The organism is Microbacterium sp. LS_15 (assembly GCF_041954735.1).
Classification (GTDB): domain Bacteria; phylum Actinomycetota; class Actinomycetes; order Actinomycetales; family Microbacteriaceae; genus Microbacterium.
Genome location: NZ_JAVAYD010000001.1, coordinates 452789 through 508998 on the forward strand (window position 1 = coordinate 452789; position 56210 = coordinate 508998).

At 69.2% G+C, this 56210-nt stretch carries 56 protein-coding genes and 1 other RNA gene (2 of these 57 running past the window's edge); 16 read left to right on the plus strand and 41 right to left on the minus strand.

What is annotated here, in order from left to right; genetic code table 11:
• The 4 genes in view from RAC69_RS02170 to RAC69_RS02185 are tightly spaced (each overlapping or abutting the next) and all read right to left on the minus strand, a layout consistent with a single transcriptional unit that may run on beyond the window.
• On the minus strand, window positions 1–304 hold the 5' portion of the coding sequence (locus tag RAC69_RS02170; protein WP_375084801.1) for a 3-oxoacyl-ACP synthase III family protein. Its footprint begins 629 nt before the window's first position; 304 of the gene's 933 nt are visible here — the first part of the coding sequence; its start codon is at window positions 302–304; its stop codon lies off the left edge, out of view.
• A complete protein-coding gene (locus RAC69_RS02175; RefSeq protein WP_375084802.1) occupies window positions 301–1593 on the minus strand; it encodes a F390 synthetase-related protein in 1293 nt (430 codons plus the stop codon). The genes RAC69_RS02170 and RAC69_RS02175 overlap by 4 nt, the downstream gene beginning before the upstream one ends.
• On the minus strand, window positions 1593–2390 hold the full coding sequence (locus RAC69_RS02180; protein WP_375084804.1) for an MBL fold metallo-hydrolase: 798 nt from the start codon (window positions 2388–2390) through the stop codon (window positions 1593–1595). Before RAC69_RS02180 ends, RAC69_RS02175 begins: the two co-directional genes overlap by 1 nt.
• Window positions 2387–3376 carry an NAD-dependent epimerase/dehydratase family protein gene (locus RAC69_RS02185; protein ID WP_375084806.1) on the minus strand — a complete coding sequence of 330 codons (990 nt, stop codon included), beginning with the start codon at window positions 3374–3376 and terminating at the stop codon, window positions 2387–2389. The genes RAC69_RS02180 and RAC69_RS02185 overlap by 4 nt, the downstream gene beginning before the upstream one ends.
• Window positions 3377–3408: 32 nt before the next feature.
• Here RAC69_RS02185 and RAC69_RS02190 point away from each other — a divergent pair, with 32 nt between their 5' ends.
• Window positions 3409–4656 carry a glycosyltransferase gene (locus RAC69_RS02190; RefSeq protein WP_375084808.1) on the plus strand — a complete coding sequence of 416 codons (1248 nt, stop codon included), beginning with the start codon at window positions 3409–3411 and terminating at the stop codon, window positions 4654–4656.
• On the opposite strand, the gene RAC69_RS02195 is transcribed toward RAC69_RS02190, so the two are convergent.
• Window positions 4610–6727 (minus strand): type IIA DNA topoisomerase subunit B, encoded by a 2118-nt coding sequence (locus tag RAC69_RS02195; RefSeq protein WP_375084810.1) that lies wholly within the window; start codon window positions 6725–6727, stop codon window positions 4610–4612. The two genes, RAC69_RS02190 and RAC69_RS02195, sit on opposite strands and share 47 nt — an antisense overlap.
• Window positions 6728–6919: 192 nt before the next feature.
• Here RAC69_RS02195 and RAC69_RS02200 point away from each other — a divergent pair, with 192 nt between their 5' ends.
• Window positions 6920–7138 (plus strand): hypothetical protein, encoded by a 219-nt coding sequence (locus RAC69_RS02200; protein ID WP_096715398.1) that lies wholly within the window; start codon window positions 6920–6922, stop codon window positions 7136–7138.
• Window positions 7139–7210: 72 nt separating this feature from the next.
• Here the strand turns inward: RAC69_RS02200 and RAC69_RS02205 are convergent, their stop codons facing one another.
• Together RAC69_RS02205 and RAC69_RS02210 are read right to left on the minus strand one after the other, a co-directional pair.
• Entirely contained in the window at window positions 7211–8251 is a 1041-nt protein-coding gene (locus RAC69_RS02205; RefSeq protein WP_375084811.1) for an alanine racemase, read from the minus strand.
• Window positions 8248–8955 carry an alanine racemase gene (locus RAC69_RS02210; RefSeq protein ID WP_375084812.1) on the minus strand — a complete coding sequence of 236 codons (708 nt, stop codon included), beginning with the start codon at window positions 8953–8955 and terminating at the stop codon, window positions 8248–8250. Before RAC69_RS02210 ends, RAC69_RS02205 begins: the two co-directional genes overlap by 4 nt.
• A gap of 80 nt (window positions 8956–9035) precedes the next feature.
• Between RAC69_RS02210 and RAC69_RS02215 the strand changes: the two genes are divergently transcribed.
• Entirely contained in the window at window positions 9036–10052 is a 1017-nt protein-coding gene (locus RAC69_RS02215; protein ID WP_375084813.1) for a sugar-transfer associated ATP-grasp domain-containing protein, read from the plus strand.
• 100 nt (window positions 10053–10152) lie between these two features.
• Here the strand turns inward: RAC69_RS02215 and RAC69_RS02220 are convergent, their stop codons facing one another.
• From RAC69_RS02220 to RAC69_RS02230, 3 genes are all read right to left on the minus strand, one after another.
• Window positions 10153–10845, minus strand: coding sequence for a coenzyme F420-0:L-glutamate ligase (locus RAC69_RS02220; RefSeq protein ID WP_341934335.1), 693 nt, complete (start codon window positions 10843–10845; stop codon window positions 10153–10155).
• Window positions 10845–12089, minus strand: a complete 1245-nt coding sequence (locus tag RAC69_RS02225; RefSeq protein ID WP_341934334.1) for an RNA polymerase sigma factor — start codon at window positions 12087–12089, stop codon at window positions 10845–10847. The genes RAC69_RS02220 and RAC69_RS02225 overlap by 1 nt, the downstream gene beginning before the upstream one ends.
• Window positions 12090–12256: 167 nt before the next feature.
• Complete coding sequence (locus RAC69_RS02230; protein ID WP_341934333.1) at window positions 12257–13198, minus strand: PAC2 family protein; 942 nt, start codon at window positions 13196–13198, stop codon at window positions 12257–12259.
• Window positions 13199–13303: 105 nt separating this feature from the next.
• Here RAC69_RS02230 and RAC69_RS02235 point away from each other — a divergent pair, with 105 nt between their 5' ends.
• The 3 genes from RAC69_RS02235 (at window position 13304) to sucB (ending at window position 18021) form a co-directional block, all read left to right on the plus strand.
• Window positions 13304–14776, plus strand: coding sequence for a leucyl aminopeptidase (locus RAC69_RS02235; protein ID WP_375084814.1), 1473 nt, complete (start codon window positions 13304–13306; stop codon window positions 14774–14776).
• A 4-nt stretch (window positions 14777–14780) separates the two neighbouring features.
• Complete coding sequence (gene lpdA / locus RAC69_RS02240; protein WP_375084816.1) at window positions 14781–16154, plus strand: dihydrolipoyl dehydrogenase; 1374 nt, start codon at window positions 14781–14783, stop codon at window positions 16152–16154.
• An 88-nt stretch (window positions 16155–16242) separates the two neighbouring features.
• The gene (gene sucB, locus RAC69_RS02245; protein WP_375084818.1) at window positions 16243–18021 is read left to right on the plus strand and encodes a 2-oxoglutarate dehydrogenase, E2 component, dihydrolipoamide succinyltransferase; all 1779 of its coding nucleotides are present in this window, start codon (window positions 16243–16245) and stop codon (window positions 18019–18021) included.
• A 10-nt stretch (window positions 18022–18031) separates the two neighbouring features.
• Here the strand turns inward: sucB and RAC69_RS02250 are convergent, their stop codons facing one another.
• A complete protein-coding gene (locus RAC69_RS02250; RefSeq protein ID WP_375084819.1) occupies window positions 18032–19543 on the minus strand; it encodes a hypothetical protein in 1512 nt (503 codons plus the stop codon).
• 159 nt (window positions 19544–19702) lie between these two features.
• On the opposite strand from RAC69_RS02250, the gene RAC69_RS02255 reads away from it, so the two are divergent.
• A complete protein-coding gene (locus RAC69_RS02255; RefSeq protein WP_341934328.1) occupies window positions 19703–20413 on the plus strand; it encodes a DUF4191 family protein in 711 nt (236 codons plus the stop codon).
• A 64-nt stretch (window positions 20414–20477) separates the two neighbouring features.
• On the opposite strand, the gene RAC69_RS02260 is transcribed toward RAC69_RS02255, so the two are convergent.
• On the minus strand, window positions 20478–21665 hold the full coding sequence (locus RAC69_RS02260; protein WP_341934327.1) for a RimK family alpha-L-glutamate ligase: 1188 nt from the start codon (window positions 21663–21665) through the stop codon (window positions 20478–20480).
• 26 nt (window positions 21666–21691) lie between these two features.
• On the opposite strand from RAC69_RS02260, the gene RAC69_RS02265 reads away from it, so the two are divergent.
• Window positions 21692–22171: an ATP-dependent zinc protease gene (locus RAC69_RS02265; RefSeq protein WP_375084821.1), complete on the plus strand. Its 480-nt coding sequence runs from the start codon at window positions 21692–21694 to the stop codon at window positions 22169–22171.
• A gap of 6 nt (window positions 22172–22177) precedes the next feature.
• On the opposite strand, the gene RAC69_RS02270 is transcribed toward RAC69_RS02265, so the two are convergent.
• Window positions 22178–22606, minus strand: a complete 429-nt coding sequence (locus tag RAC69_RS02270) for an RDD family protein (protein ID WP_341934325.1) — start codon at window positions 22604–22606, stop codon at window positions 22178–22180.
• 117 nt (window positions 22607–22723) lie between these two features.
• Here RAC69_RS02270 and glnA (RAC69_RS02275) point away from each other — a divergent pair, with 117 nt between their 5' ends.
• The 3 genes from glnA (RAC69_RS02275) to RAC69_RS02285 all read left to right on the plus strand — a co-directional run bounded on the left by glnA (RAC69_RS02275) (window position 22724) and on the right by RAC69_RS02285 (window position 25839).
• Window positions 22724–24148, plus strand: coding sequence for a type I glutamate--ammonia ligase (glnA, locus tag RAC69_RS02275; protein ID WP_251587946.1), 1425 nt, complete (start codon window positions 22724–22726; stop codon window positions 24146–24148).
• 318 nt (window positions 24149–24466) lie between these two features.
• Window positions 24467–24820 (plus strand): hypothetical protein, encoded by a 354-nt coding sequence (locus RAC69_RS02280; RefSeq protein ID WP_375084823.1) that lies wholly within the window; start codon window positions 24467–24469, stop codon window positions 24818–24820.
• Window positions 24820–25839, plus strand: a complete 1020-nt coding sequence (locus RAC69_RS02285) for a M23 family metallopeptidase (protein WP_375084825.1) — start codon at window positions 24820–24822, stop codon at window positions 25837–25839. The genes RAC69_RS02280 and RAC69_RS02285 overlap by 1 nt, the downstream gene beginning before the upstream one ends.
• 110 nt (window positions 25840–25949) lie before the next feature.
• Here the strand turns inward: RAC69_RS02285 and glsA are convergent, their stop codons facing one another.
• Together glsA and RAC69_RS02295 are read right to left on the minus strand one after the other, a co-directional pair.
• Window positions 25950–26888, minus strand: a complete 939-nt coding sequence (gene glsA / locus RAC69_RS02290; protein WP_375084827.1) for a glutaminase A — start codon at window positions 26886–26888, stop codon at window positions 25950–25952.
• The gene (locus tag RAC69_RS02295; RefSeq protein WP_375084828.1) at window positions 26885–27403 is read right to left on the minus strand and encodes a GNAT family N-acetyltransferase; all 519 of its coding nucleotides are present in this window, start codon (window positions 27401–27403) and stop codon (window positions 26885–26887) included. The genes glsA and RAC69_RS02295 overlap by 4 nt, the downstream gene beginning before the upstream one ends.
• A gap of 134 nt (window positions 27404–27537) precedes the next feature.
• Here RAC69_RS02295 and RAC69_RS02300 point away from each other — a divergent pair, with 134 nt between their 5' ends.
• The gene (locus tag RAC69_RS02300; RefSeq protein WP_375084830.1) at window positions 27538–28683 is read left to right on the plus strand and encodes an AI-2E family transporter; all 1146 of its coding nucleotides are present in this window, start codon (window positions 27538–27540) and stop codon (window positions 28681–28683) included.
• Here the strand turns inward: RAC69_RS02300 and RAC69_RS02305 are convergent.
• The 4 genes from RAC69_RS02305 to RAC69_RS02320 are packed head-to-tail and all read right to left on the minus strand — an operon-like array spanning window position 28670 to window position 34188.
• Window positions 28670–29599, minus strand: a complete 930-nt coding sequence (locus RAC69_RS02305) for a diacylglycerol/lipid kinase family protein (RefSeq protein ID WP_375084832.1) — start codon at window positions 29597–29599, stop codon at window positions 28670–28672. The two genes, RAC69_RS02300 and RAC69_RS02305, sit on opposite strands and share 14 nt — an antisense overlap.
• 47 nt (window positions 29600–29646) lie before the next feature.
• A complete protein-coding gene (locus RAC69_RS02310) occupies window positions 29647–32622 on the minus strand; it encodes a bifunctional [glutamine synthetase] adenylyltransferase/[glutamine synthetase]-adenylyl-L-tyrosine phosphorylase (RefSeq protein ID WP_375084834.1) in 2976 nt (991 codons plus the stop codon).
• A 7-nt stretch (window positions 32623–32629) separates the two neighbouring features.
• A complete protein-coding gene (gene glnA, locus RAC69_RS02315) occupies window positions 32630–33967 on the minus strand; it encodes a type I glutamate--ammonia ligase (protein ID WP_096715417.1) in 1338 nt (445 codons plus the stop codon).
• Between the two features lie 2 nt (window positions 33968–33969).
• The gene (locus tag RAC69_RS02320; RefSeq protein WP_375084836.1) at window positions 33970–34188 is read right to left on the minus strand and encodes an SPOR domain-containing protein; all 219 of its coding nucleotides are present in this window, start codon (window positions 34186–34188) and stop codon (window positions 33970–33972) included.
• A gap of 70 nt (window positions 34189–34258) precedes the next feature.
• Between RAC69_RS02320 and ppgK the strand changes: the two genes are divergently transcribed.
• A complete protein-coding gene (gene ppgK, locus RAC69_RS02325) occupies window positions 34259–35005 on the plus strand; it encodes a polyphosphate--glucose phosphotransferase (protein WP_341934318.1) in 747 nt (248 codons plus the stop codon).
• Between the two features lie 71 nt (window positions 35006–35076).
• Here the strand turns inward: ppgK and rnpB are convergent.
• From rnpB to RAC69_RS02345, 4 genes are all read right to left on the minus strand, one after another.
• Window positions 35077–35444: RNase P RNA component class A (gene rnpB, locus RAC69_RS02330), an RNA gene on the minus strand.
• 26 nt (window positions 35445–35470) lie between these two features.
• On the minus strand, window positions 35471–37171 hold the full coding sequence (locus RAC69_RS02335; protein WP_375084838.1) for a bifunctional 3'-5' exonuclease/DNA polymerase: 1701 nt from the start codon (window positions 37169–37171) through the stop codon (window positions 35471–35473).
• A 25-nt stretch (window positions 37172–37196) separates the two neighbouring features.
• Window positions 37197–37928, minus strand: coding sequence for a zinc ribbon domain-containing protein (locus RAC69_RS02340; RefSeq protein WP_375084840.1), 732 nt, complete (start codon window positions 37926–37928; stop codon window positions 37197–37199).
• A gap of 51 nt (window positions 37929–37979) precedes the next feature.
• Complete coding sequence (locus tag RAC69_RS02345) at window positions 37980–38384, minus strand: YchJ family protein (protein ID WP_375085298.1); 405 nt, start codon at window positions 38382–38384, stop codon at window positions 37980–37982.
• A 40-nt stretch (window positions 38385–38424) separates the two neighbouring features.
• Between RAC69_RS02345 and RAC69_RS02350 the strand changes: the two genes are divergently transcribed.
• Entirely contained in the window at window positions 38425–39264 is an 840-nt protein-coding gene (locus RAC69_RS02350) for an aldo/keto reductase (RefSeq protein ID WP_375084841.1), read from the plus strand.
• 15 nt (window positions 39265–39279) lie between these two features.
• Here RAC69_RS02350 and RAC69_RS02355 read toward each other — a convergent pair whose 3' ends face one another.
• Window positions 39280–40116 carry a helix-turn-helix transcriptional regulator gene (locus RAC69_RS02355; protein ID WP_375084843.1) on the minus strand — a complete coding sequence of 279 codons (837 nt, stop codon included), beginning with the start codon at window positions 40114–40116 and terminating at the stop codon, window positions 39280–39282.
• 100 nt (window positions 40117–40216) lie between these two features.
• On the opposite strand from RAC69_RS02355, the gene RAC69_RS02360 reads away from it, so the two are divergent.
• Entirely contained in the window at window positions 40217–40981 is a 765-nt protein-coding gene (locus RAC69_RS02360; RefSeq protein WP_375084844.1) for an SDR family oxidoreductase, read from the plus strand.
• A gap of 24 nt (window positions 40982–41005) precedes the next feature.
• On the opposite strand, the gene RAC69_RS02365 is transcribed toward RAC69_RS02360, so the two are convergent.
• On the minus strand, window positions 41006–41911 hold the full coding sequence (locus RAC69_RS02365) for a TIGR01777 family oxidoreductase (RefSeq protein ID WP_375084845.1): 906 nt from the start codon (window positions 41909–41911) through the stop codon (window positions 41006–41008).
• A gap of 149 nt (window positions 41912–42060) precedes the next feature.
• Between RAC69_RS02365 and RAC69_RS02370 the strand changes: the two genes are divergently transcribed.
• Complete coding sequence (locus tag RAC69_RS02370; RefSeq protein WP_375084847.1) at window positions 42061–43149, plus strand: AAA family ATPase; 1089 nt, start codon at window positions 42061–42063, stop codon at window positions 43147–43149.
• Between the two features lie 32 nt (window positions 43150–43181).
• Here RAC69_RS02370 and RAC69_RS02375 read toward each other — a convergent pair whose 3' ends face one another.
• The 16 genes from RAC69_RS02375 to RAC69_RS02450 form a co-directional block, all read right to left on the minus strand.
• Window positions 43182–43985 carry a sigma-70 family RNA polymerase sigma factor gene (locus RAC69_RS02375; protein ID WP_375084849.1) on the minus strand — a complete coding sequence of 268 codons (804 nt, stop codon included), beginning with the start codon at window positions 43983–43985 and terminating at the stop codon, window positions 43182–43184.
• A 170-nt stretch (window positions 43986–44155) separates the two neighbouring features.
• Window positions 44156–44470: an HU family DNA-binding protein gene (locus tag RAC69_RS02380; protein WP_251587983.1), complete on the minus strand. Its 315-nt coding sequence runs from the start codon at window positions 44468–44470 to the stop codon at window positions 44156–44158.
• Window positions 44471–44700: 230 nt separating this feature from the next.
• On the minus strand, window positions 44701–45096 hold the full coding sequence (locus tag RAC69_RS02385) for a flagellar assembly protein FliW (protein WP_375084851.1): 396 nt from the start codon (window positions 45094–45096) through the stop codon (window positions 44701–44703).
• Window positions 45093–45980 (minus strand): flagellar hook-associated protein FlgL, encoded by an 888-nt coding sequence (flgL, locus tag RAC69_RS02390; RefSeq protein ID WP_375084853.1) that lies wholly within the window; start codon window positions 45978–45980, stop codon window positions 45093–45095. The genes RAC69_RS02385 and flgL overlap by 4 nt, the downstream gene beginning before the upstream one ends.
• 13 nt (window positions 45981–45993) lie before the next feature.
• Entirely contained in the window at window positions 45994–47400 is a 1407-nt protein-coding gene (gene flgK, locus RAC69_RS02395; RefSeq protein ID WP_375084854.1) for a flagellar hook-associated protein FlgK, read from the minus strand.
• Window positions 47401–47405: 5 nt separating this feature from the next.
• Window positions 47406–47888 (minus strand): flagellar export chaperone FlgN, encoded by a 483-nt coding sequence (gene flgN, locus RAC69_RS02400; protein ID WP_375084855.1) that lies wholly within the window; start codon window positions 47886–47888, stop codon window positions 47406–47408.
• A 119-nt stretch (window positions 47889–48007) separates the two neighbouring features.
• Window positions 48008–48256 (minus strand): carbon storage regulator CsrA, encoded by a 249-nt coding sequence (gene csrA / locus RAC69_RS02405; protein ID WP_341934304.1) that lies wholly within the window; start codon window positions 48254–48256, stop codon window positions 48008–48010.
• Window positions 48257–48345: 89 nt separating this feature from the next.
• Window positions 48346–50412 (minus strand): flagellar biosynthesis protein FlhA, encoded by a 2067-nt coding sequence (locus RAC69_RS02410; RefSeq protein WP_375084857.1) that lies wholly within the window; start codon window positions 50410–50412, stop codon window positions 48346–48348.
• A 45-nt stretch (window positions 50413–50457) separates the two neighbouring features.
• Complete coding sequence (locus RAC69_RS02415) at window positions 50458–51561, minus strand: flagellar biosynthesis protein FlhB (protein WP_375084858.1); 1104 nt, start codon at window positions 51559–51561, stop codon at window positions 50458–50460.
• Window positions 51558–52319 (minus strand): flagellar biosynthetic protein FliR, encoded by a 762-nt coding sequence (locus RAC69_RS02420; protein WP_341936228.1) that lies wholly within the window; start codon window positions 52317–52319, stop codon window positions 51558–51560. Before RAC69_RS02420 ends, RAC69_RS02415 begins: the two co-directional genes overlap by 4 nt.
• Window positions 52319–52594: a flagellar biosynthesis protein FliQ gene (gene fliQ / locus RAC69_RS02425; protein WP_096715435.1), complete on the minus strand. Its 276-nt coding sequence runs from the start codon at window positions 52592–52594 to the stop codon at window positions 52319–52321. The genes RAC69_RS02420 and fliQ overlap by 1 nt, the downstream gene beginning before the upstream one ends.
• Window positions 52594–53358 carry a flagellar type III secretion system pore protein FliP gene (gene fliP / locus RAC69_RS02430; protein ID WP_375084859.1) on the minus strand — a complete coding sequence of 255 codons (765 nt, stop codon included), beginning with the start codon at window positions 53356–53358 and terminating at the stop codon, window positions 52594–52596. Before fliP ends, fliQ begins: the two co-directional genes overlap by 1 nt.
• Window positions 53359–53547: 189 nt before the next feature.
• Window positions 53548–53973, minus strand: coding sequence for a flagellar biosynthetic protein FliO (locus RAC69_RS02435; protein ID WP_375084861.1), 426 nt, complete (start codon window positions 53971–53973; stop codon window positions 53548–53550).
• Between the two features lie 2 nt (window positions 53974–53975).
• Window positions 53976–54632, minus strand: coding sequence for a FliM/FliN family flagellar motor switch protein (locus RAC69_RS02440; protein ID WP_375084863.1), 657 nt, complete (start codon window positions 54630–54632; stop codon window positions 53976–53978).
• Window positions 54629–55549 (minus strand): flagellar motor switch protein FliM, encoded by a 921-nt coding sequence (locus RAC69_RS02445; RefSeq protein WP_375084865.1) that lies wholly within the window; start codon window positions 55547–55549, stop codon window positions 54629–54631. Before RAC69_RS02445 ends, RAC69_RS02440 begins: the two co-directional genes overlap by 4 nt.
• 4 nt (window positions 55550–55553) lie before the next feature.
• On the minus strand, window positions 55554–56210 hold the 3' portion of the coding sequence (locus RAC69_RS02450) for a flagellar motor protein MotB (RefSeq protein WP_341934298.1). 159 nt of this gene lie beyond the right edge of the window; only the last 657 of its 816 coding nucleotides appear in the window; the start codon falls outside the window, past its right edge; its stop codon occupies window positions 55554–55556.

Sequence of the window (56210 nt, forward strand, 5' to 3'; positions counted from 1 at the left end):
CCGTGATGAAACTCGTGCAGGTCGAGTTCACGTCGAACGCGGCAGCATGGCCGGTGAGGGTGAGTCGTTCCAGCACGAGTGCGGCCGTACAGGGAATGGGCTGGACCCCGGCAGCGGACGCCCCGAGAACCAGGTCGATCTCGTGCGGGGCGACGGACGCGCTCGCCAGTGCGCGCTCGGCGGCGTCGACGAGCATGTCCAGGTGCGACACGTCGTCGGCGATGCGATATCGCACCTCGTCTCCGAATCGCACGGTCCGATCGGGCAGCGACGTGCCCCAGCCGACGATCTCGCAGTTCCTCATGGTCTTCCTTCCCCCCAGTCGCGCACCACTCGGCGCAGCTTCACCGACGCGTCGTGCGTATACGGCACGAAGACGATTTCCGGTCGTTCACAGCCCAGCCGGTCCGCCAGTCCGGCGACCTCCGCGCCGACGCTGCGGCGCGATCGATCATCCACTACGTCGAGCGCGATCTCGAGGCGCGACGCGGCGGTCTGCACGACCCGGTACTCGTCGAATCCGTCCGCGAAGAGCAGCGCCCTGGCCATGACGTCGGCGAACACGGGCACCGGGCGTCCGTCCGAGCCTCGGAAGAGAAGGGTGTCGCCCTCGCGGCCCTCAATGCGGTCGATGGCCGCGAGAGCGCTGCCGCACGCGCACGGTTCGCTCTTCGCGCGCAGCACATCGCCGAGGCGGTAGCGCACGATCGGCTGCGCGCGACGACGCAGATCGGTCACGATCGGGACGAAGCGCTCCGCATCCAGTGCCTCCCGCTCGAACAGCACGGAGTCCTCGTTCAGATGGATGACACCGCGTTCGCAGGTGTGGGCGAGGAACCCCTCGGTGCACTGGTAGAGCTGATGCAGGAGCGGCTGCCGGAGAGCCGCTCGGATCCGGTCGGCGTCGGCGAGCTCGAGCACCTCCGCGACCGCGTAGACCTTCTTCGGTACGACGTCGAAGTCCCCTGTTTCCGCTGCCTTCGCGATCACGCGCAGCACGGAGGGCGGCGCGACGAGGATGGTCGGTCCGTACTCCTGCAGCCGCGCGACGTTCTCGGACATGTCCGCGTAGACGTCGAAGTAGCGGAAGGAGACAGCGCGCGATCCCACGGATTCGTACAGGGAGTTGTCCGCGCGGAGGAAGAGCGCGATGCGATGCCCGAGCAGGTCGCCCCGGGGCAGCGTGCGAGCGAGCACGGTGCCCACCCAGGCGTCACGTTCTGCGGGGCTCACCACGAAGAGTCCGCGATGACCGCTCGTGCCGCTGGAGAGTCCGACCGAGTTGGCCCCCAGATCGGCGTCGAAGTCTCGCGAGCGCTCGTTCGCGATCGCGAGTTCCAGCGCCTCCCCCTTGTTCGCTCCGACGGTGTTCATGCGATCGAACTGCGCCATCATGATGCGCTTGTCCATCAGCGGGAGCCGGTCGAACTCGGCGTCGGCGAGCAGTTCTCGGAAGTACGGCGACCGCCGCCGGAGAAACCGGACGTGTCGCCGCAACAGACGACGCTGACGGCGCGCGACCGCCCGACGCGAGCGCAGCGGCCTGAACCAGCGCACAGCAGCGAACTCTCTCAGGATGCGAAGGGTCGACATCAGCTCAGCAGGTCTCTCTCGCGGACGGGATCATGACTGCACACGACACGGACGCCGGCATCGGCGAGCAGGGAGACGGTGTGCGCCGTGCGGAGATACGCGTCGGCGTCGAACTGCACCGCCCGCGGCACCGCGCGCAGACGTTGCACCTCCGCGAGCAGGTCGCTCCCCCACGCGGCGTCCCCCGCGAGCAGCACCCTGTCATCGACGAGCGCTCCCAGGTGCCCGTCGGCGTGGCCGGGGAGATCGACGATGAGATAGCCGCCGTCACCGAACAGATCGACCGCTGCGACCTCGACGCCGCGGACGGTCCGGAGCGAGAACTCCTCGTCGCGGAGAACGCGCATGGCGGTGTCGCCGAACCACTCGGGCAGCAGACCGGTCAGGATGCCGCTGCGCAGTGTCGGAGCGGCGAGCGTGCGCTGCAGCCCCTCGCTCAGGACGAACGTCGCACCGGGGAATCGGCGGACGCCGCCCACGTGGTCGGGATGCAGATGGGACAGAACGACGTGCGTCACCGATGCCGGGTCGACACCGTCCTGACGCAACCGGGAAGCGACATCGTCCTCGTCGTCGACGTGCGGCGGCAGGAGCCTCCGATACACGGCCCCACGCCAGCCGGTCCGCCATTCCCCGCTGGCGTAGCCCGTGTCGAACAGGACACGTCGGCCGTCCGCGCCGTCGTAGAGGAAGACCCCGGACGGGAATCGACGCCGCTCACGGGGTGCGCCATGGAACATCGACGCCAGGTCATGCGACGTGCTGCCGCAGGCGTAGTGCCGCAGACGGCGGTTCATCCGTGACCCCGCAGATCGGCGGCGACCGCCGCGAGGGCATCGTCCAGCGTGACGGTCGGTGCGTAGCCGAGATCCCGCACGGCACGGGAGATGTCGAGCGTCTGCGTGTAGGCGATCGTGCTCAGCGTGTACCGGGTCAGTGGCGGCTCCGGGCTTCCGGGGAGCGCGCGGCAGAGGGCTTCGAGGGAGGCGGCCGCCGCCCAGGCGACCCGTCGGTTCGCGGAGCGGAACCGGGGCTGCTCCCCCATGAGCGTGAGCAGTCGTTCGAGGAGATCTCGCAACGGCCGGGGCTCCCCGTTCGTGATGTTGTAGACGCCGCCGTCCGCATCGCCCGCGGCCAGGGCCAGCCGAAGCGCCGCCGCGACGTTCTGCACGGCGGTGATGTCGATGAGGTTCGCTCCTCCGCCGAAGAGCGGCACCCCGATCCGGGCGTGCACGTCGAGCAGTCGAGGGACCAGGCTGGGGTCGCCGACGCCGATGAGTCCTCGAGGACGCACGATCACGAGCTCGGGCAGCGCGCCACGACGCCGCGCCTCCTGCAGCAATCCCTCGGCGGCGATCTTCGACCGGATGTAGCCGTTCAGACGGTTTCCCGTGTCGACATCGTCCTCGACGATGCCCACCCGGTCACGCGCGGCGGCGTAGACGCTCGGCGACGATACGTGAACGACCCGTCGTACCCCGTTGCGCCGGGCGAAATCCGCCACGTGCGCGGTGCCGACGACGTTCGCCTCGCGGAAGTCCGCCCACCGCCCCCACGGCGTCGACAGCGCAGCACAGTGGATGACGGCATCCACCGGCAGTTCCCGCGATCTCAGCGAAGCGAGATCTCCCGGCACGCGATGGCGGTCATCGACGAGTTCGCCGAGCCGCGCCGTGTTCCGTCCGGCGGCGAACACCTCGAACCCGTGATCCTGCAGATCGCGCACGACGTGGCCGCCGAGGAACCCCGTCGCCCCCGTCACCAGCACACGGGCTCCGGACATGACCCTCACCCTAGCGGCCCTATTGTGGTCGAGTGCGCATCGCCATGGTGACCGACTACTACCTGCCGACACTCGGCGGCGTGCAGACCGTGATCAAGGCCCATCGTGAGGCTCTGGAGCAGGCGGGCCACGAGGTCTTCGTGCTCGCGCCCCTGGCGTCCGCGAGCACAGATCCCCGGATCATCCGGCTTCCGACGGCTCGCGGATTCGCACCGGACGGATACCCGTTCACGTGGCCGCCCACCGCGGCGGCGACCGCCGTGCGCGACGCTCTGCGCGACCTCCGCGTGGACGTGGTCCACGTGCACACCGAGATGTTCGCCGCGCTCGCGGGGTTCGAGGCGGCGCAGGGTCTCGGCGTCCCCGTTGTGCAGACGATGCACGGTCGCATCGACGTGTACACGCGCTCCGTGCTGCCCCTGCCGTCTGTCACGACCGCGCTGCTCGCGGCCCTGCACCGTCGCCGGATGCCGCACGACCGCGCGGCGATCGATGCGGGAGCACCGTACGCCCGCACACGCCAGGCCAGGCGCATGTGGCGCCTGATGGCGAGTCAGGCCAATCACGCCGACCACGTCATCGTCCCGTCCGCGCACTTCGCCGAGAAGCTCGTCGCGCAGGGCGTCAGCACGCCGCTGACCGTACTCTCCAACGGGCTCGAGGACACAGTTCTGGATGCCGTCGGCGCGCCCGCCGTCCGAGAGCCCGCTGCCGACGGGCCCCTGCGGGTGATGTGGTGCGGTCGTCTGTCGCCAGAGAAGCGTCCGGACGTGTTCGTCGAGGCCGTCCGGACGACGCCAGGCATCGTGGCGCACATGTTCGGCGACGGAATCGCCCGAGCGTCGGTGGCGCGCTCAGCCGCCCGCCTCGACGACGACCGTCTGACGGTTCACGGCGCCGTGCCCCAGTCCCTGGTCCTGGAAGCCATGCGCGATGCGCACGTGCTGGTCTCCAGCTCGCTCGACTTCGACAATCAGCCGATGGTGATCCTCGAAGCCGTCGCATCCGGTCTCCCCGTCATCGTCACCGACCCCGACCTCGTCGAGACGTTCCCGGCGGGCGCGGGCATCGTCACCGAGACACCGGATGCCGCGGGACTGAGCGCCGCGCTCTCGGCGCTTCGCGACGATCCGACTCGGATCACCGCGCTGAGCCGCGCAGCCGTCGCGCAGCGCGAGAGCGTGGAGCAGACCACGCACCGCGACGCGCTGGTCGAGGTCTACCGGTCCGCGATCAGGCGTCGATCGACTCGCGAGACAGCCGATCCGACGAGTCGATGATGAACTCGCGCCGTGGTGCGACCTCGTTGCCCATGAGCAGCTCGAACACGCGTCCGGCGGCCTCGGCGTCCTCCATGCGCACCCGGCGCAGGAGTCGGCCGCCGCGGTCCATTGTCGTCGACGCCAGCTGCTCGGCATCCATCTCGCCGAGGCCCTTGTAGCGCTGGATCGGTTCGTGCCACCGCTTGCCCGCCTTGCGGAGCTTGGCGAGGAGCGCGTGCATCTCCTGCTCGCTGTACGTGTAGATCGTCTCGTTCGGCTTCGAGCCGGGATTGATGACGATCACGCGGTGCAGCGGCGGCACCGCCGCGAAGACGCGGCCGTGCTCGATGAGCGGTCGCATGTAGCGGTAGAACAGCGTCAGGAGCAGGGTGCGGATGTGCGCGCCGTCGACGTCGGCGTCGCTCATCAGGATGATCTTGCCGTAGCGCGCGGCGTCGATGTCGAAGCTCCGGCCCGATCCGGCGCCGATGACCTGGATGATCGAGGCGCACTCCGTGTTCGACAGCATGTCGCCCACCGATGCCTTCTGCACGTTGAGGATCTTTCCGCGGATCGGCAGCAGCGCCTGGAACTCGCTGTTCCGCGCGTTCTTCGCGGTTCCGAGAGCCGAGTCGCCCTCGACGATGAACAGCTCGCTGCGCTCCACGTCGTTCGTGCGGCAGTCGACGAGTTTGGTCGGCAGGGTCGAGGACTCGAGAGCGTTCTTGCGTCGCTGCGTCTCCTTGTGAGCACGGGCCGAGACGCGCGCCTTCATCTCCGCGACGATCTTGTCGAGCAGCTGCGTTGCCTGGCTCTTGTCGTCGCGCTTGGTCGAAGAGAAGCGTGCCGCGAGGTCCTTGCGGATCACCTGTGCCACGATCTGACGGACCGCCGGCGTGCCGAGCACCTCTTTGGTCTGCCCTTCGAACTGCGGCTCGGGGACGTTCACGGTGAGCACCGCGGTGAGTCCGGCGAGCACGTCGTCCTTCTCCAGCTTGTCGTTGCTGCCCACCTTGAGCCGGCGCGCGTTCTGCTCGACCTGAGCGCGCAGCGCCTTGAGCAGCTCCTGCTCGAAACCCTGCTGGTGCGTGCCGCCCTTGGGCGTGGAGATGATGTTGACGAAGGAGCGGGTGATCGTGTCGTAGCCGGTGCCCCAGCGCATCGCGATGTCGACCGCGCACACGCGCTCGACCTCGGTCGCGACCATGTGCCCGTCGGCCTGCAGCACAGGCACGGTCTCGGTGAACGTGCCCTCGCCCTGGATGCGCCAGGTGTCGGTGACCGGCGCATCGGTCGAGAGGTACTCGACGAACTCCGAGATGCCCCCTTCGTACAGGTACGACGTCTCGTTCACGGTCGCCTCGGGGGCGCTCTCGCCCTCGACGGGAGTACCGGCGGCACGGCCGTCGCGCACGACGATCTCGAGGCCGGGCACGAGGAACGCCGTCTGGCGGGCACGCGTCTCGAGCTCGCCCAGCTGGAACGCCGCATCCTTCGTGAAGATCTGCCGGTCGGCCCAGTAGCGCACACGCGTTCCGGTGACGCCGCGCGGGACCTTCCCGATGACCCGCAGCTCGCTCTTCTGCTCGAACGGGGTGAAGGGGGCGTCGGGGCGCTTCTCCCCCTTGTCCGCGAAGATGCCTGGCTCGCCGCGGTGGAACGACATCGCATACGTCTTGCCGCCTCGGTCGACCTCGACGTCGAGACGCTCCGAGAGCGCGTTCACGACGGATGCGCCGACACCGTGCAGACCGCCGGATGCCGCGTACGAGCCGCCGCCGAACTTCCCGCCCGCGTGCAGCTTCGTGTAGACGACCTCGACGCCGGTCAGCCCGGTGCGGGGCTCGACGTCGACGGGGATGCCGCGGCCCCGGTCGTGGACCTCGACGCTGCCATCGTCATGGAGGATCACGTCGATCTTGGACCCGCTGCCGGCGACGGCCTCGTCGACGGCGTTGTCGATGATCTCCCACAGGCAGTGCATGAGACCCGGGGAGCCGTTCGACCCGATGTACATGCCAGGGCGCTTGCGGACGGCCTCGAGGCCTTCGAGCACCTGGAGATGATGGGCGGAATACTCGGCGGTCACAATCTCCGATTCTATTCTCGGGGGCGGACACGGGCCGCTCGACACTCCCCATACACGACCACTCCGCGTCCAGTCCACGACCGGCGCGTACGCTCCGAGCGAAACACGCCGTCAACCGGGCATGCATGCAGGTGCAGCGTGGTTGTATTGATCACGCCCACCAGCGAACCCGACACCTAGGAGGCACCGAAGATGAACGCAACGACCGAACGTGAGACCTCCGCCGTCGAGTTCCGCCTGACCGCCATGGATCGATGCGATTCCTGCGGCGCTCAGGCCTACATCGCGGCCGAGGTCAACGGCTCCGAACTTCTCTTCTGCGCGCACCACGGCCGCAAGTACGAGGAGAAGCTCCGCAGCGTCGCCACCAGCTGGCACGACGAGACCTCGCGTCTCATCGACGCCGTCTGATCCGCCGACCCCGCACGAGTCGACACGGAGCCCGTCCTGTGACGGGCTCCTTCTGTCTGCCCCGACGTCCCGTCACTCCACGACGACCCGGCGGATACGAGACGTCAGGCGCGTGAGGATCTCCTCGCCGACCGTGTCGATCCGCTCGGCCAGTGTCGTCGCACTCGACTCCCCATGGCCCCCTGCGCCGAAGATCCAGACCGGGTCGCCCTCGGCCGCGCCGGGCCAGGTCGAGACGATCGAGCTCGTCTCGTCGACGCGCACGAGGGTGCGCGCCCCGGCGGGTGTGCCGATCGCCGAACCGGCGAGCAGCGACGGGATGCCGTCGAAGGACCCGATCGCGACAGCGACCTCGTCACCGCGCACCTCCGTCACCGTCGCGACCAGCTCGGCGACGGGGGCGATGCCCTCGAGGTCGGGTCCGTCGGCGGAGCGGATGCCGTAGCAGAACGCGCCGATGCGCGACACCGTGCCCCGCAGCTCCGGCCGCCACCAGGAAGCGGCCGATGCCGTCAGATGCAGCGCGTCAGGAACCTCGCCGGACCGACCGCTGATCTCGACGGCGTGCAGGAATTCTCTGCGAGCGTCGTCGTCCTCCTCGTCGCTGGCCTCTGCGAGGTGGCTCCAGATGCCGACGAGCGCCACCACTCCGTCGGACTCCGCGCGTCGGACGTCCGCGATGGTCTGCTCCCACTCCTCCGGCAGCATGCCGTTGCGATGCAGTCCGGTGTCGATCTTGAGGTGTATGCGCGCGCGGATCCCGAGCGCAGTCGCCCGCGCGATGACCGCCGACAGGTACTCCGTCGAACCGACCCCGAGGTCGATGTCGTGGCGGAGCGCCTCGTCGATCTCGTCGTCGATCGACGTCACCCACGCGAAGATGCGACCATGCGCGCCGAGGATCTCCCGCACCCGCACCCCGCTGCACACGTCGTACGCGCCGTACCAGTCGACTCCGGCGGCGAGACCGGTCTCCACGGCCCAGGTCAGTCCGTGCCCGTATGCGTCGTCCTTCAGCACCATCATGAGCTCGGACGGGGCGATGCGGTCGCGCACCGCGGCGATGTTCCACGCCAGACGATCGGTCGAGAGTCGCAGCTCCGGGCGGCTCATGCCTCCCACCTCCGACCCGCGTGCGCACCGGCGACCGCGATCAGCTCCCCCGCCGACAGGCCCGTGACCGAGCTCCACCGGGCCAGGTTGGGACCTGCGGGCCCCGAGCCGCCGAAGTAGGTCACCTCGTCGCCGGTCGCGGCCCCGTCCGTGCTCTCCACGTCGACGACGCAGACGTCCATCGCGACGCGCCCGATGATGGGACGCATGGTGCCGCGCACCTCGACGTGCGCCGCGTTCCCGAGCGCTCGCACGATCCCCTGCGCGTATCCGCCGGCGACGAGAGCGGCCGTGGTGTCGGACGCCGCGCGATGGGTGTAGCCGTACGAGACCGCGTCCCCCGCCTTGAGCGGCTTGGTCGAGAGCACGCGCGCCACGAGGCGCATCACGGGCCGTGTGCGCAGAGCGCCGTCCTCGTCGGGAAGCCCGTAGAGCAGACCAGGGTCGATGTCGACGGCACCCGACGTGACCGCCTCGATGCCCTCGAGAGCCAAGGCGTGTACCTCCGCCTCGGAATCGACCAGCATGACGGCCCCGCCGGCAGCCGCCACGGCATGGGCGACCCCGACGATCCCGTGACCCCAGGCATCGCGCCGCAGATCGGCGATCCGCCCTCCCCGCGACGCGGCGTCCGAGGCTGCCGCCGCCAACGCCGATCGGGAGATCACGGCTTGCGGGAGGGAGCTGGAAGTCGAGTCACGCACCCATCCAGCCTAACTCCGGGCTGCCAGGTTGCCCGGTGGCCCGCCCGTAGACTGGAAGCGACCGAAGAACTTGGAGATCCATGTCGCGCTTTTCCCCCGTGCCCCGTGTCCGCTACCTGCTGGAGCGTGCGCGCCGCATCGACGTCGGCTCCGTGCTCGAGCGCGCGAAGGAGGCCTCCGCGCAGCACGGCAAGGCCCTGCCGCTCGTGGTGGTCGACATGCTCTGGTCCGCCGGACGCCACAACGTCGGGTTCCAGGACTACATCGACTACGACTTCGCGATCCTCACCAAGGCCGAGCGCGACACGTACATGACGCACCCGGTCTCGAACCAGATCTCTCAGCAGTACGACCACCCCGACTACCGCCACCTGTTCCACGACAAGGCGGAGTTCAACGGGAAGTTCGATGCTCTCCTGAAGCGCGAGTGGATGCTGATCACCGAGGGCAACGCCGACGAGCTCCGGGCCTTCGCCGAACGCCAGGGCACGATCGTCGTGAAGGAGACCCACGGTCAGGCCGGCACGGGCGTGCACCGCTACCACGCCGCCGACGTCACCGACTGGGACGCCTTCCACGCCGAGCTGCTGTCGAAGAAGCAGGTGCTCGTCGAGGAGGTCATCCGTCAGCACGCCGACCTGGCAGCCGTCTGCCCCGGAACCGTCAACACGACTCGCGTCACCGCCTTCTTCGACGGAGAGAAGACGCACATCCTGGCCATCGCGCAGAAGTTCGGCCGCGGCGCCGTCAGCGACCAGATGAGCTTCGGCGGCTTCTACACGATGCTCGACGACGACGGCCACGCCGTCGGCCCCGGCTACGACTCCCACGGTCACGTGCACATCACGCACCCCGACTCGGGTTTCGTGATCGCGGACTTCCAGCTGCCCATGATGGACCAGGTGCGCGCCTTCATCGACCAGGCGGCCCGCGTCGTCCCGCAGGTGCAGTACGTCGGATGGGACGTCGTCGTCACTCCGGATGGCCCCGTGCTCGTCGAAGGCAACTGGGGGGCCGGCGTCTACGAGAACAAGCCCAGCGTCACCGGCATCCGCACCGGACACAAGCCCCGCTACCGCGCGGCGATCGGATTCTGACCCGACCACCTGCCTCGGACACGACGAAGGCCCGGATGCCGAGCATCCGGGCCTTCGTCGTGTGCTGCCTGTCGGCGAGCGGGTTCTCGCGAGTCGGTCGTCAGACCGCCCTGACGATGCCCATGGGTGTGGACTGCCGGGCCTGCCCCAGCGGGTTGTCGCCGAGGATCTGCACGAGGCGGCGCTCACCGGCCTTGTCGAGCGTCGATCCGAGGATGTTCCCGCCGATGTCGTTGATGTCGACCACCGCGACATCGACGGCGCCCCCGACGAGCTTCTGCAGTCGCTGGGCCACCTCGCGCGGATTCTTCGGGCCGAGCACGACCGCCTCGTTGTACGGAGGGATCGTGTTCTTGGTCGGACCGTCGATCGCGCGCGCCTTGTCGCCGGCGACCCGATAGAAGTCGCCGCGTCGCCCGAAGGCCTTCGTCACGACCGAGACGCCGGCCGCGAAGAGGATGCGCAACGTGCCGCACTCGCGGAGCGCCATCTCCATCGTCTCCGGCATGCCAAGGCCGATGCCGTAGGACGTCCGCACCACGTACCGTGACAGGAAACGGGCCAGCGGGCGCGGCGTGATCTCGTCGAGGCGGTACGAGCGGCCCTGCGTGATCGCGACGATCTTCTCGGTCACGAACAGCAGGTCGCCCGGCTGCACGGCGTCCTTCGCGTACTCGGTCACGATGGCGTCGAGATCGTCGTCGGGCATCACCACGCGGGTCTTGAGCGGGATGCGGGCGTACTTCTTCCCGTCGACGCTCGCTTCGAGCGCCTTGCCGTCGTTCGCCTGCATCACTCGAGGTAGTCCCGCAGCGACTGCGACCGGCTCGGGTGGCGCAGCTTCGCCATGGTCTTCGACTCGATCTGACGGATCCGCTCGCGGGTCACGCCGAAGGTGTCGCCGATCTGGTCGAGCGTCTTCGGCTGTCCGTCGCCGAGGCCGAAGCGCATGCGGATCACGCCCGCCTCGCGCTCGGACAGCGAATCGAGCAGCTGCTCGAGCTGACGCTGCAGCATCGTGAAGCCCACCGCGTCGGCCGGAACGACCGCTTCGGTGTCCTCGATCAGGTCGCCGAACTCGCTGTCGCCGTCCTCTCCGAGCGGGGTGTGCAGGGAGATCGGCTCGCGGCCGTACTTCTGCACCTCGATGACCTTCTCGGGCGTCATGTCGAGCTCGCGGCTGAGCTCCTCGGGAGTGGGCTCGCGGCCCAGGTCCTGGAGCATCTGCCGCTGCACACGGGCGAGCTTGTTGATGACCTCGACCATGTGCACCGGGATGCGGATGGTGCGGGCCTGGTCGGCCATGGCGCGCGTGATCGCCTGACGGATCCACCAGGTGGCGTACGTCGAGAACTTGAAGCCCTTGGTGTAGTCGAACTTCTCGACGGCGCGGATGAGACCGAGGTTGCCCTCCTGGATCAGGTCCAGGAACTGCATGCCACGGCCGGTGTAGCGCTTCGCGAGCGAGACGACGAGTCGGAGGTTGGCGCCGAGGAGGTGGCTCTTGGCGCGCTGGCCGTCACGGGCGACCCACTGCAGGTCGAGTCCGAGCTGACCGGCCTTCTCGGCGGGCGACATCGCGGAGAGCTTCTCCTCCGCGAACAGACCCGCCTCGATGCGCATCGCGAGCTCGACCTCTTCGGCCGCGTTCAGGAGCGCGACCTTGCCGATCTGCTTCAGGTAGTCCTTGACCGGGTCGGCCGTCGCACCGGTGATCTGCGTGGAGTAGACCGGCACGTCCTCGTCGTCGTTCGACGAGATGACGATCGCGCCGGTCGGCAGCGGCTCGGTGAACTTCGGCTTCGAGTCCTCTTCGTCCTCGTCCGCTTCGTCGGTCGCGCCGGCGACGGGGGCCTCGTCCTCTTCGACGATGTCGTCCGACTTCTTCTTCTTCGCGGGGGCGCGCTTGGCAGCGGCGCGCTGTGCGGCGGTCTTGGGCGCCGGCTTCTCGGCCGCCGTCTCCTCGACCTGGGCGTCGACCTCGGGAGTCTCGGCGCTCTTCTTCGTCCGGGTTTTCTTGGTCGTGGCAGGAGTCACGTTTCGCCTTTCACGGGGCCGCTGGCAGCCCCGGGCCATTTCGGACACTAGTAAGACCCTTGTCAAGTCCGATCTCCGAAAAGATCGATTGACAACGGGTCAGACTCCTAGTATCGCACACGTGAGGAGATGCGGATGCATTCCGGCGAACTCCGTCGACGCGAGAGTCAGCCGCGCCCGTTCTTGTCGTCGTCGCCGGTCGGGCGCGAGGCCAGATAGCGCTCGAGCTCGGCCGCCAGCTCGTCGGCGCTCGGCAGGTCGCGCTCGTTGAACCCACCCTCGTCGTACGAGTCGTCCTCGGGATCACGGCCGGCCATGTACGCGTCGTAGCGCCGCTCGAGGCCGTGCACCATCTGCTGCAGCTCGTCGTTGCCCGCGACCTGCTCGTCGACGCGTGACAGGTAGTCCTCGCGGCGCTCCTGCACCTCGTCGAGCATGATGACGAGGCCCGTGGCGGCCATGAGACGCTCGGCGGCCGCGATGACGGCATCCGGGTTCTCGGTCTCCGCGAGGTAGTGCGGCACGAGCAGGACGAATCCGACGACGCGGTCGCCGTGCTCGGCGAACCGGAACTCGAGAAGATGGCCCGCGGTCGCGGGCACCTGGGTGCGCGGACGCCACACCGAATGGGCGACGGTGAGCTCGCGGCGGTTGCCGCTGACCGTCGTGCCGATGGGGCGCGTGTGCGGGACCGGCATCGCGATCGAATGCACCCAGCTCAGTCCGGAGACCTCGAACTCGGCGGCCAGGTCGAGCACCGTGCGAGCGAACTGGTTCCAGGCGAAGTCGGGCTCGTAGCCGGCGAGGAGCAGGAACTTCTGCCCCAGGGCGTCGGTGGCGAGGGACAGCTCCAGGCGCGCGGGGCGGAACTCGGTCAGGTGATCCTGATCGAAGGCGATCACCGGCCGACGAGCGCGGTAGTCGAGCAGCACGTCGTTGTCGAAGACGGCGATCGGCTGCGGCGAGGTGGTCTCGCGAAGGTGCTCGATGAGTCCGGAGACCGCGTTGCCCGCGTCGGTGAAACCGGTCAGCAGCAGCACCAGAGGAAGCCCGCGCGGCACCGCCGGCGCGTTCGCGACACGTTCGTGGATCTCTCCGGAGAAGGGCATGTGTCCATGCTACGAGCACCCGCGCACGCCGGGGCTGAGCGCGTCATGCTCAGAGCGAACACGCCGATCACGACCTCGGCCGAGCACGATCCCTAGGATGGAGGCATGACGCTTCCCGCGCTCTCGCGCACTTCAAAACAGTTCCCCGGAAGCGCTGCAGACGCCGCAGTGCTCGTCATCTCCGAGATCTCGGAATCCGGCGAAGACCTCGCCCCGTACCCGGGTCTCGCAGACGCTCTGAAGGGCGTCGGCTTCACCGGATCCTCGTCGGCGTTCGCCAGGGTCTACGCGCCCGAGGTGACGACGCTGCCGCTCGCCGTCGTCGGGGCCGGGTCCGACCCGGACTCCGCCGCCGTCCGCAACGCGGTCGGCACGGCTCTGCGCAGCCTCACCGGTTTCGAGACCGTCTCGGTCGCGCTCGCGCCGGGCCTCGCGCAGCACGCGCAGGCGGCAGCGGAGGGCGCCGTCCTCGGCGGCTACCGCTTCGACAGCTACAAGACCGACAAGGGCAAGAGCCGGGCGTCGTCGGTGCTGCTGCACGCAGACCTCGACGAGGAGGCCGTCGCGAAGGCGGTGGCCGTGGGAGACGCGGTCGCGCTCGTCAAGGACCTCGTCAACGTGCCGGCGGAATGGCAGAGCCCCGCACAGCTCGCGCAGAGCGCGGCCGACAGCGTCGCCGACCTCGACGTGGACGTCGAGATCCTCGACGAGGACGCCCTGACCGAGCAGGGCTTCGGCGGGATCCTCGGCGTCGCGCAGGGGTCGGACCGCCCGCCGCGCCTCGTCCGTCTCGACTACGCTCCGGCGGATGCCGCGCGGCACATCGCACTGGTGGGCAAGGGCATCACGTTCGACACCGGAGGACTCTCGCTCAAGCCGGCCGCGTCGATGGTCGGCATGAAGTTCGACATGGCGGGTGCGGCCACGAGCCTTGCCGCACTGCGCGCGATCGCGACGCTCGGTCTCCCGGTGCGCGTCACGGCCTGGCTCTGCATCACCGACAACATGCCGTCGGGACGCGCGCTGCGCCCCGGCGACGTTCTCCGCATGCTCGACGGCACGACCGTCGAGGTCCCCAACACGGATGCCGAGGGCCGCCTCGTGATGGCCGACGGCCTCGTCGCCGCGAGCCGCGAGAACCCCGACGTCATCATTGACGTCGCGACCCTCACCGGCGCGATCGTCATGGCCCTCGGGCATCGCCACACGGGCGTGTTCGGCGACGACGACGCGGTCGCGGAACTGCTCGCCGCCTCCGAGTCCGTCGGGGAGCTCGCATGGCACATGCCGCTCCCCGACTACATGGAGGACTCGCTCGACTCCCCCATCGCCGACATGCAGAACGCCAACATGGGCGACCGCATGGGCGGCGCGTCCTACGCCGGACTCTTCCTGCGCCGCTTCGTCGGCCGTGTGTCCGACGAGGACGGAGCACCCCGCATCCCCTGGGTGCATCTCGACATCGCCGGCTCCGGCGAGCACGGCGGAGCCCCCTACGGCTTCACCGAGAAGGGCCCAACGGGGGCGATGGTCCGATCGATCGTCGCCTTCGCCGACGCATCCCACACGGAGGCATGACCACATGACAACCCACACCTTCGACATCGTCGTCCTGGGCGGAGGCAGCGGCGGCTACGCCGCAGCCCTTCGAGCGAGCGAACTCGGCAAGTCCGTCGCCCTCATCGAGAAGGACAAGGTCGGCGGCACGTGCCTGCACCGGGGCTGCATCCCCACGAAGGCACTGCTGCACGCGGCCGAGGTCGCCGAGCACGTCCGCGACGCCGCGCACGTCGGCATCACCGCGACCCTCGAGAGCATCGACCCGGCCGGTGTGCGCACCTACCGCGAGGGCATCGTCGCGAAGAAGTACAAGGGCCTGGAGGGGCTCGTCAAGGCGCGCGGCATCACCACCGTGTCCGGATTCGGTCGGCTGAACGCCGACCGGTCGGTGAGCGTGGGCGACGACGTGTACGTCGGCACCGACGTGGTGCTGGCGACGGGGTCGTACAGCCGGACGCTGCCCGGTCTCGAGATCGGGGGGCGCATCCTCACGAGCGAGCAGGCCCTGTCGCTCGACGTCATCCCCGACCGCATGCTGGTGCTCGGCGGCGGCGTCATCGGCGTGGAGTTCGCGAGCGTGTGGCGCTCGTTCGGCGTCGACGTCACGATCATCGAGGCGTTGCCGCATCTGGTGCCCAATGAGGACATCGCGATGAGCAAGGGGCTTGAGCGCGCCTTCCGCCGCCGCGGGATCACCTACTCCCTCGGCGTCCGATTCCAGTCAGCGACCCAGACCGACGAGTCGGTCACCGTGACTCTCGAGGACGGCACCGAGTTCACCGCCGATTACCTTCTCGTCGCGGTCGGACGCGGTCCCGTGACGTCGGACCTGGGCTTCGAGGAGGCGGGCGTCGCTCTGGACCGCGGCTTCGTCACGGTCGACGACGACCTCCGCACCGGCGTGCCGGGGGTGTGGGCCGTCGGCGACATCGTGCCGGGGCTGCAGCTGGCACACCGTGGGTTCCAGCAGGGCATCGCGGTCGCGGAGCGCATCGCCGGACTCTCGCCCGCGAACATCCCCGACTCCCAGATCCCCAAGGTCACATACTCCAGCCCCGAGGTCGCCTCGGTCGGCATCACCGAGGAGGCCGCCGTCGCGGAGCACGGAGCGGATGCCGTCACCGCCTACGAGTACAACCTCGCGGGCAACGGCAAGAGCGAGATCATCGGGACCGGCGGTCTCGTGAAGGTCGTGCGCCTCAAGGACGGTCCCGTGCTCGGCGTGCACCTCCTCGGCGACCGCGTGGGCGAGCTCATCACCGAGGGTCAGCTGGCCGTCGCGTGGGAGGCGCACCCGGAGGACATCGCTCCGCTGATCCATGCTCACCCGACCCAGAGCGAAGCGCTCGGCGAGGCGTTCCTGGCTCTCGCCGGCAAGCCGCTGCACGCTCTCTGACCCCGACACCGACCGGCGCGGAACACCAAGGGCCGCGCAGGTCACTAAGCTAGACAAGCGTCATACAACTTCTGAAGGAGACTCCGTCATGAGCACATCCGTGGTCCTCCCCGCTCTCGGTGAGAGCGTCACAGAGGGTACGGTCACCCGCTGGCTCAAGCAGGTGGGAGACACCGTGCAGGCGGATGAGGGCCTGCTCGAGATCTCGACCGACAAGGTCGACACCGAGATCCCCTCCCCCGTCACCGGCGTGATCGAGGAGATCCTCGTCGCCGAGGACGAGACCGTCGAGGTGGGTGCACTGCTCGCCCGCATCGGCGACGGCAGCAGCTCCGCACCGGCCGCCGATGCCCCTCAGGCCGCCGCGCCCGAGGCCGAGGCGACGCCCGAACCCGCCGCTGCGCAGACCGAGGCACCTGCCGCAGAGCCGGCTCCGGCCGCTGAGGCAGCCCCGGCTGAAGCCGCTCCGGCCGCCGCCCCCGCGGGCGACGCGAAGGACATCGTGCTCCCCGAACTCGGTGAGAGCGTCACCGAGGGCACCGTGACGCGCTGGCTCAAGCAGGTCGGCGACAGCGTCGAGGTCGACGAGGCTCTGCTCGAGATCTCGACCGACAAGGTCGACACCGAGATCCCGTCCCCGGTGGCCGGCGTGCTGCAGGAGATCGTGGCTGCGGAAGACGAGACGGTCGCCGTCGGCGCCGTCCTCGCCCGCGTCGGATCGGGGGCCGCGCCCGCCCAGGCGGAGTCCGCTCCTGCCGCACCGCAGGCCGCTCAGCCTTCCGAGGCCCCCGCCGCCGCGGCGTCCGTGTCGGAGACTCCCGTCGAGAAGCCGGCCGAGCGCCCCGCTGCGGAGGCTCCCGTCCAGGCCCCGGCCGAGGCCGCCAAGGAGGAGGCAGCACCCGCTGCGGCGCCCGCCGCCTCCGCTCCTGCTGAGCCGAAGCTCTCCCTCCCGACCGAGAGCGACAACCTCTACGTCACGCCGCTCGTCCGTCGCCTCGCCTCGCAGCAGGGCGTCGACCTCGCGAGCGTCAAGGGCACCGGTGTCGGAGGACGCATCCGCAAGGAAGACGTCCTGAAGGCCGCCGAATCCGCATCCTCGGCTCCCGCCGCAGCTGCGGCACCCGCCGCACCGGCTCCGCTCGAGGTGTCGCCGCTCCGCGGCACCACGCAGCCGATGTCGCGTCTGCGGAAGGTGCTCGCCCAGCGTGCCGTCGAGTCGATGCAGTCGACCGCTCAGCTCACGACCGTCGTCGAGGTCGACGTCACCGCTCTCGCGGAGTACCGCGACAGTGTCAAGGCGTCGTTCCTCGAGAAGACGGGCGACAAGCTGTCGTTCCTGCCGTTCTTCGCTCTCGCTGCCGCCGAGGCCCTGCAGGCCTTCCCGATCGTGAACGCCACGGTCGACGGCGACCAGATCAAGTACCCGGCGACCGAGAACCTGTCGATCGCGGTCGACACCGAGCGCGGGCTGCTGACTCCGGTCCTCCGTGACGCGGCGACGAAGAACATCGCCGAGATCGCTCATGAGATCGCCGACCTGGCTGCACGCACCCGCGACAACAAGCTGAAGCCCGACGAGCTCGCGGGCGGCACGTTCACGCTGACCAACACCGGGTCGCGAGGCGCGCTGTTCGACACCCCCGTGGTGTTCCTGCCGCAGTCGGCGATCCTCGGCACGGGCACGGTCGTCAAGCGTCCCGGCCTGGTCAAGGTCGGCGGCAGCGATGCGATCGCGATCCGCTCGTACGTGTACCTCGCCCTGTCGTACGACCACCGCATCATCGACGGCGCCGACGCGGCCCGCTTCCTCGGAGCGGTGAAGGCACGCCTCGAGTCGGCGCAGTTCGCCGCTCAGCTCGGCGCCTGATCCGCGCACATCACTCCGGCTGGTCCGCGGCGTCGTAGACGTCGCGGACCAGCCATTTCTCTGCCACCCTCACGAGCACGAGCACGCGCGAGGCGGGGGCGTCACCGCCATCCGCGACGGGCTCCGCCATCCGGATCACCGCGATGTCCCCGTAGACGTCGAGCAGGGCGAACTCGGCCTCCCCGCCCCGTCGATCCCCCGCGCTCAGCGCCTCGACTGCGCCCGCGGATCCCGGCGCGACCGAGCTCGCACACTCGGAGTCGCCGGAGGAGGCGCACTCGCGGATGCTGCGGACGAGCTGAGCAGCCGCCGCGACCGGATCGTCGTCGAGCGGACCCTCCGCCGACTCTGCGGCACGACGACGCGCCTCGGGTGCGGGCGAGGACGGCTTGTCCCCCGGCGTCTCGGGAACGGCGCGATCCGGTGGAGAGTCCGTCGCAGTCTCCCCGGGGCGCCCGTGCGACGGCTCCCCGGTCGCTCCGCCGGGCCAGAGCGCTCCCCCCACGAGGACGAGCGCGGCGGCGCCGATCCCCACGACGATCTTCGGCGCGCGTCGACTGCGGGACGGCGCAGCGCCGTCGACCCGCACAGCGCGACGCGCAGCCCTCGGCGGCATCCGTCGCGCCTGCGTCATCCACAGCCCGAACCGTCGCCCGATCTCGGACACCCGTGCCGGAGGGCGCCACACGAGCGGCGCGAGGTGCGACGTCCCGGACGCAGGTCGCCTCCGTGTTCTGCCGCCCTCTCGGCCATGACCACCGGTGCGCGAGCGCTGCCGCAGGACCGACCCGCGCCCCACCTCCGGCCTCGCCCGGCCTCGGACTCGCTCCACGACCTGGCTCTCGCGCACCTCAGCACCCCGGTCGACCCGGCGCAGCGGCCGCGGCGCCGCGATCTCCCACAGCTCAGCCTCCCACGTCAGAAGCTGACGCCGCGGAACGTCCGGTCGCTCGAGGCTCCCGCGCAGGCCGTCCCGGATCGCAGCCAGCAGTCGTCGGTGCGCACGATCCGTCCGCCCTGCCTCCAGCGCCTCGACGAGGTCCGCCGCCGAGGTGCGGGCATCAGCTCCGTTCCCGGCGCCGATCACGAAAGTCGGACACCCCTCGTCGGTGAGCCACCATTCTCCTCGGGATCCGAGCGTGCCGGAGGCGGTCGACTCGTCGATGCCTCGCAGCAGACTGACGACGAGCGTGCCCACCTCACCGGCGGACAGCGCGGGCTCGCCCGACCCGCGCTGTCCGATGAAAGTCGACACTCGTTCCGTGCACCACGGCAGCAGCACATCGTGCCCGTCGACGCGCCGCACGAGATCGAGCGGGCCGACGACATGGCTGCTCCCGGCATGCCGCCAGCCCTCCCAGCCGTCGATCTCGTGCATGTCCCGCAGCACGGCCACACCGCCCCCACGGGTGACGAGCGTTCCGGGATACGGTCCCTCCTCCGCCGACAGCCGCCGCACGACCCGGTGCGCACCGGGAACGAGCTGCGGCTCGGCTCGGCTGATCTCCCGTTCGGCGTTCATGACCCCATGACAGCGCATCCGAGCGCCTCACAGGCGGGAAAGGCGCGCCTGTGCGTGCATCGCGACCGATTCCCGAGTCGTGCAGAAGAGGTGGACGACCGGGTCCGCCTCCCGCGAACGGCGACATGACGGCATCCGGGAATCGGTATCCTTATACGCATGGCAAACCGATCGTCCGCGCCCGAGAAGCGCCCCGGCTTCTTCTCCCAGATCAAGTCGCTCTTCCGGTTCACCCGCGAGGTGTACCCCTGGCTTCCCTGGGCGCAGATCGCGGTGCTCGTGCTCGGCGTTCTCGTCGGCCTCATCGTCGGCTACCTGATCCCGCCGTTCCAGGTGTGGACCCTCATCCTCTGGGGCATCTCCGGCCTGATGCTCGGCGTCCTCGGGGCGATGTTCCTCATGACGCGCCTGTCGACCTCCGCCATGTATCAGAAGATCGACGGGATGCCCGGAGCGACCGGTCACGTGGTCAGCACGAGCCTCGGTCGCAGCTGGCAGGGCTCCGACACGCCGGTCGGCATCAACCCGAAGACGCAGGACGCCGTCTACCGCGCCGTCGGTCGCGGCGGCGTCGTCGTGATCGGCGAAGGCGCCCGCGGTCGTCTCACCCGCCTCGTGAACGACGAGCGCAGCAAGGCCGCCCGCGTGGCCCACGGCGTTCCCGTGACGGTGCTCTACGTCGGCCACGGCGATGACGACGTCGCGATCGCCGATCTCGCCAAGACGATCAAGAAGCTGCCCAAGGCGATCGACAAGGCGACGATGGCCGCCGTCATCAAGCGCATCGACTCGGTGTCGCAGTCGATCTCCTCGCTGCCCATTCCGAAGGGGATCGACCCGACGAAGGTGCGCGCTCAGCGCCCTCGTTGATCGCACTCCCGCAGACGACGAAGCGCGGCCGTTCTCCCGAGGAGGACGGCCGCGCTTCTGTGTCTCACTCCGAGAGCGGCTGACGCGGGAGCTTGCGCACCTTGGCGCGGCGACGACGGCGTTCCGGGATCATCGAGCGCATCTCGTCGAGCTTGCCGAAGCAGAAAAGACGGTCGTCCGCCTCGAGCACGACGTGCTTGCGCGGATTCGGGATCACCGAGACGCCGCGGTGCAGGGTCAGGACGGTGATGTCGCGTTCCCAGAGCCCCGCCTCGCCGAGTGTTTTACCCACGAGCCCCGCGGCGTTGTGCACCATGAGCTCGGCGACGCCGTAGCCCGTCGAGACCGTGAGCCGCTGCCGCACGTCGATCTCGGGGAAGGCGACCTGACCGGCGATGTAGTCAATGATCGCTCCTGCGACGTCGAGCTTGGTCGCGGTCTCGATCCCCTGGAGGCCCGGAGAGGAGTTGACCTCCATCACCAGCGGACCCTCGTCTCCCTCGAGCATGTCGACGCCGGCGACTCGCAGGCCCATGATCTGCGCGGACCGCACGGCTGCGCGCTCGTAGACCGGGTCGAGCTCGATGGCTTCGACCGAGCCGCCGCGGTGGACGTTCGAGCGGAACTCGTCGCCCGCGGCTGAGCGCCGCATCGCCGCGACCACGCGGTCGCCGACGACGAGGGCGCGGATGTCGCGTCCTCGACTCTCGGAGATGAATTTCTGGATCAGCACGTTCTGCTTCGTCGAGTGCAGGGTCTCGATGATGGCCTCGGCCACCTTGACCTGCGGGGCCAGGATCACGCCGATACCCTGGGTCCCCTCCAGGAGCTTGATGACGACGGGTGCCCCGCCGACGCGCTCGATCGCCGGCCGCACGTCCGCGCGGTTGCGTACGAAGGCCGTCGGCGGCATCGCGATGTTGTGGCGCGACAGGATCTGATTCGCGCGGAGCTTGTCGCGGGCACTGGAGATGCCGTTCGCGGTGTTCGGCGTGTACACGTCCATCTGCTCGAACTGCCGCACCACGGCCGTGCCGAAGTAGGTGATCGAGTTGCCGATGCGGGGCAGGATCGCGTCGTAGTCGCTGAGCTGGCGACCCCGGTAGTGGAGGTCGGGCTCGTCGGAGGTGAGATCGATCGCGAAGCGCAGCGTATTCAGCACCTTGACGTTGTGTCCGCGCTGGAGAGCGGCGGCGCGCAGTCGTTGCGTGGAGTACGCCTGGGGCGCACGGGAGAGCACTGCGATCTTCACGGGGGATTTCCTGCCAGGATGGTCGGGTGAGTAAGTCATCCCATTCAAACACTCTTATCGGGTGGCGAGAATGGGTGAGCCTGCCCGATCTCGGAGTCGACTGGATCAAGGCCAAGATCGACACCGGTGCGCGCACGTCGTCGCTGCACGCCTTCGACATCGAGGAGTTCGAGCGCGACGGCGTGTCGTGGGTGCGCTTCCGCGTGAAGCCCTGGCAGGACAGCCAGGAGGATGCCGTCGTCGTCGAGTCGCCCGTGCACGACCGGCGCGCGGTGCGCAGCTCCTCCGGTCATGCCCAGGACCGGTTCGTCGTCGAACTGCTCATTCGCCTCTACGACCGCGAGGTGCTGGCCGAGGTCACGCTGAGCAATCGCGACGAGATGGGGTTCCGGATGCTCATCGGACGCGAGGCGCTCAAGCAGGGGTACGTCGTCGATCCCGCACGGTCGTTCGTCGGAGGGCGCGCGCCTCGCGAGGCCCGGCGCCGCAACCGCGGCAGAGAGTGATCCCCCTCAGGCGCGGATGAGGACGAGGCCCGATGCCTTGTCGTGGAGTCCGCGCTGATCCGCGTCCCAGATGACGGCGGGGATCACGACGACCAGCAGCAGCGTGCGGACGATCGGTCGCCAGAGACCGACCCAGCCGCCGTGCAGGCGGACGACCCGCATTCCCAGGATGCGATGGCCGGGGCTTCCGCCGGCGGTGGGGATGAAGAGGATCTGCAGCGCCGCGAAGACCGCGAGCGGTCCGAACTGCGACAGGCCCGCCTCGGACGGAAGGGCGAACTGGTCGAAACCGAGGAACGCGGTCGCGATGATCGTGGCGGCGACGTAGTCGATCACGAGCGCCCCGATCCGGCGTCCGGGACGGGCGATGCTGCCGGTCCCCGTGTTCGGCAATCCGAGTCGTTCACCGGGGTACGAGTTCACAGCATCCGTCACGTCTCCAGCCTACCGGCGCGTAACATCCCGGAAACAAAGCCGATACTCCCGGGAAACGCCCCAGCCGTACTGTGCAGAATGGCCGTAAGCCATCGATCCGCAATCCAGGAGTCGTCCATGTTCAAAGATTCGTCCGAGGTTCTCGCCTACATCAAGGAGAACGAGGTCAAGTTCCTCGACATCCGCTTCACCGACCTCCCGGGTGTGCAGCAGCACTTCAACATCCCCGCCTCCACCGTGGATGAGGACTTCTTCACCAACGGACAGCTCTTCGACGGCTCGTCGATCCGCGGTTTCGCGAACATTCACGAGTCCGACATGCAGCTCATCCCGGATGTGACGACCGCGTACATCGACCCGTTCCGCGAGGCGAGCACGCTGGTCATGATCTTCGACATCTACAACCCGCGCACGGGTGAGATCTACACGAAGGACCCGCGTCAGGTCGCGAAGAACGCCGAGAAGTACCTCGCGTCGACCGGCATCGCCGACACCGCCTTCTTCGCCCCCGAGGCGGAGTTCTACATCTTCGACGAGGTCCGCTACTCGGTCACCGCGGGCGAGAGCTTCTACAAGGTCGACTCCGAAGAGGCCGCGTGGAACACCGGTCGCGAGGAAGAGGGCGGCAACCTCGGCAACAAGACCCCCTACAAGGGCGGCTACTTCCCCGTCTCGCCCGTCGACAAGACGGCCGACCTGCGCGACGACATCACGCTGAAGCTCATCGACGCCGGGTTCATCCTCGAGCGCTCGCACCACGAGGTCGGCACCGCCGGTCAGCAGGAGATCAACTACCGCTTCGACACCATGGTGCACGCGGCCGACGACATCCTGAAGTTCAAGTACATCGTCAAGAACACGGCAGACCTCTGGGGCAAGACGGCGACGTTCATGCCGAAGCCGCTCTTCGGCGACAACGGCTCGGGCATGCACACGCACCAGTCGCTGTGGAACGACGGCAAGCCGCTGTTCTACGACGAGGCCGGCTACGGCCAGCTCAGCGACATCGCCCGTTGGTACATCGGCGGCATCCTGGCGCACGCGCCCGCGCTGCTCGCCTTCACCAACCCCACCCTCAACAGCTACCACCGCCTGGTGAAGGGCTTCGAGGCGCCGGTCAACCTGGTGTACTCGGCCGGTAACCGCTCGGCCGCGATCCGCATCCCGATCACGGGCTCCAACCCGAAGGCCAAGCGCATCGAGTTCCGCGCGCCGGATGCCTCGGGCAACCCGTACCTCGCGTTCGCCGCGCAGCTCATGGCCGGCCTCGACGGCATCAAGAACCGCATCGAGCCGCACGAGCCCGTCGACAAGGACCTCTACGAGCTTCCCCCCGAGGAGGCCAAGAACATCCCGCAGGTGCCGAACTCGCTGCTGGACTCCCTCGAGGCGCTGCGCGCCGACCACGCCTTCCTCCTGGAAGGTGGCGTGTTCACCGAGGAACTCATCGAGACCTGGATCTCCTACAAGTACGAGAACGAGATCCTGCCGATGGCCCAGCGCCCGCACCCGTTCGAGTTCGAGCTGTACTACGGCGTCTGATCCCGATCAGCACCACGACAGAGCCCCCGAGCAGGTCCGCCCTGCCCGGGGGCTCTTCCGGGCCTGCTAGAGCCTCCTCAGAAGAGATACGCGCTCAGCAGTCGCCCACACGTCGTCCGACACGCGGACGATGTGCTTCGCGTACCGAGAACTCGCGCTCCACCCGCTACCGTCAAGGATATGAGCCTTCATCTCACTCTCCGTGCCTTGGCAGGCGTCGCGGCAGCCGCTGTCGCGCTCGGCCTGTCCGGATGCGCGACCGGGCTGGGATCCACGCCAGTTCCCCGCTCGACGGCGACCGCGGCCCCCACTCCGGCCATGACCGCCCCCGAGGAGGCGGTCACTCCATCGCCCGACACCACAGCGGTAGTTTTCGGAGCTTTCTCCGGAGAGGAGTTGGCGCAGATCTGCGTAGAGGAGACGCGATCCACCTACGGACCAGATGTGAGCTTCGATCCCGGCCGCACGCGAATCGAACATCGCACCGTGACTCCGGAATGGCTCGTCATCGTCCCCGCTCGCACCAACGGCCTTGACGGAAGATCGTTGTGCACCATCGGAGGCACCCCGGACTCGCCCGTGGTCGAGATGGCATCCGGGTCCATCGATGACCTGCCCGAGGAGCAGATACAGAGGCTGATCCGTGGGGAGAACGAGGGGACGAATCCCTGATGTGCGAGGCGGACGCGCACATCGCTGGGCTCGACCGTGAAGCGCGTCCGCGAGTATCTCGGCGAGCGGTTCTTCTCGCCACGGGTCTCGCGGTTGGCGCGACCGTGTTCAGCGCGAACCTGACGACTCCAGCCCGGGGCGATTCAGCGGCCAGCAGATACCTTCGACCCTGCGGAGACGTACCGATATCCAGCACCTGGCAAGGCCATCGGAATCTCAAGCCCCCGTCGGGGGAGCCAGGAACCGACTACGCGGTCGCGATGCGCACCCCGATCCGAGCAGCGACCGCGGGCGTGATCGTCGACCGCAAGGACACGACGGACTCCGCCACAGGACGATACATCGCTCTGCGCGCCGATGACGGGAATTACATCCGCTACCTGCACCTCGCCTCCAGTGCCGTCACCAACGGGACACGCGTGAGCCGAGGTCAAGTCATCGCATACTCGGGTGCATCCGGGTTCGGCAGCGAAACAGGGTACGGCTCGCACGTGCACGTCTCCCTCTGGATCGGCGGAACCCCGAACCAACTGGGATTCACCAACACCGTCAACTTCGAGAACTTCGTCGAAGGGGGCCCCCTACCCACCTACCCTGAGGACGACCCCGTGCCTACCCATCAAGCGACCGATCTTTCCACGAGTGTTGCGCTTCCTGTCAATGCCTGGACCACCGTCGCCGTCGCCGCGGGGCAGCTCTACCTCGCGATCGTCGGTGTCGGAACCGTGGAGACTGCCGACGTGTCCCTCAATCTGAAAGCGACGGGACTCACGACGGGGCTTCAAGTGCGCCTCGTCGCGGAGAAGCTCGCCTCCAATTCCGGACCTGTGACTTCGACCATCGTCCACCCAGTGACGGAGATCAGGGCCACCGCGGCCGCGGGCAGCCCTACCCAGGTTCAGCACGCGCAGTCGTACCAGCTGGTCGGGCCGATGCGCCTTTTCGTCCAGGTCATGGCGCTCAATGGGGGCGTGACCCTGACAGGGATCTCTGTCAGAAAGAACTACTGGACCTCCTGACCGCCTGGCATCCTCGAGGGCACACCGGGTCGAGCAGGTCGCGGCGGGGATCGCAGCTCGCTCACCCCTGAGGGCTCGAGTTCGTGACCGACCGGGTCGCCGCGGGGCGGTCAGCGCGCGTTCGTGCGGAAGGAGTGCAGGTCGAGCTCGGCGCTGAGGAGTTCACTCGCGATGTGACCTCGCACACTCGTGCCCTGATCGTCGAGGGGCGGGCTGATGACCGCAGCCCCGAGTCGACCCGGCGCAGCTAGGACGATCACGCCGGAGACGCCGGACTTCGCGGGCACGCCGACCTGCCGCATCCACCGCCCGGACCCGTCGTACACGCCGCACGTCGCCATGACCGAGATCACATCGCGCGCGACCTCGCGGGAGACGACCTCCACACCGGTGACGGGATTCCGCCCGCCCGCCGCGAGCGTGGCACCCATCAGTGCGAGATCCCGCGCGTCGACCAGCGTCGCGCACGCCTGCGCGTAGACCGCGACCGCATCGTCGGCGCTGACCGCCAGTGTGTCCTCCGCCCGCATGAGATGAGCGAGCGCGTGGTTGCGATCGCCGAGCAGATGCTCGTTCTTCGCGATGTCGGCGTCCACCTCGAGGGCTCGACCGGCGAACGCCGACAGGCCGGAGAGGATACGCGCGCTGCGGGCTGCGGCATCCGCTCCGTCGACGAGGGAGGCGGTGAGGAGGGCGCCGGCGTTCACCATCGGGTTCGGCGGCCTGCCGGTGCCGCTCTCGAGCTTGATCGCATCGAAAGCCTCTCCCGTCGGCTCGATGCCCACCCGGCCGAGCGCCTCACCCTCGGTGTCCTGCAGCGCCAGGGCGAAGAGAAAAGGCTTCACGGCGGACTGGATGCTCACGCGGACGTCGGAGTCGACGCTCGCACCCACCGCTCCGTCGATCGACACGAGAGCCGCGGCGAAGAGCGAGGCATCAGCTCGCGCGAGCTGTGGGATGCTCCGATCCACCTCGCCTCCGGTCTCCGGCAGCACGCGGGCGCGGAGCGCGTCGAGGTCGTAGGCGAACGGGTCGGAGGTCGACGTCATGACTCCAGCCTGGCATGGTCCGGATGCAGGTCGAGCGCCCACTCGTGGGAACGCAGCTCGGACCCGCGGAACTGTCCTGGCACGGAACCCACGAGCGAGAACCCGGCTCGGCGGCACACGCCGTTCGACGCGGCGTTCTCGACCGAGGGGAAGGCCACGAGATGCCGCAGGCCGGACGGATGCCTGCGCGCGTCGTCGATCACGAGCCACAGCGCGCGGGACGCAACGCCTCTCCCCTGCGCTGCGGGCAGCACGAACCAGCCTGTCTCGAACGCCGGCTCGCCGTGCCACTCGACCGTCCAGTACCCGACGGCGCCGACCGGGCCGGACTCGTCGTCGACCACCACGAACATCTTGGCTTCGGCCGGGTCGAGATCGAGATATCGCCGATGGCGATCGCGGACCTGCTGCTCGCTCTCCGGACCGTTCAGGTGCGTCGTCATATCTGCGGTGTTCGCCGCGCGCAGCAGCGGCAGATCGTCATCCGACCACGGCCGGAGTCTCAGTGTCTCCATCCACTGACCGTGCCACGGGCCTCCGACATCCCGCATAGCACCGGAGGTGACCTCTGCGCCACCCGGCGTGCCCCGCTTGACCGGCATCCACCGCGGTGGTCAACTGAGAGGTCGGTATCACCAGAGGGGGCATCATGCGTCGCAAGACGATCAAGGCGCAGGTCGCGGCCACGGAAGAGCTGATGAACCAGCCGAAGACGGCCGCGGCGGCCATCGCACGCATCAATCCGTTCATGTACGGACTGCTCGGCGCTCTCGGCGTGCTCGTCGCGCTCGTCCTGGGCGGCATCGTCGATCAGCTCGCCACCGTGCTGGTGTACATCGGCGTCGCCATCTTCCTCGCGCTCGGCCTCGACCCGATCGTCACCTGGATCGAACGCAAGCTGCCGCGTCCGGCAGCTGTGGCCATCGTCGTTTCGGTCGTGGTGCTCGCCTTCGCCGGCATCCTCCTCGCGATCGTGCCGATCCTCGTCGAGCAGATCTCGAACCTCATCAAGGACGGACCGAAGATGGTCCAGGACTTCATGGCCAGCGACTGGTTCACGAGCATCAGCGACCAGTTCGGATCCACGTTCGACGACGCCGCTCAGGGCGTGCTGAGCTTCATCCAGGACCCCGGCAACATCCTCAACATCTCCGGCGGCGTCTTCGCGGTCGGCGCCGGCATCGCCGGGGGCTTCACCGGCGTCACCATCGTCCTCATCCTCACGCTCTACTTCATGGCGTCACTGCGCAGCATGAAGAAGGTCTCGGCGCGCTTCGTCCCCGCCTACCAGCGCGAGACCTTCAGCGGGCTGCTGGAGGACGTCTCCGGAGCCGTCGGACGCTACGTGATGGGGCAGGCGAGCCTCGCGCTGATCAACGGCATCCTGAGCCTCATCATGCTGACCATCATCGGCGCCCCCGTCCCTGCGCTGCTGGCCCTCATCGCCTTCATCGGGTCGATGATCCCGCTCGTCGGAACGCTCTCGGCATCGATCATCAACTCGCTGATCTGCCTGATCGCGAGCCCCATCACGGCGCTGATCGCGTTCATCTACTATCTCGTCTACATGCAGATCGAGGCATACGTGCTGTCGCCGCGGATCATGAACAAGGCCGTCGCGGTGCCCGGTGCTCTCGTCGTCATCGCCGCGGTCGCCGGCGGTGCACTCGGCGGCATCCTCGGCGCACTCGTGGCGATCCCCGTCGCGGCGAGCATCATCATCATCGTGCAGAAGGTCGTCTTCCCGACGCAGGACGCGAAGGTCGTGCCGCCGGGGGCCCTCAGCGAACGGTGATCGCGGCGGGCTGCACCCGCACGCTGAATCGCGAGACCTCGCCGACCTCCTCGCCGTCGATCTCGAAGATCTGAGGAGACGACAGCTCGACCGCGATGCGCTCCGCGGACACGTGCGTGGTCGAATTCGTGCTGACGGCTTCGTCCACCGCACCGAAGATCCGGCGGATGCCGTTCTCCCAGACCACCGAGCGCACCGTGTCGAGCCACTGCAGCGGGCCATCGGCGCTCACGAGCAGCATGTCGAGCTGGCCGTCGTCGAGCACGGCGTCGGGAAGCAGCCGGATACCGCCCTGCACCATGCCGCAGTTGCCGATCAGCATCGTGTGGCCGCGGAGCTCCTGCGCCTCGCCGTCGTCGAGAGTGAGCGCGATGTCGGTCATCTCGGTGCCGGCGAGAGCGCGCCCCATCGCCTCGACATAGGCGAGCCACCCAGCGCGGTCCTTGAGGTCGTCGTCGGTCTCGACGAGCATCTGCGCATCGATGCCGAAGCCCACCATGACGACGAAGGCGTGCTCCTCGCCGTCGATGTCGACCCAGCCGATGTCGATCTTCTTCTCCTCGCCGTCGCGCACCCGGACGAGCGCCGCGGCGGGGTCGTTGAGCGGGATCGAGAGGTTGCGCGCGAGCAGGTTGCCCGTCCCCCGCGGCACGATGCCGAGAGCCGCAGCTGTGCCGGCGAGGCCCTCGGCCACGGCGCGCACGGTCCCGTCGCCACCCGCGGCGACGACCACGTCGCACCCGGCCGCGACGGCTTCGCCGGCCATCCCGCGACCCGGGTCCTCGGGGGTGGTCTCCCACCACTCGACCACGGTTCCGTCGGCGTCGTCACCGAAGACCTCCTCCAGGGCCGACCGCAACTGGTCACCGCCCGGCTTCGAGGGGTTCCAGATCACACCGAGCTTCGAGATGGCCATGAGGTCAGCCTGTTCCAATCCCGCCCGCTTGGCAACTCGACGGGCGGTCATCCGTAGAACAGCTGCTCGAACGCACGGCGCGCACGGCGTGTCACACCGAGGTAGTCGTCCTCCAGCACGCTGGCCGAGCGGTCCGGATACCCGAGGAGGCGCCCGATCGCGTCGAGGTCGCGAGGGTCCGTCGGCAGCACATCGCTCGTCCGGCCGGTGTAGAGGGTGATCGCCGACCGGAGCCGGCTGGAGAGCAACCACGCCGCTCGCAGCAGTTCGGCTGATTCCTCCGGCACGTAGCCCGCCTCGACGGCGGCATCCAACGCGGCGAGCGTCGACGTCGTCCGCAACGAGGGCGTCTCATGCGCGTGCTGGAGCTGGATCAGCTGGACGAGCCACTCCACGTCGCTGAGCGTCCCAGGGCCGAGCTTGAGGTGGCGCCTCGGGTCGACGCCCTGCGGCAGACGCTCTCCCTCGACGCGCGCCTTGATGCGCTTGATCTCCCGACTGCCCTGCAGATCGACGGACGCCGGATAGCGGATGCTGTCGGCGAGCTCGGTGAACGTCGCGATCAGCTTCGCGCTCCCCGCGACCCCGCGGGCCCGGAGCAGGGCCTGCGCCTCCCAGGACAGCGACCATCGGCGGTAGTACTCGGCGTAGGCTTGAATGGTGCGCACCAGAGCGCCGTTGCGCCCCTCCGGTCGCAGGCCGGCGTCGAGGTCGAGCGGCACGCGGTGGTCGGTCAGATGCTCGCGGAGGCCGGCGACGATGCGCGTGGCGAGCGTCTGCGCCCGCTGCGGGTCGACGCCGTTCGCGTCATACACGTAGAGGATGTCGGCGTCGGAGCCGAAACCGAGCTCGGCGCCCCCGAACCGGCCCATGCCGATCACCGCGAAGTCGAGCGCGTCGTCCTCCGGCGGCACGATCTCGCGACGCACGGCCCTGAGCGCGGCCTGGATCGTCGCGTCGGTGATCTCGGTGAGCGAGGTCGCGACCTGCTGGATCGTGAGCACGTCCAGCACGCCGCCCATGGCCGTGCGCAGCAGCTCTCTGCGGCGCAGCGCGCGGACGGCCTGCAGCGCGTCGCCGATGTCGCGGTGCCGTGTCTGGATCGCCCTCGCCTCGTCGTCGAGCGCCGCACCGCTGCGGGGCCGCAGCAGGTCGCTGCTGTCGAGCCAGGCGACGGATTCGGGGATCCACTCCATCAGGTCGCCGACGTAGCGCGACGATGACAGGAGCCGGGTGAGGCTCTCCGCCGCGCCGGAGGAGTCACGGAGCATCCGCAGGAACCAGGGCGTGTCCCCCAGTCGCTCGCTGATGCGGCGGAAGGCGAGCAGGGCATAGTCGGGGTCGCTGCCGTCCGCGAACCAGCGGACCATGATCGGCATCAGATGGCGCTGGATCGTCGCCTTCCGGCTGAGCCCCGTGGTCAGCGCTCCGATATGGCGCAGCGCGCCGGCGGGGTCGCGGAAGCCGATGGCCATGAGCCGGTCGTGCGCCTGCTCCGTCGACAGCGTGCGCTCGTCCTCGGGCAGGGCCGCGACGGCGCTGAGCAGCGGCCGATAGAACAGGCGGGTATGGATGTCGCGGACCTCGCGGCGCACGCTCTCCCACCGCGCCCAGATCGCCTCGCCGGAGTCGGCGAGTCCTGAGCTGCGCGCGAGGATCCGCAGTCCGGCCGGCGTGCGGGGCATGAGATGCGTACGGCTGAGCTCGCGGAGCTGCAGACGGTGCTCCATGAGTCGCAGGATGCGGTAGTCGTCGGCGAAGGTTCCGGCATCCGCTCGTCCGATGTAGCCGCCGTCGACCAGCGCATCGACCGTCTCGAGGGTGCCCCTCGTCCGCAGCCGCGGATCGGTGAGCCCGTGCACGAGCTGCAGGAGCTGCACCGTGAACTCGATGTCGCGGAGACCGCCGGCGCCGAGCTTGATCTGGTACGGCACGTCTGACGGGTCGATGTGCTCCATGACCCGCTCGCGCATGCGCTGGACGCTGTCGACGAAGTTCTCGCGCGCGGCGCTCGAGAACACCTTGGGCTGCATCGCCGCGATGTAGTCGGCGCCGAGCTGCGCATCGCCGGCGAGTGGTCGCGCCTTCAGGAGCGCCTGGAACTCCCAGCTCTTCGCCCACCGGTCGTAGTACGCCACGTGCGAGGCGAGCGAGCGCACCAGGGCTCCCTGCTTGCCCTCGGGGCGCAGTGCGGCATCCACCTCCCACAGCGGCGGCTCGATCTCGATGCCGCTGAGCCCGCGCATCGTCTCGCGCGCCAGGCGCGTGGCGATGTCGATGGCCCGCGATTCGGCGACGACATCCTCGTCCGAGGTGCCGCCGACGAAGATCACATCCACGTCGCTGACGTAGTTCAACTCGCGCGCGCCGGCCTTGCCCATGCCGATGATCGCGAGCTGCGTGGCTGCGACCTGCTGCTCGCCGAGGGCGTCGGCGACGCGACGTCGTGCGACAGCGAGAGAGGCCTCCAACGCCGCCCCGGCGATGTCGGCGAGAGCCGCCGCGACCTCGCCGACCACCATCACCGGGTTGTGCGCGGTGAGGTCGAAGGCCGCGATCGCCGCGAGGTTGCGCCGGTATGCGATCCGCAGCGCGACGATCGCGGCCTCCTCTCCCGAGGACGCGAAACCGTCCTGCTCGCCGACCGCGGCGAGCAGCCGCTCGCGGAGTTCATCGGACGAGGGCAACGTCGACACCCGCTCGGCGAGGACCGAGAGCTGCTCCGGATGCCGGAGGAAGAACTCGGCGAACCCCTGCGAGGCGCCGAACACCCGCCAGGCGCGGTCGCGGGCGGCCGCATCGCCGAACACGGCCCGGAGCGGGGCCGGGTCGCGACGCGCGACGCGCAGCATCCCCTCCACCGCGGCATCCGGATCTGCCGCCGACGCGCCGTCGAGCAGCCCGACACGGTCGATCCCGAGCAGCCCTGCCAGCTCCTCGAGGTTCGCCGCCGCCTCGCTCAGCTCCGCGAACCCGAGCCTCGCCAGCGCAGAGAGGGAGACGGAGTCGTGCGAGCGGGCCATGCGGCGGTCAGAGGAGCTCGAGGTTGTTCTTCAACTCCAGCGGGGTGACCTGCCCACGGTAGGCCTCCCACTCCTTGCGCTTGTTGAGCAGCACGTAGTTGAAGACGGACTCGCCCAGCGTCTCGGCGACGAGCTCGGAGCTCTCCATGTACTCGAGGGCGTGGTCGAGGCTCGCGGGCAGTGCCGCGTAGCCCAGGGCCCGCCGCTCGGCGTCACTGAGCGACCACACGTTGTCCTCGGCCTCGGGAGGGAGGTCGTACTCCTCCTCGATGCCCTTCAGCCCTGCGGCGAGCATGAGCGCGTAGGCGAGGTACGGATTGGCCGCCGAGTCGAGGGCGCGGTACTCGACGCGCGAGGAACCGCCCTTGTTGGGCTTGTACATGGGCACCCGCACGAGCGCGGAGCGGTTGTTGTGGCCCCACGTCACGAAGCTCGGAGCCTCGTCGCCGCCCCAGAGGCGCTTGTACGAGTTCACGAACTGGTTCGTCACCGCGGCCATCTCGTTCGCGTGGCGGAGAAGACCGGCGATGAAGTGGCGCCCCGTCTTGGAGAGCTGGTACTTCGCGCCCTCCTCGTAGAACGCGTTGCGCTCGCCCTCGAACAGCGACATATGCGTGTGCATGCCGCTTCCGGGGTGACCGCTCAGCGGCTTCGGCATGAAGGTCGCGTACACGCCCTGCTCGATCGCCACCTCCTTGATGACCGTGCGGAACGTCATGACGTTGTCGGCCATCGTGAGAGCATCCGCGTAGCGCAGATCGATCTCGTTCTGACCGGGTCCGCCCTCGTGGTGGCTGAACTCGACCGAGATGCCCAGGTCCTCCAGCATCCGCACCGAACGGCGGCGGAAGTCGTGAGCCGTGCCGCCCGGCACGTTGTCGAAGTAGCCGGCCGAGTCGACAGGCACCGGCCCCTCCGGCCCGAAGTTCGACGACTTCAGGAGGTAGAACTCGATCTCCGGGTGGGTGTAGAACGTGAACCCGGCGTCGGCGGCCTTCGCGAGCGTGCGCTTGAGCACGTGACGAGGGTCGGACACCGCCGGACGCCCGTCGGGGGTCGTGATGTCGCAGAACATGCGCGCGGTCGGGTCGATCTCACCGCGCCACGGCAGCGTCTGGAACGTGGTGGGGTCGGGCTGCGCGAGCAGGTCGGACTCGTAGCTCCGCGTCAGTCCCTCGATCGCGGACCCGTCGAAGCCGATCCCCTCGGCGAACGCTCCCTCGACCTCCGCCGGCGCGATGGCCACCGACTTGAGCGTGCCGATGACATCGGTGAACCACAGACGCACGAACTTGACGCCGCGCTCCTCGATCGTCCGGAGGACGAAGTCCCTCTGCTTGTCCATCGTCACTCTGCGGAGCTCTTGCCGATGCCGGCGTCCCAGCCGTCTTCCGCGGCCTCCTCGTCGGCCCACGCACGCGCGCGCTCCTGGAGCTTCTCGGGGGCGTGGGCGGCCTCGGCCTCGGTGTCGAACGGGCCGACGCGGTCGGCCGACGGCGAGATCATGCCGAGCTCGACCTGTCGGGTCTCCAGGTTGTACCAGTACTTCTCATCGCCGTTCGACATGGCCGATCCCCTTCATCACGTGGTGTCATCGATCCTACTGGCGCAGAGCGCGGTCGCTAAGCTATCGACCATGGTGAAAGCGATCGGCGTCGACATCGGCGGCACGGGTATCAAGGCAGGCATCGTCGACCTCGAGCACGGCACTATGGCCTCGGAGCGTGTGCGTGTGCCCACACCCGAGGGCGCTGCTCCCGAAGACGTGCTGCTCGCCGTGCAGACGGTTCTGAAGACCCTCGACGTGCATGAATCGACCCTCCCCCTCGGCGTGGCATTCCCGGCGATCGTCAAGCGCGGCAAGACCCTGTCGGCCGCCAACGTCTCGAAGAAGTGGATCGACTTCGACGCCGAGCGCTTCTTCCGCGACGGCCTCGGCCGCAACATCGTCTTCGTCAACGACGCGGATGCCGCAGGCGTGGCCGAGGCCCGCCACGGAGCGGCTCGCGACGTGCGCGGCTTCACGCTCCTGACCACGCTCGGCACCGGGATCGGCTCGGCCTTCCTCTACGACGGCGTGCTTCTGCCGAACACCGAGCTGGGCCACCTGCACTACGGCGAGTACGAGTCGGTCGAGACCTTCGCCGCGACCTCGGCACGCGAGCGCGAGAACCTCTCGTGGGCGGAGTGGGCCGAGCGCCTGCAGAAGTTCTACTCGCACATCGAGTTCCTGTTCAGCCCCGACCTGTTCGTGGTCGGCGGCGGCGTCTCGAAGAACGCCGGCGACTTCCTGCCGCTGCTCGACCTCAAGACCCCGATCGTCCCGGCGATCCACCGCAACAACTCGGGCATCATCGGCGCCGCCTCGCTGGCCGGCGACTGAGCCCTCCGACGAGCTCAAGGCCCCATGACGAAGGCCCCGCTGGATCAGCGGGGCCTTCGTCATGTCTGAGGCGAATGGGCCGACCTGTACGCCGGGTTCTGTTCCGGGGTTCTTCGCCCCTTCGACGGCCATCTCTCTCGGCGACACGTTGCCGTGGCACTCTAGCGGTCTACCCGAGGACTCGGCGGGCCGCGTCATCATCCTCTGTCTGACCTTGCTCCGGACGAGGTTTACCTGGCGGGCCATGTCACCATGGCCCCCGGTGGTCTCTTACACCACCCTTTCACCCTTACCCCCGGACCTCGCGGTCGGGGGCGGTCTGCTCTCTGTGGCACTGTCTCGCGGATCACTCCGGGTGGGCGTTACCCACCGTCCTGCCCTGTGGAGCCCGGACGTTCCTCGGTGCGGTCTCCCGCCACGCGACCGTCCAGTCGACCCATTCGCGTCGTCCAGTCTACGCGGGCGCTACTTCTCCGCCGACTCCGCGATGCGCAGATCGAGCGGCACGTCGATCGGGAAGCCGCCGAACAGGCGGCGGGTCGCCACGGCCGCCGCGTCGCGCACGGCATCCGCCGCCGCCTCCGCCTGCTCCTCCGGGACGTGGAGGATGACCTCGTCATGCAGGAAGAACGCCAGATGCGCGCGCGAGCCGAAGACGCCGGACGCCGGAGCCGACCGCGCCGCCTCCGGGAGCTGCTGCAGACGATGACGGATCTCGGCCAGCCAGATGAGCGACCACTCCGCAGCCGTGCCCTGCACGACGAAGTTACGGGTGAAGCGCCCCCAGTCCCGTGCGCGCCGGCGCGCGACGCTCACGTCCGTCAGCTCGGCGTCGGCATCCGTCGCCCTCGCCTGCATCCGCGACCACTCCGTCGATGGTCGGGGCGACGATCTGCCCAGCCAGGTCGACACGACGCCGCCGTCCTCTCCGACACGGGCCGCCTCGTCGACGAGGGCCATGGCCCGCGGGTACACCTTGCGGAGCCGCGGCACGAGGCGGCCGCTGTCGCCGGTCGTCGCTCCGTACATCGCCCCGAGGACCGCGTACTTGGCCTCCTCGCGCGTGCCGACGGCGCCGGTCGCCACGACACCCGCGTAGAGGTCGGCCCCCTGCGCTGCTCGCGCCATGGCCCGATCCCCCGCCATCGCCGCGAGCATGCGGGGTTCCAGCTGAGCGACGTCCGCCACCACGAGCCGCCACCCGTCGTCGGCACGCACTGCACGCCGCAGGCTCCGAGGGATCTGCAGTGCCCCACCGCCGGCCGACGCCCAGCGCCCGGTGACGACCCCGCCGGGGATGTACACGGGACGGAAACGCCCCTCGTGCACCCACTCGGCGAGCCACGCCCATCCGTTGGCGCTGAGCAGCCGCGCGAGCTTCTTGTACGCCGTCAGCGGGCCGATGACCGCATGGTCGTGACGAGCGAGCTCCCATCGTGCTGTCGACTCGACCTGCACGCCCACCCGGTGGAGGGCACGCAGCAGCTTCGGCTGGCTGTCGAGATTGAGCCCCGGGTCTCCCAGGATGCTGCGCACGCGCTCCGCCTGCGCGACCATGCCGCTCGGCAGACCGCCGGCGATCGGGCGGGTGCCGAGGGTCTCGACGAGGATCCGGTCGTGGATCTCCTCGCTCCACGGAAGCCCGGCCGCACGCATCTCCTCCGCGATCAGGCCGCCGGCGGACTCGGCCGACGCGAGCAGAGCGAGCCGTCCGTCCGGCGAGGAGTCGATCACGCGACGCTGCAGTCGGTACTGGTCGAGCAGCTCACCGACGGGGTCGTCCGTCGTCGGGCGCTCCAGCGCGTCGAACAGCGAGGGAGCCTCGTCGACGACGGGATCGTGCCGCACCCAGTCCGGTGACGGGGCCAGCGGCCGCGCGACCCGATCGGTGTCGCGGAGGATCGCGTGGCACAGCAGCAGGTCGTGCGCGCGGGTCAGGCGCACACCCAGAGCGAGCAGCGGGGCGTAGACCTCCCGCGCGCTGCGGATGATCCAGCGCGGAGCACCGTCGCGCTCCTGCGCGGCGACCCAGTCGGCCACGGCATCCTGAGCGAGGGTGCGGCGGTGCTGCTCCTCCCCCGCGTCGTCGAGCTCGACCGCCGTCCAGCCGGGTGCGTTCCCGCGCGCCAGCACGATCCGGCGCTCAGGGGTCCGCCGCGAGGTCACGTCCGGCGCGCTCGCGGCGCGGGTGTCACAGGCCGGATTCCTCGGTGCGCACGAGGATGCAGCCGCACTCAGGGCACGAGACCACGGCGTCTTCGGCGGCACGGCGGATCTCGTTCAGGTCGGTGCCGGGGAGCACGATCCGGCACCCCTCGCAGGTGCCCCGGGTGAGCAGCGCGGCTCCGGCGCTGTTCGAGGCGCGGCGCGTGTACTCGGCGAGCAGGGGCTCAGGGACCGTCGCCGCGACAGCTTCGCGGTCGCGGGCCAGCTGGGCTCCGAGGTCGGTCGCCGCAGCGACATCGGCCTTCGCCTGCGCGGTGAGCGCTGTGCCCTCGGCCGTCGTCGTGTCGAGCAGCGCCTGCTGGGCCGCCACCGCGGCATCCGCGTCTTCGACCCGCCCCATCACATCGAGCTGCGCGTCTTCGAGGTCGCTCTGCCTGCGGGCGAGGCTGGCGATCTCGTGCTCGAGAGCCTGTGCCTCCTTGGGGTTCACGGCGGCGGCCAGGCGCTGGGCGTCGCGCGCGCGGCGCTGCTCGACGAGCGCGACATCCGACTCGATCCGCGTCAGCTCGGTGCGCACATCGTCGCGCGTGCCGGTCAGGGCGGTCAGCTCGCGCAGCTGCTCCTGACGGATCGCGACGAGCTCGGAGATGCGAGAGGCCTGTGTGGGCTTGGTGCGCGCACGCTCGGCCTGAGCGATGCGCCGATCCAGGTCGGCGATGTCGAGAAGGATGCGCTGGTGCTCGGGGCTGGCGTTCACGCTCTCAAATCTACTCGGTGGGTCGGACGCGCGGAGTCCCGGACCCGAACGTCACGAGACGTCGCCGTCGACGTAGAGCCAGCTGCGGCCCTCGCGGACGAAACGGCTGCGCTCGCGCAGCACGCCGCGCTCCGCTCCCTGCTGCCATGAGGCCGCGAACTCGACGATGCCCTCCCGATCGAACGGCCCTCCGGCGACCCGGTCGAGTATCGCGAGCCGTCGCCACACGAGATCCTCGTCGAGGTCGATCGTCGCCGGGCGTGTCGAGGCATGCCACGTCGCGCGGAGATGCCGCGCGTCCCCGCGCGCGAACGCCGTGTACCGCGACCGCATGAGCCGTTCGGCCGTCGGCGCAGGCGCTCCCGCGAGCAGGGGGCCGCAGCAGGCGCGGAAGAGATCACCCGAGCCGCACGGGCACCGGAGCGTATCCTGCCCTCTGCCGTCATCCGGCGCCATGGTCTCCGCTCCCGTCACCGCTCCAGCGTACGCTGACGTCATGACCGCTCTCCTCACGTTCACCGCCCACAATGGCTTCAGCCTGCCGGCCCTCGGACTCGGCACCTATGCGCTCGACGGCGACGTAGGGGCGGATGCCGTGACCACCGCGATCGGCGCCGGCTACCGCCTCCTCGACTCCGCCTTCAACTACGAGAACGAGGGATCGGTCGGGCGCGGCGTCCGGCAGTCGGACGTCGACCGCTCGGAGATCATCGTCACGACCAAGCTCCCCGGCCGCCACCACGCTCGAGCGAAAGCCGTCGCGAGCATCGAGGAGAGCCGATCGCGTCTCGGCCTCGATGCGACCGACCTGCACCTCATCCACTGGCCGAACCCGAGCCAGGATGAGTACGTCCAGGCCTGGGAGGCACTCGTCGACGCCCAGCAGCGCGGGGTCGTGCGGCAGATCGGCGTCTCGAACTTCCTGCCGGAGCACCTGGAGCGCATCGAGCGCGAGACCGGCGTGCGCCCCGTCGTCAACCAGATCGAAGTGCACCCGTACTTCCCGCAGACGGAGCAGCTCGCGTACCACCGCGAGCACGGTATCCTCACCGAGGCGTGGAGCCCGCTCGGGCGCGCGAAGGAGCTGCTCGACGAGTCGGTGATCGCCGAGGTCGCCGCCGCGCACGGGATCACGCCGGCGCAGACAGTGCTCGCCTGGCATGTGGCACGCGAGACCGTGGCCATCCCGAAGGCGTCGTCGGCGGAGCACCAGCAGTCGAATCTCGCCGCCGGCGAGGTCGTCCTGGACGCGGCCGAGGTCGAGGCGATCACCGCGCTGGGCCGTGCAAACGGCCGTCTCTTCGACGCCGACCCCCGCACGCACGAGGAGTCCTGACGCGCCGGGAGGAGATCAGACCCGCTGCGTGCCCAGCACGCGGAGCAGCTCCAGTTTGCTCGCCGATTCCGAACCGGGGGCGGCCGTCAGCACCACCAGCGTCTGCGATTCGTCCTCGGTGAAGAGCGCCTGGCAGTCGACCTCGATCTCGCCGATGTCGGGGTGGATGAGCACCTTGTGGTCGTCGAAACGGCGACGGACCTCGTGCACCTCCCACAGCGCGGCGAACTCCGAGCTGCGTGCCGTCAGCTCGCGCACGATGTCGCCGGCGCGCGACCTCTCCCCGAGCACGCCGTAGGCCGCTCGCAGGGAGGCGACGAGCACGCGGCTGCGGTGATCGTGATCCGCCTCCGGATACCGGCGCCGCTCCTCGTCGACATCGGTGAACCACCGGTAGATGCCGCTGCGAGCCAGTCCCTCCAGGGAGCTCGCGTCGCCGAGGAGAGCCTTCGCGGCGTCGTTCTGCACGAGCACTTCGTCGAGCACCGAGACGACGAAGGCGGGCGTGTCGTCCAGACGGTCGAGCACCCGGAGCATGCCCGGATGCACGTAGTCGGTGAACATCGCGCGGTCGGGCGCGCTGTGCCCGCTCACCCGGTGGAGGTAGTCCCGTTCATCGGGACTGAGCCGCAGCGCTCGCGCCAGCGACGCGAGGATCTGCACGCTCGGCTGCGGCCCGCGCCGCTGCTCGAGTCGGGTGTAGTAGTCCGTCGACATCGCGGCGAGCTGGGCCACCTCCTCGCGGCGCAACCCCGGCGTGCGTCGCCGAGGTCCGGCGCTCAGCCCGACATCCCCCGGCCGCAGCTGCTCGCGGCGGGCGAGGAGGAAGTCCGCGAGTGCATCTCTGTCCACCCCCTCAGTATCGCGCCAGAGCGCGGAACCATCCAGGGACCCCGGATCCCTGGATCACCCGTCCCTGGAGCGGCGACCGCGCGCGGCGCAGAGTGGAGGCATGAACATCAGCGGAAACACCATCTTCATCCCCGGAGCGACGAGCGGCATCGGCCTCGCCCTGGCGCAGCGATTCGCGGAGCGCGGGAACACGGTCATCGTCGGCGGACGACGCGCCGAGCTGCTGGAGCGGATCGCTGCCGAGAACCCCGGCATCGACACCGTGCAGATCGACACGACGGATGCCGAGAGCATCCGCTCGGCATCCGCGCAAGTGCTCGCATCGCACCCCGACCTCAACGTGCTGATCGCGATGGCGGGCATCATGCGCGCCGAGGACTGGACGACGTCCAGCGGGTTCCTCGAGACGGCGGAGTCCATCGTGACGACGAACCTGCTCGGGCCGATCCGGCTGATCGCCGCCTTCATCGACCATCTCGTCACGCGTCCGGACGCGACCATCATGACCGTGTCGTCGGGTCTGGCGTTCGCTCCCCTGCGGGTGACTCCGACCTACAACGCCACGAAGGCCGCCATCCACATGCTCAGCGAGTCCGTGCGGCTGCAGCTCGCCGGCACCAGCGTGGCCGTGCAGGAGCTCGAGCCGCCGTCGGTGCGCACCGCGCTCATGCCCGGCCAGGAGTCCAGCGACTTCGCCATGCCGCTCGACGACTTCGTGTCGGAGGTCATCGGGATCATCGAGTCGCAGCCCGACGCGCGGGAGATCCAGGTCGAGAACGTGAAGTTCCTCCGGTACGGGGAGGCGCGCGGCGACTACGACCAGGTCGTGGCGACGCTGAACGCCCGCGATCCGCACGGGAACTGATCGGCGAGCGGTCGGCGCTGGCCGTCAGAGCGCCGCGTCGACCGCTTCTCGAACCGTGCGGTGGGTGAACGAGAAACCGCTCTGTTCCAGGGCGTGCGGACGCACATCGGCATCGGGGAGCAGCAGCGATTCGGCTGCCGCGCCCAACGCGAGCTTCAGCGCCCAGGCGGGTGCGGGCAGCCAGAACGGCCGGTGCATCGTCGTCGCGACCGCGCGCCCGAGGTCGTTCGCGGTGGCGGGCGTGGGACCGCTGAGGTTGACCGGGCCGTCGAGCTGGGCATCGATCACGTGACGGATGCCGCGCACCTCGTCGTCGAGCGAGATCCACGGCCACACCTGCGTGCCGCGCCCGAGGGGACCGGCGAGGCCGAACCGGGTGAGCTGGATGAGCGGCTTGAGCACGCCCTGCCGATGCACGATGGGCGCCGTGCGCAGGAGCGCGACGCGAGTGCGGTCTTCGGCGCGCCGCGCCTCGTCCTCCCACCGGACGCAGAGCTTCGCGAGGAACGTGTCGCCCGGACCCGCGGCCTCGGTGAGGATCTCCCCCGGCGCCGATCCGTAGTACCCGACGGCGGACGCCGAGACCAGGGCTGGCGCGTCGTCGCCGAGAGCCCGGAGCGCGGTCGCGATGGTCCGCGTCGAGGAGATCCGGGAATCGACGAGCTCGCGGCGATAGCCGGACGTCCACGGCAGCCGGCCGACGCTGGCTCCGCCGAGGGCGACGACCGCGGCGGCACCGTCGAGCGCGGCCGGAGCCAGAGCACCGGACGAGGGATCCCACTGCACTTCGTCATACGAGCGGGTGGGGTCGGACGAGCGAGCGGGACGCCGGACGAGCGTCGTGACGGGAATGCCGTCGGCTCGGAGAGACGAGACGAGAGCCGTCCCGACGAGCCCGGAGGCTCCACTGACCACGATGCGTCCGTCCATGCCGGCTCCCGATCCTCGACCCGTTCGGAGAAGTCTCCTGCCCCGAGTCTGTCACGGTGCGATCACGACGCGCCCGAGTTCGCCTCTGCGCCTTACGCGCCCTGCGATCCGACCGATATTACAGTTCGGGGAGCGCAGGAAGAGGAGAAGTGACCACCACCTACATCGAGACCGGCGGCCATGTGCGCGTCTACGACGACGCCGTGCGGACGCACCAGGTGTTCCCCCTCGGCACCTACCGCGTGCACTTCACCTCGAAGGAGGGGTTCAGCCTCATCAAGGTCGACGATCTCACCGTCGGCACGGAGCGCGTCTACGGCGGTCTCGAGAGGAAGGTCGCGAAGATCTTCCGCTCCTACGCCCTGTCCGACCGCAGTCTCGGGGTCATGCTCTCGGGTGACAAGGGCATCGGCAAGACGCTGTTCCTGCGGATGGTCGCGGAGGAGGCGCGCGACCAGGCACTGCCGGTCGTGATCGTCTCCGAGGACAACGAGGGCATCGTGGAGTTCCTCGACAGTCTCGACGAGTGCCTCATCGTGTTCGACGAGTTCGAGAAGACGTTCCCCGTGGCGCGCCGCGGCGGTGTCGACGGCGCGAACCGTCAGAACCAGTTCCTCTCGCTGTTCGACGGCCTGTCGTCGGTGAAGCGCATCTACTGCCTCACCGTGAACGACATCAACGACGTGAGCACGTACATCGTCAACCGCCCGGGGCGCTTCCACTACCACATGCGGTTCGAGTACCCCGGCCCCGACGAGGTCAGGCAGTACCTGCTCGATCAAGCCCCGAACGCCGACCCCGCCGAGATCGAGAACGTCGCCCTGTTCTCGCGCCGAGCGCGGTTGAACTACGACCACCTCCGCGCGATCGCCTTCGAGCTCGCCCAGCCCGACACGCTCTTCTCCGAGATCGTGCAGGACCTCAACATCAAGTCGATCGAACCGAGCCTGTACCGGATCGAAGCGCGCTTCCCCGACGGCAAGATCTGGTCGGAGGAAGCGGAGATGAATCTTTTCGAACGCGGCGACGTCGGCCGCACGTACGAGCTGCGCAACTCCAACCGATCGCTGTTCGCGTCATTCGTCCCCCGCGACCTCGTGTTCGAGACCGACGGCACGATCTTCGTGCCGATCGACCGGCTCGACCTCGTGGACGACGAGGACGAGGAGCCCGAGGTGTACCCGACGAGCGTGAGCCTCACGCTCGTCGGTCAGGCCGCCTACGGGTTCGGGCTCTGAGGCGGCACCGGAGACACGACAGAGGCGATGCGTCAGACACCGATCGTCTGACCCAGGAAGGCCCGCGCATACCGGTGACCGCTCGCGATCGCCAGCCGGTCGAAGTACGCATCGAGCACGGCGGTCGACGAGCGCGAGCGTCGGATCCCCGCTCCGTGCTCGTCGGCGAGATGACGGTCGAGGGCGTCGCGCAGCATCCGCACCGCCTCCGAGCGCTGCTGCGACACGGCGGCGTGGGACACTCCGAGCTCTTCGGCGATCTCCGTGACCGTGCGGTCGTCGAAGTAGATCGCCCTGATGATGCGTCTCTTGCGCTCGGGAAGGGCATCGACCGCGATGTGCAGGAGCTCCTCCCGCTCTGCGGCGATCGCCATCTCCTCCGGGAGGTACCCGGTCCAGACGATCTCGTGCACGTCGAGCACGTCCAGGCTCGTGACCGTGCGCTCGGCGTCCGCGAGCCGCTGCGTGACGGCGCTCGCGTCGATGCCCATCGCGTCGGCGATCTCGGCGACCGTGGGCGTTCGACCGAGCACACCGCCCAGCATGTCGCGGACCCGAGTGGTCTCCCTGGCCTTCGCCCTGACGTCGCGGGGAGCCCAGTCCATCGCCCGGAGCTCGTCCTTCAACGCCCAGTTGATCCGCTCGCGCGCGTAGGCGCCGAAGGGCACGCCGAGACTCTCGTCGTACTTCTCCGCCGCGCGGACCAGCGCGAAAGCGCCGGCTGCGGCGAGGTCCTCACGGGAGACGTGGGTCAGTCGCGCGGCGACAGCGGCAGTGGCCGCCCCGACGATGTGCAGGTGATCGACCACGAGTTTGTTCCGCGCGCGCAACGGCATACGGTCCCGCCTCTTTCGCTGTCAGTGCAAGCCCCCCAGCGACCCACAGCATCACCACCCCACGGCGACGAGAAACATCATTCGTGTACATGCTAGGGCCGCGCAGGGCGCGAAGAGGGACCGAACGCCGAAACGCTCGTGAATTCTCGTTTACGTTTAGATCACGATTGCTAATCGGTCGACTTGACGCGCTTGTTCACCTCGCGGGTCGCCGAGAACTTCAGCACCGTGTAGTCGTCGACCTCACCGGTTCCCTCGTCTTTCGAGAACTGCACCCGGTGACCCTTGTGGGTCTGGGGGTAGAACTTCCCGAAGTTGGTCAGGGTCACCGTGTTCCCCCGGCTCACGAGGTCGACGAGTTCGTCGATCATCGCGTTGTACGCCGTCTGTGCAGCGCCCACGGAGATCCCGCCCCGTCGCGCGAACCGCTGCACGAACTCCCTCTTGCTCACCCGACTCGTGTCGAGCGTCCTGGATGTGCTCATCTTTCCGTCCAATGGAAATGTCGCCCGTCACCGGGCGTCTTGCGCTGTACCCCACCAGCGACATCCGCCGACGCGCGCAGGTCCCAACCTCCTGCAACGTCGTCGAATCTGCCAGTACCCCAGCCTGTGCTCCTCAGAGGATAACCGCTGTTCCTTGGTATATGCGGTGAAAATCGAATTCCTCTGATCGTCGACTCATCGAGGGACCGGAACGGCTGCGAGGATCACCCTCAGCCGTCGAGCCGTACGCGGATCGGATACTCCTCGTCGTCGAGGATGATCTGCAGGGCCCGTCCTGTGGCCGGATCGAGCACGATCGGCGCTCGAAGGTTCACGTACACCCCGTCGTCCGACGGATTGGCGACGATGAGGACCCGCAGGTCGCCGTCCTCGGCCGCGCCGAGATCCGCACGCACACCGGCCGAGATGCGCGGGGCGTAGTCGTAGTCGTTGAACACGGGGTCGAGCAGGAACAGCCGGACGTCGGCATCCGTCGCACGCAGCGCGTAGAGTCCCTCGGCGCCGCCGATCGGATCCAGCGAGAAGGAGGTGTGCGGCCGCAGGCCGGGCATGGGGGCGACGAAGTCGACGGAGACGCTCGCGGTGTCGGCGGTGATGGCGGTCATCGCAGGAACTCCAGGAGGTTGGTCTGCAGCGACTTGGCCGTCACCTGCAGGGCGGATTGGAACACGAGCTCGGCGGACTGCAGACGTACGAGCACTTCGAGGCTGTCGACGTTCTCGACCTCCGTACGGCGGGCCTCCAGGTCGGTCGACACGGAGAGATTCTGTGCCATCGCCCTCTCGATCTGCACCTGACGGGCACCGGTCTCACCGCGGGCTGCGGTGAAGGCGGTGAGGCGCGCGTCGACATCGCCGAGACGCGCGCCGATGTTGGCACCGCCCCGCAACTCGGTGGCGATGTCGCGAAGCATCGCGAACGCGCTGGTCGCGCCGGATCCGAATGCCTGAGCGCCGTCGAAGTCGACGCGCACGGTCTCGTTGTCGCTGATGCGGCGCCGCACCCCGTCGTCCGCTGTACCGCTGAACGCGAAGGTCACGGGGTCGAACGCCGTCGCGGCGTCGCTGGTGCCGGCGAAGACGCTGCGACCGAGCACCGTCGTGTTCGCCTGAGACAGGAGCTCGGCGCTGATCGTCTCCAGCTCCTGCGCGATCGACTCGCGCGCGGTCGCGCTGAGCGCCCCCGAGTTCGCGCCCTGGGCCACGAGATCCCGCGCCCGGTTGAGCAGGTCGGTGCTGGCGCCGAGAGCAGTGTCGACCGTCGTGACCCAGGCCAGGCCGTCGCTGAGATTGCGCGAGAACTGGGCGACGCGCGACTGCTCGCCGTGCAGCCCGAGAGTCGTGGCTGCCGCCGCCGGGTCCTCGCTCGGGGTGCGGAAGGCCCGCTGAGAGGTCGCCTGGTGCTGCAGCCGCTCCCGGTCGACGAGGTTGCTCTGCAGCGTGCGCAGCGACTGCTGCGTCATGGTGCTGCTCGTGATGCGCCCGATCATGTTGCCTCCCGGGTCAGCGGCCGACCAGGCCGGTGCGGTTGATGAGCAGGTCGAGCGCCTCGTCGACTGCGGTCAGCACACGAGCGGCCGCCTGGTACGCGGTCTGATAGGTGAGGAGGTTGATGGTCTCCTCGTCGCCGTCCACCGAGGCGTTCGACTGCTGCGCGGTGACGGCGGCGACCGCGCCCATGTCGGCGATGTCGGCGCGCTGGCGATCTCCGGCGACGGTCACCGCGAAGCCGGTCACGAAGCTCGACCACACCGAGCTCGGGCCCGTCGTCGACGATCCCAGCGTGCTGATCCGGTCCGCGATGGTGGTGTCCTTGGCCCCGGCTCCCGGGGCGGCCAGCGCGAGATCGGCGAGTCCGGCAGGGATCACCCGGAGCCCCAGCGCGGCAGGCCCGCTCGCGTCGACCGCGAAGAAGTCCCCGCCCGGCGTGCCCGCCGACGTCACTCCCGTGCGGTGGATGTCGTTGACGGCGGTCGCAAGAGCGGACGCCGTCGCGTTGTATGCGGCCGCCACGCCGGCGAGCGTTCCGCCGTCGGCGGCAGGGCCGAGCGCGCTGATGGCGCCGCCGACCGAGCCGCCGGTGACGGCGACCGGGACGGTGGGACGGTCGGCCCAGGCGACGGTGATCCTGCCGCCGTCGGCGATCTCCCGCGGACCGCTCACGGTCAGCGCACGGCTGGCGTCGCCCGAGACGAGGGCGTTGCCGTCGACGCGGAGCGTCAGGGTGCCGTCGGCCTCGACCGCGCCCGTCGCGCCCACGGCTGTCGACAGTTGCTGGGCCAGCACGTTCCGCTGATCGATCAGCTCGTTCGCGCCGCGCCCGGAGAGCAGCGCATCGCGGATCTGCGCGTTCAGCCCGGCGACCTGACCCGCGATCGCATTCACGTCCGTGATCTGCCTGTCCACCTGACCGCGCAGGTCGGTCCACTGCCCCGCGACCGACTGGTATCCGGCCGCGATCTGGCCGACCAGCACCTCGGCGTTCGTGAGCACGACCTTCGCCGCGCCGGCATCCGGTGTGTTGGCGAGGTCGGACCACCCCGACCAGAATCGGTTCAGGTTCGCGGCGAGACCGTCGGACGTCGGCTCGGCCATCACGGCTTCGGCCTGGCCGGCCGCGGTGGCTCTCGTGACCCAGAAGCCGGACGTCCCGAGGGCGTCGCGCACGCGTGCGTCGAGCAGATCGTTGCCGAGACGGGCGACACCCGTGACTCCGACTCCCCCGCCGACGGCGAAGGTCGTCGGCCAGAGCCCGGTCGATCCCGGAGCGGACAGCGACGTCTGCTCGAGGCGCTGACGCGTGTAGCCGGCGGTGGTCTGGTTGGCGATGTTCTGCCCGGTGACGGTCATGCCCGCGCGTGCTGCGGCCAGGGCGGATTCGGCGAGCCGGAGTCCTGCGAACGACGACATCGCGGTCACACCCTCGTGTCGAGCAGCCGGGCGTCGCCGTCGCGGACGACATCGCCGGACGGGTCGTACTCGCCGGTCGGCGTGCCCAGACCCGCGATGGTCTCCTGGGTGACGCGGATAGCCGTGCGCAGGCGCTGCTCGTTGACCTTCTTCATCTGGGCGATCTCCTCGGCGAGGGATGTCATCGCTTCGAGGTGACCGGACATGACCTCGCGCCAGGCGTCGGTGGGCGCGGCATCGATCAGCTCTCGAAGCGTCGTGGCCGCCGGCACCCCCCACTCGTCGGCGACGGCGACGACGAGCGTGTCACGTGAGAGGGCGACCGTGGGCATCGCGGCCAGCACACGATCGATCTCGTTCGCGGCATGGTGGATCCAGCGATTGCGTCCGGTGGCGAGGAGCATCTGCTGCTCGTCGAGCTTGAAGAGCAGCACCTCGAGCAGATCGCGCTCTCGCATCAGCTGCATGCTCAGGTCGTGAGCGGCCACGGTTCGTCACCTCGTCAGTCGTGGTTTCCCGACGGGATTGCCCGTCATACTCCCGACTATCGCGACATCGATGTACGGGGTAACTCGGGGTGGATGGGGAGAACTCCCCATTGACACCCTCAGGGTTTCGTGGTGATCCGTGCGAGCGCGCCCCGCAGCGCGTTCTCCGCCGCTTCGTCGGACGACGTCTGCACGGCCTCCTGGTTCGCGTCGGACACGGCCAGCACGATCTCCGCACGGTTGATGCGCTTGTCGCGCGGCGCATCGATGCCGACCCGGACGCCACCCGGTGTGACCGCGAGGATCGTGACCGTGATGTCGTCGCCGATCAGGATGCTCTCGTTCGCGCGCCTCGTGAGTACCAGCATGCCTTCGTCCGCCTTCCATGGCTGGCGCGCAGGAGCGCACCCAGACAAAAGTAGCGCATGATCCACTCGTAAATGAGAGGAAGGCGCGCCTACACCGCCGGACTCGGGAGCGCGGTGGGAGCGATGCGCACGACACCGACCACATCGGTCGCGAAGCCTCCGGCCCCGGCCTCGTCGTAGGACAGCACCGGAAGTCCGCGCACCTGCGCCGACAGCATCCGTCGAACGGCCGGGCGCAGCGACGGCGCGCAGACGAGCACCGGCTCCGGACCCGACTGGTCGAGCTCTGAGACGGTCCGCCGCACGCTCTCGAGAAGCTGCATCGTGGCCTCGGGGCTCAGCACGATCTGGGTCTGGCCTTCCACGGCTCGCATGCCCTCGAGCATCTGCTGCTCGAGCATCGGATCGAACATCAGGACGCGGATCCGACCGTCCTGCGCGAAGCGGGCGGCGATGGCCGGTCCGAGTGCGGCGCGCGCCGCCTCGATGAGACCCGGGGTGTCGGTCGACGTCTTCGCCCGCAGTGCCAGCGCCTCGTAGATGCGGGCGAGGTCGTTGATCGGGACCCGTTCCGACAGCAGCCCGGCGAGCACCCGCTGGATGGCCGCGAGAGAGAGCATCGCCGGCGTCAGCTCCTCGACGGTCGCGGGGCTGGACTGCGTGAGATGCTCGGTGAGCTGTCGCACGTCTTCGAGCGAGAGCAGCCTGTCCGCCTGGCTCTGCACCACGTCGGACAGATGGGTGATGATGACGCTCGCGCGGTCGATGACCGTCGCTCCCGCCATGTCGGCGGCATGCGACATCTCCGTCGGCACCCATTTGCCCTCGAGCCCGAACACCGGATCGGTCACCGCGGTACCGGGCAACTGGTCCAGCCCGGTACCGATGGCCAGCACATGTCCGCGCGGCACCGTGCCTCGTCCGACCTCGACGCCGGCGATCAGCAGCGCGTACGTCTGCGCCGGCAGATCGATGTTGTCGCGGGTGCGCACCGGCGGCATCAGGATGCCGATCTCCATCGCGAGCTTGCGGCGGAGCGACTTCACCCTGGTCAGCAGATCACCCTGACCGCCCGAGGCCAGATCGACGATGTCGGGGGCCAGCGAGATCTCGAGGGCGTGCACGCGCATCCGGTCCATGAGCTCTTCCGGGCCCTCGGCCGCCGCCTCCGCCGCTTCGAGCTGCTGGGCGTCGAGCGCCGCCGCCGTCTCCTTCGCCTCGTTCGCCCGCACCCGCGAGGCGGCGAACAGCAGCACGGCGCCGATCGCGAGGAACACCAGCAGCGGCATCCCGGGGATGAAGCCCATCGCACAGGCTGCGAGGCCGGTGATGAGGAGCGCGTTGCGCGACTGCAGCAGCTGCCGTCCCGCGGCCTGCCCCATCTCGGCCTCGGCGTTCTCGCGGGTCACGATCATGCCGGTGGACACCGCCATGAGCAGCGCCGGGATCTGGGTCACCAGGCCGTCGCCGATCGTGAGGATGCTGTAGGTCTCGAGCGCCTCGCCGACCTCCATGCCGTGCTGGACCATGCCGATGATGATGCCGCCGACGAAGTTGATGACGACGATCACGATGCCGGCGATCGCGTCGCCCTTCACGAACTTCGACGCACCATCCATCGCACCGTAGAAATCGGCCTCGGCGGCGACCTCCGCCCGCCGGGCTCGCGCCTCCGCCTCGGTGATGAGTCCGGCGTTGAGATCGGCGTCGATCGCCATCTGCTTTCCCGGCATCGCGTCGAGGGTGAAGCGGGCACCGACCTCGGCGACGCGCTCCGCGCCCTTGGTCACCACCACGAACTGGATGACCGTGAGGATGAGGAAGATCACCGCGCCGATCACCAGGGATCCGCTGATCGTGATCTGTCCGAACGCCTGGATCACCTGACCGGCGTGGGCCTCGCTGAGCACGAGTCGGGTCGACGCGACGTTGAGTCCCAGGCGGAACAGGGTCGCGACCAGCAGCAGGCTCGGGAAGACCGAGAACTCCAGCGGCTTCTTGATGAACATCGCCGTGAGCAGGATCAGCAGGGCGAACGAGATGTTGACGACGATGAGCACATCGAGCAGCGGCGTGGGGATCGGCACGATGAGCAGCAGGATGATGCCGACGACGCCGACCGGCACTGCGGCCTTCGACAGGATCTGTCCGATCATGGGTGTCTCGTTCTCTCGTGACGGTGGTTGTACGGGCTGCCGGGGTCAGAGGCCGCGGTCGCGGGTGCTCTCGAACGGCATGGTGTGGGTTCCGCGCGCCGACCCTCGACGCTTCAGGTGCTCGATGAAGGCGAGCACCTGCGCGACGGCGGTGTAGAGCTCCTCGGGGATCTCCCGCCCGAGCTCGCATGCCGAGTGCAGCGCCCGCGCGAGCGGGATGTCGCGCACCATCGGCACACCCGCCTCCTCGGCCTTCTCGCGGATCTTCTGCGCCACGACGCCCGCACCCTTCGCAACGACGCGCGGGGCGGACTTGCCCGGTTCGTACCGGAGGGCGACCGCGACATGGGTCGGGTTGACGAGGACGACATCGCTGTCGCCGACGGCGGCGATCATGCGATTGCGGCTCAGCGCGATCTGACGCGAACGACGCTGAGAGCGCACGAGCGGGTCTCCCTCGCTCTTCTTGTGCTCGTCCTTCGCCTCCTTCTTCGTCATGTGCGTGTGCTTGCGGTTGCGGCGCATCACCACGACGACGTCGATCGCGGCGAGCAGGATGCCGACGGCCACCGCGACCTGGAGCAGTGCGACCGCTCCCCCGGCAGCCTGCTCGAGGAGCCACGTGATGTTGTGGCTCCCGCTCGCCATGAGCACTGGCACGAGGCCGGACACCACGATCCACAGCGAGAGTCCGATCGCGGCCGTCTTGAGGAGCGCCTTGACTCCTTCCCAGAGCGCCTGGCGACCGAAGACGCGCTTGAGCCCGGCCACGATGTTGAACTGCTCTGCGCGCATCGGCACGCCCCGCAGGTGGATGCCGCCCTGGGCGACCGCGGTGGCTGCGGTGGCGAGCAGCACGACGAGGAGCGTCGGCAGCAGCACTCCTCCGAGTGACGCGATCGCCGCACTCAGCGCGTCCATCGCGGCTCCGTCGGCGGGGTTCCGCGCGACCTGCGAGACGCGGAGGAAGAGATCGGTGGTGACCTGGGTTCCCGCGGCGACCGTCGGCACCATCATCACAGCCGCGGCCCCGATGCACACCCATGCCGTGAAGTCCTGACTCCGCCCGATCTGGCCTTTGCGACGCGCGTCCCTGAGCCGCTGCTCGGTGGCCTTCTCGGTGCGTTCCCCGGTGTCGACGTCGCTCACCGCGTCACCCCCACGAGCAGCCGGGCGGCGTCCTCGGCGATCGCCGCGACCACACTGGGGAGCGCGGCGTACACGAAGCCGACCAGCACCAGCGTGAGTCCGATCTTCACGGGGAAGCCCATCGCGAACGCGTTGAGCGCCGGCGCGACCCTGGTGACGAGACCGAGACCGACGTCGGCGAGGAACAGGACGATGAGCAGCGGTCCGGCGATCTGCACCGCGCTGAGCATCATCTGGCCGGTCGCGCCGACGAGCGCTTCGGCGGGGCTCGACAGATCGATGACGCCGGAGACCGGGATCGCGTCGAACGAGCGGAAGAGCCCGCCCAGGACGAGCTGATACCCGTCGGATGCGAACAGCAGCAGCAGCGCCGTCATCTGGAACAGGCGGGTGAACTGCGCGCCGTTGATCGCCATTCCCGGGTCGAACGCCTGCGCCAGCTGGAACCCGCCGAACGTGTCGACCAGGTGACCGGCTCCCTGGATCGCGCTGAACAGCACCATCACGAGGAAGCCGAGCAGCGCCCCCGTGAAGGCCTGTCCGACGAGGGCGAGCAGGAAGCCCCCGGTATCGAGGCGCTCGTACCCCACCGTGACCACGGGCGAGACCGCGAGGGCGAGACCGGCGCCCAGCATCGCGCGGATGCGCATCGGGATGGTGGCGTGACTGAACGGCGGCGCCAGCACGAGGAAGGCCGTGATGCGCACACAGGCGAGCGCCGTGGCCTCGAGCCACGTGAAGTCGATGGGGATGTTCATCATCCGCCGTTCAACAGGCCGGGGATGCGGGCGAACATCTCGTTCGAGAAGGCGATGAGCTCGGCGATCATCCAGTGCCCGCTCACGAGCAGCGCGATGCCCACCGCGACGAGCTTCGGCACGAAGGAGATCGTCATCTCCTGCACCTGGGTGATCGACTGCAGCAGCGAGATCGCGAATCCCACGACCAGCGCCGTGATGAGAAGCGGTGCGCACAGCTTCGCACCGAGGATGAGGGCGGCCTGCCCGATGTCGATGACGGCTTCGGGACTCATCAGCCGCCCCCGCTGTAGGACTGGACGAGGGCGGTGATGATCATTCCCCAGCCGTCGATGAGCAGGAACAGCAGGATCTTGAACGGCAGCGAGATCATCACCGGCGGGAGCATCATCATGCCCATCGACATGAGGGCGCTGGCCACGACGAGATCGATGACGAGGAACGGCACGAAGATGACGAACCCGATCAGGAAGGCCGCACGCAGCTCGCTGATCATGAATGCCGGCACGAGGGTCTGCAGCGGGATGCTCGCCGCGTCGGTCGGGTTGTCGAGCTGGGCCGCGCGGTGCATCAGGGCGATGTCCTCCTCGCGCGTGTACGACAGCATCCAGTCGCGCAGGGGTGCCTGGGCGAGCTCGAACGCCTGCCCGAAGTCGATCTGCCCGGCGGTGAACGGGCTCACGGCGACGGCGTTGATGTCGGTGAGAACCGGCCACATGATGAACAGCGTCAGGAACAGGCTGAGGCCGGCGAGCACCTGGTTGGGCGGGATCGACGGCAGGGAGAGCGCGTTCCGGGTCAGCGCCAGCACGACGAAGATCTTCGTGAAGCTCGACATCATGAGCAGCAGCGCCGGTGCGACGCTGAGGACGGTGATGCCGAGCAGCGTCATGATGCTGTCGGACGGCGTGCCGTTGATGCCGTTGATCGTGACACCGCCGCCGTCGCCCGTCTCGGAGGACACGGCAGCGTGCGCATCCACCGCCCCGAGCACGATCATCGCGGCGGCCAGTCCGGCCGCGACGAGCGCGATGGTCACGAGCCTCCGGTACGCGTGCGCACGCCGGCGCCGCTCGAGCGCACGCGGCGCGGAGAGGGGCACGACTGGGGACACGGCGGCACTCCGAGAATGGGTGTCGTGGCCGATCCGTAGCCGAGGGGGCGAGCTATCCGTGCTCGCAGACGACTATCGCGACAGAGCGCGCCGAGCGTAACCCGCGCGACGGTCTCAGGCGACGGAGCGCAGCGCCCGGTCGACGATGTCGTCCGGAGGGGTGCTCGGTGTCTCCTCGACGGCCGAGGCGGACTCGTCCTCGGCGACCGGGGCCTCCTGTGTGTCGACGACGCTGACGCCCTGCTCGGTCACGCCGAGCACGTAGCGGATGCCGCCGAACTCGGCCACGACGAGCTGCGCGCGACCGCCGAGCCCCGAGCGCGCGACGACGGTGATCTTCTCCGGACGGGCGCGGCGCACCGGGGCCGGCCGGGGTGCACGCGTCCGCGCGACCCCGGTGAGCCTCTTGGGCATGAGCCCGGCGAAGGGGCTCGCGCCCGTCGACTGACTCTTCTGCAACCGCTTGCTGAGGAAGACGAGCAGACCGAGCACGGCCGCCAGCGCGACGATCGCGCGCACCGCGACGAGCAGATCGTCCACGGCTACACGACCTCGGCGCCGTCGAGGATCCGCTCCACACGGATCGCGAAATCGCCCTCGGCGACCACGACCGTGCCGTGGCCGATCAGCCGTCCGTTGAGCTTGATGTCGGCGGGAGAGCCGGCCGCGCGGTCCAGCTCGACGACGCGCCCCGGCTCGAGCGACAGCACGTCTCGCACCGGCATCCGCGTGCGTCCGATCTCGACGACGAGCTCCATCTCGACGCCAGCGATGCGGCTGAGTCGCTGCGGTCCGGCCGATCCAGACGGCTGCGCCCCGTCGATGCGCACGGCGGCGCGGGCCACGACGGCGCCGGCGGCGTCGACCAGGTCGAACACCTGCGTCCCCGCGTCCGTGAAGACCGACGCAGCCGGTACGAGCTCGCCGTCGCCCAGCGCGCCAGACCCGAGCACCACCACGGCGGCCTCGAAGATCGGATGCAGGCGGTCGGCGAGCGGCGCGGTCGCCGATCCGTCCTCGAGCTGGGTCGGGTCGACCACCTGGATCGCGATGCGCGCACCCGGCGTTCCCGTGAAGGTCACGGCGACGGCATCCCCGACGGCGCCCGGATCGGTCGAGGGGGCGGGGATGACGGGGAAGCCGAACGGCATCCTGCCGGCAATCGCCGCAGCGACGGCGGTCTCGTGGAAGGTGCTCATGCGTGGTTCTCCTCGGGGGTGCTGGTGATCAGGCAGGTCAGCCGGGAACCTCGGCTGCCGGGGGTCGCGAAGCCGATGGTCGTGCGGTCTGCGACGAGTTCGTAGGGGCGCGTCTCGGGGTGCGGGAGCCGCAGGAGGTCGCCCGGGGCGAGATCCAGCACCTCTCCTGCTCCTATCGTGATCGGTGCGAGACGCAGGGTGACCTCGAGCGGGGTGTTGCGCACCTGTTCCAGGGTGTGCTCGGCGGCGTGCGCCGTCGCCGCGTCGGAACCGGACGCGGCGAGGCGGTCGACCACGGCGGATGCCGGCAGCATCACCGTGGCGGTCGTCTCCACATCGCCGAGACGCAGGGAGTATCTGGCGACGATCACGGCCGCCGCCCCGGAGATCACCTGCATGTACTGGGGGTTGTAGTGCACGGCCGAGAAGCGCGGCTCGCCGGGGAGCAGTCCGTCGAGGCTGGCGTGCAGATGCTCGAACGTGCCCTCCATGAGGTGCCGCACGAGGGCGAGCTCGATCGGCGTGAACGTGCGCGCGGCAGGGAGCGACGTGCTGCGCCCTCCCATCATCTGCACCACCCACAGCAGTGCGCTGTCGAGTCCGAACTGCACGACGCACGGCTCCTCGCGCCCAGGGAGGGACCCGGCCACCATGGCGGTCGTGCCGGGCAGCGTCTCCGCGTACTCCTCGTACGAGATCAGCTCGACCCGTTCGAGCGCGAGGTGCGCCCTGACCCGCACCTTGGCCGTGAGCTGCGACGACCACAGGCGCGCGAAGGACTCGAACGCGGCCTCCAGGTGCCGCGTGCTCTCGCGGTCGAGCTGCGTGGGTCTGCTGAAGTCGTAAGCCGGGTAACGGGTCGCGGGGTCGTCGAGCACGGCTGCGGACATATGGGGCTCCTGGGCTGTGGTGGTCATCGGATCAGCCCGTTCCGGCGGCCGAGGCGAGGGCGGGGATGAGGGCACGCACCTGATCCTCCTCGGAGGACTCGACGACGATGTCGACGCGGCGGTTGCTGGCCAGCGCCTCGGGCGCGTCGCCCTGGGCGATGGGCCGGGTGTCGGAGAACGCCGTCGCCTTGACCCGTGCGCCCGCGATGCCCTCGTGCTCGACGAGGAAGCGCGCGACCTGGGTCGCGCGCCCGCCCGACAGCTCCCAGTTCGTCGCGAACGGATAGGCGGAGACACGGTGATCGGCGTGCCCCTCGATGCTCACCTGGTTGTCGACCGAGGTGAGGACGTCGCCGATCGAGTCGAGCACGGCATCCGCCTTGCCGGAGAGCGCGGTGCTGTTGTCGCCGAAGAACGTCTCCGCGCCGACGAGACCGACGCGCAGACCGCGTTCGTCGATCACGAACGACACGGTGTTCTGCAACCCTTGCGCGGTGAGCGCCTCGAGCATGCGGTTGCGGAGCTCTTCCAGCGACTCGTACTCGGCGTTCGCGCGCGCCTGCAGGTCGATCACCCCGTCGTCGTCGCGCAGCTCCGGCGGCACGACGACGCCCTCCGCGGTGTCGGCCGCTCCACCCGGCTTCTCCTCCTGGCCGAACCCGGTCGCCAGGCTGTTGGCCAGCAGCTC

Bases quoted from the DNA above. Each gene is read 5' to 3' on its own strand.
- RAC69_RS02175 (WP_375084802.1), bottom strand. From the start codon at position 1,593: ATGTCGACCCTTCGCATCCTGAGAGAGTTCGCTGCTGTGCGCTGGTTC.
- RAC69_RS02180 (WP_375084804.1), bottom strand. From the start codon at position 2,390: ATGAACCGCCGTCTGCGGCACTACGCCTGCGGCAGCACGTCGCATGAC.
- RAC69_RS02185 (WP_375084806.1), bottom strand. From the start codon at position 3,376: ATGTCCGGAGCCCGTGTGCTGGTGACGGGGGCGACGGGGTTCCTCGGC.
- RAC69_RS02200 (WP_096715398.1), top strand. From the start codon at position 6,920: ATGAACGCAACGACCGAACGTGAGACCTCCGCCGTCGAGTTCCGCCTG.
- RAC69_RS02205 (WP_375084811.1), bottom strand. From the start codon at position 8,251: ATGAGCCGCCCGGAGCTGCGACTCTCGACCGATCGTCTGGCGTGGAAC.
- RAC69_RS02215 (WP_375084813.1), top strand. From the start codon at position 9,036: ATGTCGCGCTTTTCCCCCGTGCCCCGTGTCCGCTACCTGCTGGAGCGT.
- RAC69_RS02220 (WP_341934335.1), bottom strand. From the start codon at position 10,845: ATGCAGGCGAACGACGGCAAGGCGCTCGAAGCGAGCGTCGACGGGAAG.
- RAC69_RS02230 (WP_341934333.1), bottom strand. From the start codon at position 13,198: ATGCCCTTCTCCGGAGAGATCCACGAACGTGTCGCGAACGCGCCGGCG.
- RAC69_RS02235 (WP_375084814.1), top strand. From the start codon at position 13,304: ATGACGCTTCCCGCGCTCTCGCGCACTTCAAAACAGTTCCCCGGAAGC.
- lpdA (WP_375084816.1), top strand. From the start codon at position 14,781: ATGACAACCCACACCTTCGACATCGTCGTCCTGGGCGGAGGCAGCGGC.
- sucB (WP_375084818.1), top strand. From the start codon at position 16,243: ATGAGCACATCCGTGGTCCTCCCCGCTCTCGGTGAGAGCGTCACAGAG.
- RAC69_RS02250 (WP_375084819.1), bottom strand. From the start codon at position 19,543: ATGAACGCCGAACGGGAGATCAGCCGAGCCGAGCCGCAGCTCGTTCCC.
- RAC69_RS02255 (WP_341934328.1), top strand. From the start codon at position 19,703: ATGGCAAACCGATCGTCCGCGCCCGAGAAGCGCCCCGGCTTCTTCTCC.
- glnA (WP_251587946.1), top strand. From the start codon at position 22,724: ATGTTCAAAGATTCGTCCGAGGTTCTCGCCTACATCAAGGAGAACGAG.
- RAC69_RS02280 (WP_375084823.1), top strand. From the start codon at position 24,467: ATGACCGCCCCCGAGGAGGCGGTCACTCCATCGCCCGACACCACAGCG.
- RAC69_RS02285 (WP_375084825.1), top strand. From the start codon at position 24,820: ATGTGCGAGGCGGACGCGCACATCGCTGGGCTCGACCGTGAAGCGCGT.
- glsA (WP_375084827.1), bottom strand. From the start codon at position 26,888: ATGACGTCGACCTCCGACCCGTTCGCCTACGACCTCGACGCGCTCCGC.
- RAC69_RS02295 (WP_375084828.1), bottom strand. From the start codon at position 27,403: ATGGAGACACTGAGACTCCGGCCGTGGTCGGATGACGATCTGCCGCTG.
- RAC69_RS02300 (WP_375084830.1), top strand. From the start codon at position 27,538: ATGCGTCGCAAGACGATCAAGGCGCAGGTCGCGGCCACGGAAGAGCTG.
- RAC69_RS02305 (WP_375084832.1), bottom strand. From the start codon at position 29,599: ATGGCCATCTCGAAGCTCGGTGTGATCTGGAACCCCTCGAAGCCGGGC.
- RAC69_RS02310 (WP_375084834.1), bottom strand. From the start codon at position 32,622: ATGGCCCGCTCGCACGACTCCGTCTCCCTCTCTGCGCTGGCGAGGCTC.
- glnA (WP_096715417.1), bottom strand. From the start codon at position 33,967: ATGGACAAGCAGAGGGACTTCGTCCTCCGGACGATCGAGGAGCGCGGC.
- RAC69_RS02320 (WP_375084836.1), bottom strand. From the start codon at position 34,188: ATGTCGAACGGCGATGAGAAGTACTGGTACAACCTGGAGACCCGACAG.
- ppgK (WP_341934318.1), top strand. From the start codon at position 34,259: ATGGTGAAAGCGATCGGCGTCGACATCGGCGGCACGGGTATCAAGGCA.
- RAC69_RS02345 (WP_375085298.1), bottom strand. From the start codon at position 38,384: ATGGCGCCGGATGACGGCAGAGGGCAGGATACGCTCCGGTGCCCGTGC.
- RAC69_RS02350 (WP_375084841.1), top strand. From the start codon at position 38,425: ATGACCGCTCTCCTCACGTTCACCGCCCACAATGGCTTCAGCCTGCCG.
- RAC69_RS02360 (WP_375084844.1), top strand. From the start codon at position 40,217: ATGAACATCAGCGGAAACACCATCTTCATCCCCGGAGCGACGAGCGGC.
- RAC69_RS02365 (WP_375084845.1), bottom strand. From the start codon at position 41,911: ATGGACGGACGCATCGTGGTCAGTGGAGCCTCCGGGCTCGTCGGGACG.
- RAC69_RS02375 (WP_375084849.1), bottom strand. From the start codon at position 43,985: ATGCCGTTGCGCGCGCGGAACAAACTCGTGGTCGATCACCTGCACATC.
- RAC69_RS02380 (WP_251587983.1), bottom strand. From the start codon at position 44,470: ATGAGCACATCCAGGACGCTCGACACGAGTCGGGTGAGCAAGAGGGAG.
- RAC69_RS02385 (WP_375084851.1), bottom strand. From the start codon at position 45,096: ATGACCGCCATCACCGCCGACACCGCGAGCGTCTCCGTCGACTTCGTC.
- flgL (WP_375084853.1), bottom strand. From the start codon at position 45,980: ATGATCGGGCGCATCACGAGCAGCACCATGACGCAGCAGTCGCTGCGC.
- flgK (WP_375084854.1), bottom strand. From the start codon at position 47,400: ATGTCGTCGTTCGCAGGACTCCGGCTCGCCGAATCCGCCCTGGCCGCA.
- csrA (WP_341934304.1), bottom strand. From the start codon at position 48,256: ATGCTGGTACTCACGAGGCGCGCGAACGAGAGCATCCTGATCGGCGAC.
- RAC69_RS02410 (WP_375084857.1), bottom strand. From the start codon at position 50,412: ATGATCGGACAGATCCTGTCGAAGGCCGCAGTGCCGGTCGGCGTCGTC.
- RAC69_RS02420 (WP_341936228.1), bottom strand. From the start codon at position 52,319: ATGAACATCCCCATCGACTTCACGTGGCTCGAGGCCACGGCGCTCGCC.
- fliQ (WP_096715435.1), bottom strand. From the start codon at position 52,594: ATGAGTCCCGAAGCCGTCATCGACATCGGGCAGGCCGCCCTCATCCTC.
- RAC69_RS02440 (WP_375084863.1), bottom strand. From the start codon at position 54,632: ATGAGCACCTTCCACGAGACCGCCGTCGCTGCGGCGATTGCCGGCAGG.
- RAC69_RS02445 (WP_375084865.1), bottom strand. From the start codon at position 55,549: ATGACCACCACAGCCCAGGAGCCCCATATGTCCGCAGCCGTGCTCGAC.